The 57,671-nt window shown below is 42.3% G+C and carries 51 protein-coding genes, 1 tRNA gene and 1 pseudogene (1 of these 53 running past the window's edge); 29 read left to right on the top strand and 24 right to left on the bottom strand.

Annotation, left to right across the window (positions count from 1 at the left end):
• The 3 genes from ldtD to FE394_RS14385 all read left to right on the top strand — a co-directional run.
• Positions 1 to 964, top strand: the 3' portion of a protein-coding gene (gene ldtD, locus FE394_RS14395) for a L,D-transpeptidase (RefSeq protein ID WP_319927054.1). The gene continues 767 nt to the left of window position 1, outside the view; 964 of the gene's 1,731 nt are visible here — the last part of the coding sequence; the start codon falls outside the window, past its left edge; it ends in the stop codon at positions 962 to 964.
• 394 nt (positions 965 to 1,358) lie between these two features.
• Positions 1,359 to 1,907 carry a peptidoglycan L,D-endopeptidase MepK gene (mepK, locus tag FE394_RS14390; protein WP_319927053.1) on the top strand — a complete coding sequence of 183 codons (549 nt, stop codon included), beginning with the start codon at positions 1,359 to 1,361 and terminating at the stop codon, positions 1,905 to 1,907.
• Between the two features lie 61 nt (positions 1,908 to 1,968).
• On the top strand, positions 1,969 to 2,601 hold the full coding sequence (locus FE394_RS14385) for an MBL fold metallo-hydrolase (protein WP_319927052.1): 633 nt from the start codon (positions 1,969 to 1,971) through the stop codon (positions 2,599 to 2,601).
• A 144-nt stretch (positions 2,602 to 2,745) separates the two neighbouring features.
• On the opposite strand, the gene FE394_RS14380 is transcribed toward FE394_RS14385, so the two are convergent.
• From FE394_RS14380 to pncB, 4 genes are all read right to left on the bottom strand, one after another.
• A complete protein-coding gene (locus FE394_RS14380) occupies positions 2,746 to 3,936 on the bottom strand; it encodes an amino acid aminotransferase (protein ID WP_319927051.1) in 1,191 nt (396 codons plus the stop codon).
• Positions 3,937 to 4,178: 242 nt separating this feature from the next.
• Positions 4,179 to 5,285, bottom strand: a complete 1,107-nt coding sequence (locus FE394_RS14375) for a porin (RefSeq protein ID WP_319927050.1) — start codon at positions 5,283 to 5,285, stop codon at positions 4,179 to 4,181.
• A gap of 307 nt (positions 5,286 to 5,592) precedes the next feature.
• Complete coding sequence (asnS, locus tag FE394_RS14370) at positions 5,593 to 6,993, bottom strand: asparagine--tRNA ligase (RefSeq protein ID WP_319927049.1); 1,401 nt, start codon at positions 6,991 to 6,993, stop codon at positions 5,593 to 5,595.
• A gap of 208 nt (positions 6,994 to 7,201) precedes the next feature.
• Complete coding sequence (gene pncB, locus FE394_RS14365) at positions 7,202 to 8,416, bottom strand: nicotinate phosphoribosyltransferase (RefSeq protein ID WP_319927048.1); 1,215 nt, start codon at positions 8,414 to 8,416, stop codon at positions 7,202 to 7,204.
• Between the two features lie 415 nt (positions 8,417 to 8,831).
• Between pncB and pepN the strand changes: the two genes are divergently transcribed.
• The 3 genes from pepN to FE394_RS14350 all read left to right on the top strand — a co-directional run bounded on the left by pepN (position 8,832) and on the right by FE394_RS14350 (position 13,437).
• Positions 8,832 to 11,450 (top strand): aminopeptidase N, encoded by a 2,619-nt coding sequence (gene pepN / locus FE394_RS14360; protein ID WP_319927047.1) that lies wholly within the window; start codon positions 8,832 to 8,834, stop codon positions 11,448 to 11,450.
• A 250-nt stretch (positions 11,451 to 11,700) separates the two neighbouring features.
• A complete protein-coding gene (pyrD, locus tag FE394_RS14355; RefSeq protein WP_319927046.1) occupies positions 11,701 to 12,711 on the top strand; it encodes a quinone-dependent dihydroorotate dehydrogenase in 1,011 nt (336 codons plus the stop codon).
• Between the two features lie 174 nt (positions 12,712 to 12,885).
• Positions 12,886 to 13,437, top strand: a complete 552-nt coding sequence (locus FE394_RS14350; protein ID WP_319927045.1) for a cell division protein ZapC — start codon at positions 12,886 to 12,888, stop codon at positions 13,435 to 13,437.
• 243 nt (positions 13,438 to 13,680) lie between these two features.
• Here FE394_RS14350 and FE394_RS14345 read toward each other — a convergent pair whose 3' ends face one another.
• On the bottom strand, positions 13,681 to 14,793 hold the full coding sequence (locus FE394_RS14345) for a YcbX family protein (protein ID WP_319927044.1): 1,113 nt from the start codon (positions 14,791 to 14,793) through the stop codon (positions 13,681 to 13,683).
• A 119-nt stretch (positions 14,794 to 14,912) separates the two neighbouring features.
• On the opposite strand from FE394_RS14345, the gene rlmKL reads away from it, so the two are divergent.
• The 6 genes from rlmKL (at position 14,913) to rmf (ending at position 22,878) form a co-directional block, all read left to right on the top strand.
• The gene (rlmKL, locus tag FE394_RS14340) at positions 14,913 to 17,057 is read left to right on the top strand and encodes a bifunctional 23S rRNA (guanine(2069)-N(7))-methyltransferase RlmK/23S rRNA (guanine(2445)-N(2))-methyltransferase RlmL (protein ID WP_319927043.1); all 2,145 of its coding nucleotides are present in this window, start codon (positions 14,913 to 14,915) and stop codon (positions 17,055 to 17,057) included.
• 4 nt (positions 17,058 to 17,061) lie between these two features.
• The gene (locus tag FE394_RS14335; RefSeq protein ID WP_319927042.1) at positions 17,062 to 18,972 is read left to right on the top strand and encodes an ABC transporter ATP-binding protein; all 1,911 of its coding nucleotides are present in this window, start codon (positions 17,062 to 17,064) and stop codon (positions 18,970 to 18,972) included.
• 51 nt (positions 18,973 to 19,023) lie between these two features.
• Positions 19,024 to 20,292, top strand: a complete 1,269-nt coding sequence (gene pqiA / locus FE394_RS14330; RefSeq protein WP_319927041.1) for a membrane integrity-associated transporter subunit PqiA — start codon at positions 19,024 to 19,026, stop codon at positions 20,290 to 20,292.
• Positions 20,279 to 21,943 (top strand): intermembrane transport protein PqiB, encoded by a 1,665-nt coding sequence (pqiB, locus tag FE394_RS14325; RefSeq protein WP_319927040.1) that lies wholly within the window; start codon positions 20,279 to 20,281, stop codon positions 21,941 to 21,943. Before pqiA ends, pqiB begins: the two co-directional genes overlap by 14 nt.
• A complete protein-coding gene (pqiC, locus tag FE394_RS14320) occupies positions 21,943 to 22,578 on the top strand; it encodes a membrane integrity-associated transporter subunit PqiC (RefSeq protein WP_319927039.1) in 636 nt (211 codons plus the stop codon). The genes pqiB and pqiC overlap by 1 nt, the downstream gene beginning before the upstream one ends.
• 141 nt (positions 22,579 to 22,719) lie before the next feature.
• A complete protein-coding gene (gene rmf / locus FE394_RS14315) occupies positions 22,720 to 22,878 on the top strand; it encodes a ribosome modulation factor (RefSeq protein WP_072061398.1) in 159 nt (52 codons plus the stop codon).
• Between the two features lie 107 nt (positions 22,879 to 22,985).
• Here rmf and fabA read toward each other — a convergent pair whose 3' ends face one another.
• Both fabA and FE394_RS14305 read right to left on the bottom strand, forming a co-directional pair.
• Positions 22,986 to 23,504: a bifunctional 3-hydroxydecanoyl-ACP dehydratase/trans-2-decenoyl-ACP isomerase gene (fabA, locus tag FE394_RS14310; RefSeq protein ID WP_319927038.1), complete on the bottom strand. Its 519-nt coding sequence runs from the start codon at positions 23,502 to 23,504 to the stop codon at positions 22,986 to 22,988.
• Between the two features lie 98 nt (positions 23,505 to 23,602).
• Positions 23,603 to 25,333 carry a Lon protease family protein gene (locus FE394_RS14305; RefSeq protein ID WP_319927037.1) on the bottom strand — a complete coding sequence of 577 codons (1,731 nt, stop codon included), beginning with the start codon at positions 25,331 to 25,333 and terminating at the stop codon, positions 23,603 to 23,605.
• Between the two features lie 203 nt (positions 25,334 to 25,536).
• Between FE394_RS14305 and matP the strand changes: the two genes are divergently transcribed.
• Positions 25,537 to 25,986, top strand: a complete 450-nt coding sequence (matP, locus tag FE394_RS14300) for a macrodomain Ter protein MatP (protein ID WP_319927036.1) — start codon at positions 25,537 to 25,539, stop codon at positions 25,984 to 25,986.
• A gap of 87 nt (positions 25,987 to 26,073) precedes the next feature.
• Here matP and ompA read toward each other — a convergent pair whose 3' ends face one another.
• Together ompA and sulA are read right to left on the bottom strand one after the other, a co-directional pair.
• Positions 26,074 to 27,180 carry a porin OmpA gene (ompA, locus tag FE394_RS14295; protein ID WP_319927035.1) on the bottom strand — a complete coding sequence of 369 codons (1,107 nt, stop codon included), beginning with the start codon at positions 27,178 to 27,180 and terminating at the stop codon, positions 26,074 to 26,076.
• A gap of 354 nt (positions 27,181 to 27,534) precedes the next feature.
• A complete protein-coding gene (gene sulA / locus FE394_RS14290) occupies positions 27,535 to 28,131 on the bottom strand; it encodes an SOS-induced cell division inhibitor SulA (protein ID WP_319927034.1) in 597 nt (198 codons plus the stop codon).
• A gap of 240 nt (positions 28,132 to 28,371) precedes the next feature.
• Here sulA and FE394_RS14285 point away from each other — a divergent pair, with 240 nt between their 5' ends.
• Complete coding sequence (locus FE394_RS14285; protein ID WP_319927033.1) at positions 28,372 to 28,995, top strand: TfoX/Sxy family DNA transformation protein; 624 nt, start codon at positions 28,372 to 28,374, stop codon at positions 28,993 to 28,995.
• Positions 28,996 to 29,050: 55 nt separating this feature from the next.
• Here FE394_RS14285 and FE394_RS14280 read toward each other — a convergent pair whose 3' ends face one another.
• From FE394_RS14280 to yccS, 11 genes are all read right to left on the bottom strand, one after another.
• Complete coding sequence (locus tag FE394_RS14280) at positions 29,051 to 29,578, bottom strand: nucleoside 2-deoxyribosyltransferase (RefSeq protein WP_319927032.1); 528 nt, start codon at positions 29,576 to 29,578, stop codon at positions 29,051 to 29,053.
• Positions 29,579 to 29,738: 160 nt separating this feature from the next.
• A complete protein-coding gene (locus FE394_RS14275) occupies positions 29,739 to 30,890 on the bottom strand; it encodes a hypothetical protein (RefSeq protein ID WP_319927031.1) in 1,152 nt (383 codons plus the stop codon).
• 9 nt (positions 30,891 to 30,899) lie between these two features.
• Entirely contained in the window at positions 30,900 to 31,997 is a 1,098-nt protein-coding gene (locus tag FE394_RS14270; RefSeq protein ID WP_319927030.1) for a GNAT family N-acetyltransferase, read from the bottom strand.
• A gap of 1 nt (position 31,998) precedes the next feature.
• Positions 31,999 to 32,823, bottom strand: a complete 825-nt coding sequence (locus FE394_RS14265; RefSeq protein ID WP_319927029.1) for a hypothetical protein — start codon at positions 32,821 to 32,823, stop codon at positions 31,999 to 32,001.
• Complete coding sequence (locus FE394_RS14260) at positions 32,820 to 34,199, bottom strand: P-loop nucleotide/nucleoside kinase family protein (protein WP_319927028.1); 1,380 nt, start codon at positions 34,197 to 34,199, stop codon at positions 32,820 to 32,822. Before FE394_RS14260 ends, FE394_RS14265 begins: the two co-directional genes overlap by 4 nt.
• Positions 34,199 to 35,044, bottom strand: coding sequence for a hypothetical protein (locus FE394_RS14255; RefSeq protein WP_319927027.1), 846 nt, complete (start codon positions 35,042 to 35,044; stop codon positions 34,199 to 34,201). The genes FE394_RS14260 and FE394_RS14255 overlap by 1 nt, the downstream gene beginning before the upstream one ends.
• Positions 35,041 to 36,186, bottom strand: coding sequence for a DegT/DnrJ/EryC1/StrS family aminotransferase (locus FE394_RS14250; RefSeq protein ID WP_319927026.1), 1,146 nt, complete (start codon positions 36,184 to 36,186; stop codon positions 35,041 to 35,043). The genes FE394_RS14255 and FE394_RS14250 overlap by 4 nt, the downstream gene beginning before the upstream one ends.
• A 43-nt stretch (positions 36,187 to 36,229) precedes the next feature.
• Positions 36,230 to 37,435: an MFS transporter gene (locus FE394_RS14245; protein WP_319927025.1), complete on the bottom strand. Its 1,206-nt coding sequence runs from the start codon at positions 37,433 to 37,435 to the stop codon at positions 36,230 to 36,232.
• 1 nt (position 37,436) lies between these two features.
• Positions 37,437 to 38,804, bottom strand: a complete 1,368-nt coding sequence (locus FE394_RS14240) for an ATP-grasp domain-containing protein (RefSeq protein ID WP_319927024.1) — start codon at positions 38,802 to 38,804, stop codon at positions 37,437 to 37,439.
• 4 nt (positions 38,805 to 38,808) lie between these two features.
• A complete protein-coding gene (locus tag FE394_RS14235; protein ID WP_319927023.1) occupies positions 38,809 to 39,837 on the bottom strand; it encodes a radical SAM protein in 1,029 nt (342 codons plus the stop codon).
• Positions 39,838 to 40,132: 295 nt separating this feature from the next.
• Positions 40,133 to 42,358 (bottom strand): YccS family putative transporter, encoded by a 2,226-nt coding sequence (gene yccS / locus FE394_RS14230; protein ID WP_319927022.1) that lies wholly within the window; start codon positions 42,356 to 42,358, stop codon positions 40,133 to 40,135.
• A 68-nt stretch (positions 42,359 to 42,426) separates the two neighbouring features.
• Here yccS and helD point away from each other — a divergent pair, with 68 nt between their 5' ends.
• The gene (gene helD, locus FE394_RS14225; protein WP_319927021.1) at positions 42,427 to 44,496 is read left to right on the top strand and encodes a DNA helicase IV; all 2,070 of its coding nucleotides are present in this window, start codon (positions 42,427 to 42,429) and stop codon (positions 44,494 to 44,496) included.
• Between the two features lie 69 nt (positions 44,497 to 44,565).
• Here the strand turns inward: helD and mgsA are convergent, their stop codons facing one another.
• Complete coding sequence (gene mgsA, locus FE394_RS14220; protein WP_319927020.1) at positions 44,566 to 45,024, bottom strand: methylglyoxal synthase; 459 nt, start codon at positions 45,022 to 45,024, stop codon at positions 44,566 to 44,568.
• Positions 45,025 to 45,210: 186 nt separating this feature from the next.
• Here mgsA and FE394_RS14215 point away from each other — a divergent pair, with 186 nt between their 5' ends.
• Positions 45,211 to 45,639, top strand: a complete 429-nt coding sequence (locus tag FE394_RS14215) for a CoA-binding protein (RefSeq protein WP_319927019.1) — start codon at positions 45,211 to 45,213, stop codon at positions 45,637 to 45,639.
• Between the two features lie 68 nt (positions 45,640 to 45,707).
• On the opposite strand, the gene hspQ is transcribed toward FE394_RS14215, so the two are convergent.
• Positions 45,708 to 46,028, bottom strand: coding sequence for a heat shock protein HspQ (gene hspQ, locus FE394_RS14210; RefSeq protein WP_319927018.1), 321 nt, complete (start codon positions 46,026 to 46,028; stop codon positions 45,708 to 45,710).
• Between the two features lie 224 nt (positions 46,029 to 46,252).
• Between hspQ and yccX the strand changes: the two genes are divergently transcribed.
• Positions 46,253 to 46,531 (top strand): acylphosphatase, encoded by a 279-nt coding sequence (gene yccX / locus FE394_RS14205; RefSeq protein ID WP_319927017.1) that lies wholly within the window; start codon positions 46,253 to 46,255, stop codon positions 46,529 to 46,531.
• Positions 46,532 to 46,546: 15 nt separating this feature from the next.
• Here the strand turns inward: yccX and tusE are convergent, their stop codons facing one another.
• Positions 46,547 to 46,876 carry a sulfurtransferase TusE gene (tusE, locus tag FE394_RS14200; RefSeq protein ID WP_319927016.1) on the bottom strand — a complete coding sequence of 110 codons (330 nt, stop codon included), beginning with the start codon at positions 46,874 to 46,876 and terminating at the stop codon, positions 46,547 to 46,549.
• A 182-nt stretch (positions 46,877 to 47,058) separates the two neighbouring features.
• Between tusE and FE394_RS14195 the strand changes: the two genes are divergently transcribed.
• The 12 genes and pseudogenes from FE394_RS14195 to FE394_RS14140 all read left to right on the top strand — a co-directional run bounded on the left by FE394_RS14195 (position 47,059) and on the right by FE394_RS14140 (position 57,235).
• Positions 47,059 to 47,146 (top strand) — tRNA-Ser (locus tag FE394_RS14195).
• A 175-nt stretch (positions 47,147 to 47,321) separates the two neighbouring features.
• A pseudogene (locus tag FE394_RS14190) lies at positions 47,322 to 48,535 on the top strand (tyrosine-type recombinase/integrase).
• 144 nt (positions 48,536 to 48,679) lie between these two features.
• Complete coding sequence (locus FE394_RS14185; protein ID WP_319927015.1) at positions 48,680 to 49,678, top strand: DUF6387 family protein; 999 nt, start codon at positions 48,680 to 48,682, stop codon at positions 49,676 to 49,678.
• A gap of 132 nt (positions 49,679 to 49,810) precedes the next feature.
• Positions 49,811 to 50,026, top strand: coding sequence for a helix-turn-helix transcriptional regulator (locus FE394_RS14180; protein WP_319927014.1), 216 nt, complete (start codon positions 49,811 to 49,813; stop codon positions 50,024 to 50,026).
• Positions 50,026 to 50,304, top strand: coding sequence for a helix-turn-helix transcriptional regulator (locus FE394_RS14175; protein ID WP_319927013.1), 279 nt, complete (start codon positions 50,026 to 50,028; stop codon positions 50,302 to 50,304). Before FE394_RS14180 ends, FE394_RS14175 begins: the two co-directional genes overlap by 1 nt.
• Positions 50,305 to 50,315: 11 nt before the next feature.
• Positions 50,316 to 51,335, top strand: coding sequence for a hypothetical protein (locus tag FE394_RS14170; RefSeq protein ID WP_319927012.1), 1,020 nt, complete (start codon positions 50,316 to 50,318; stop codon positions 51,333 to 51,335).
• A gap of 27 nt (positions 51,336 to 51,362) precedes the next feature.
• Positions 51,363 to 54,065: a DUF927 domain-containing protein gene (locus tag FE394_RS14165; RefSeq protein ID WP_319927011.1), complete on the top strand. Its 2,703-nt coding sequence runs from the start codon at positions 51,363 to 51,365 to the stop codon at positions 54,063 to 54,065.
• Between the two features lie 245 nt (positions 54,066 to 54,310).
• Entirely contained in the window at positions 54,311 to 54,454 is a 144-nt protein-coding gene (locus tag FE394_RS14160) for a hypothetical protein (RefSeq protein ID WP_319927010.1), read from the top strand.
• On the top strand, positions 54,451 to 55,317 hold the full coding sequence (locus tag FE394_RS14155; protein WP_319927121.1) for a helix-turn-helix domain-containing protein: 867 nt from the start codon (positions 54,451 to 54,453) through the stop codon (positions 55,315 to 55,317). Before FE394_RS14160 ends, FE394_RS14155 begins: the two co-directional genes overlap by 4 nt.
• The gene (locus FE394_RS14150) at positions 55,310 to 55,687 is read left to right on the top strand and encodes an antiterminator Q family protein (RefSeq protein ID WP_319927009.1); all 378 of its coding nucleotides are present in this window, start codon (positions 55,310 to 55,312) and stop codon (positions 55,685 to 55,687) included. The genes FE394_RS14155 and FE394_RS14150 overlap by 8 nt, the downstream gene beginning before the upstream one ends.
• 344 nt (positions 55,688 to 56,031) lie before the next feature.
• Complete coding sequence (locus FE394_RS14145; protein ID WP_319927008.1) at positions 56,032 to 56,790, top strand: Thoeris anti-defense Tad2 family protein; 759 nt, start codon at positions 56,032 to 56,034, stop codon at positions 56,788 to 56,790.
• Positions 56,791 to 57,079: 289 nt separating this feature from the next.
• Positions 57,080 to 57,235, top strand: a complete 156-nt coding sequence (locus tag FE394_RS14140; RefSeq protein ID WP_319927007.1) for a hypothetical protein — start codon at positions 57,080 to 57,082, stop codon at positions 57,233 to 57,235.
• A gap of 35 nt (positions 57,236 to 57,270) precedes the next feature.
• Here FE394_RS14140 and FE394_RS14135 read toward each other — a convergent pair whose 3' ends face one another.
• Positions 57,271 to 57,483, bottom strand: coding sequence for a hypothetical protein (locus tag FE394_RS14135; RefSeq protein WP_319927006.1), 213 nt, complete (start codon positions 57,481 to 57,483; stop codon positions 57,271 to 57,273).
• Positions 57,484 to 57,671: the final 188 nt, after the last annotated feature.

Genomic DNA, 57,671 nt, shown 5'->3' with positions numbered 1-57,671 from the left:
AGGTACTTTGGATTCATCAGCAGTTCAATCTGATAATAAGGTTTATGGCAAAGAGTTAGTGGCTGCTGTCAAACGCTTTCAGGCTTTGCACGGGTTATCCGCTGATGGTGTTATCGGACAATCAACCAAAGCATGGTTAAATACAACGCCACAAACTCGTGCCCGCATTATGGCGTTAAATATACAGAGACTACGGATTATTCCCGGCAATATACCTACCGGGATTCTGGTCAATATTCCTAATTACTCACTGTTTTATTATTTGGATGGCAAAGAAGTATTAAGTTCTAAAGTTGTCGTCGGGCGGCCCAGTCGTAAAACGCCCATTATGAGCAGTGAATTAAATAATGTGGTGGTTAATCCACCGTGGACTGTGCCTACGAGTATGACTCGGAAGGATATTGCACCACGAGCAATGCGTGATCCGAGTTATTTTCGTACCCGGGGTTATACGGTTTTTTCCAGCTGGAGTAATGATGCCAAGGTTGTCGATCCTGCATCGATTAATTGGGAGGTTGTGACACCAAGTAAATTTCCTTATCGTATACGGCAGGCACCGGGTCCCACTAACTCATTAGGACGCTTTAAATTTAATATGCCAAACTCAGAGGCGATATATTTACATGACACGCCAAATCAGGCTTCTTTTGGCCGAGAAATGAGGGCTATCAGCTCAGGTTGTGTGCGTGTAAATAAAGCGCCTGAATTGGCTGATATGCTGTTGGGAGATGCAGGCTGGAATAAAGTTAAAGTGAGTAACTCTTTGAAAACATGGACGACAAAATATGTAAATATTCCCAAGAAAATTCCTGTTTTTCTCTATTATCAAACTGCTTGGGTTGATGAAAAAGGTGCTCCACAATATCGTGCTGATATCTATGACTATGATATGAGTGCCAGACAACAATCGGAATTTGTATCCAAGATCACAAGGGAGAGAATTTCAAGTAGCATGGCTAATTAATGAAAAAATAAATTTTATGTTAATACCCTATTTTATGAATGGTGAAGGAAATAATATTTCTTCACCATTTTTTATATTACCAATTCTTTTTTAAGCATTTTTATTGCCGGGAATGCGCTATTGATGAGCTATTTTTCATTGGTATTGATGGATCAGTTATATGTCATATGAAAGATATTTTCCATTAACATATCTTCATTAATATTCCATCTATGTCTAATATAATTTGTATTATGTTAGATTGGTCACAATTATAAGCGGGTAAATTTACAGTAATATACAAAAATAATTGAAACTACTTTTTATTTGTTGATGTCTTATTAGTCGGTTAAACTCTATTATTAATGTAGTTTAGAAATTATTAATAAATCATAGAATAGCAGGGCATATTTCCATGAATGATATTGACCACGATCGCCGAAAGTGGCTCGGCGTCAGCGTGGCCGCATTGGGGCTAGGTTTATTGTCTCAACCCGCTTTGGCCGCATTGACGACGCCACGTCCTAGAATTTTACGATTCGATAATCTGCATACAGGAGAAACAATTAAAGCTGAATTCTTTGATGGTCGCCGTTATAACAAATCAGAATTAGCGCGTCTGAATCATTTATTTCGTGATTTCCGTCAAAATAAAGTTAAAACTATTGATCCAAAACTATTTGATCAAATTTATTTATTGCAAATGATGATGGGAATAAATAAGTCTGTTCAATTAGTTTCTGGTTATCGTTCGTTGACGACAAATAATCTGTTGCGCGAAGCCAGTGGTGGAGTCGCAAAACACAGTTATCATACTCGCGGGCAAGCGATGGATTTCCATATTGATGGTACTCAACTTGCACATATTCGCAAAGCTGCGTTGAAAATGCGGGCTGGTGGCGTAGGTTTTTATCCAAAAAGTAATTTTATTCATATTGATACAGGGCCAGTCAGGACGTGGTAATCTTATACTTATATCCAATGATTATATCCAATGAGTCTTGATTGTGGAGTTAAGTAATATAATGAAATACCACATTATCCCCGTCACGATGGCGATGCAAAATTGTACATTGATTTGGTGTGAAGAAACTAAGGAAGCCGCAATTGTTGATCCCGGCGGGAATGCCGAACAACTTATTGCTGAAATAGAGCGTCGTGAGCTGAAATTGACACAAATTTTGCTGACACATGGCCACTATGATCATGTTGGTGCTACCGTTGAAGTTTCCAGACATTTTGATGTTCCTGTCTATGGGCCACACAAGGAAGATGCTTTTTGGATAGAAGGATTGGAAATTCAATGCCAAATGTTTGGGGTTGAGCCATGCCCGTCTTTCACGCCGGATCGTTGGTTAGATGAAGGAGATACACTGCAAGTTGGCAATGTTGAGCTGTCTGTTTTTCACTGTCCGGGGCACACACCGGGACATATTATCCTTGCAAATCACACTGAAAAATTAATCTCTATGGGCGATGTGTTGTTTAAAGGCAGTATTGGTCGTACTGATTTCCCCGGCGGAAATTATGATGTGCTGATTCAATCCATTAAGGAAAAAGTACTGCCGCTGGGAGATGATTATCAATTCATTCCCGGTCACGGGCCGATGTCAACATTAGGACATGAACGGAAAACTAATCCTTTTCTGCAAGATTAATTGAAAATTTTTTTCTTATACAATGAACTGAGCAAGCAGCGAATAGCATAAGCAAGGAATGATATAGCAAAGAATGATATAAGAAAGATAAAAGCCGCTACAAAAGCGGCTTTTTAGGAATGTAATCCAAGTACTCAGATAAAATCAGAGTACAGCAACGATCGCTTCACACAGAGGAACCATGTTCTCCAGTGTTAAACCCGCCACGTTGATGCGACCAGAACCGACCGCATAAATACCAAATTCTTCACGCAGACGCTCAACCTGTTCTTTAGTCAAGCCGCTGAATGAGAACATACCATTCTGAGAGATAATAAAACTGAAATCTTGTTTTGCACCTTTTTCTTGCAAGGTGTTCACAAACAGTTGGCGCATACGTTTAATACGCTCACGCATTGTCGCCAATTCCTGAACCCATTCTGCTTTCAGATCGTCGTTGGACAGGATAGTCGTAACAACGGAAGCACCATGTGCTGGTGGGTTGGAGTAATTGGTACGAACAATAGACTTCGCTTGGCTGAATGCTTTTTCTGCGGTATCGCTGTCTGCTGCAACGATGGTGCAAGCACCAACACGCTCATTATACAGGCCGAAGTTTTTGGAATAAGAGCTGGCAACGATCAGTTCATTGTGGTTCTTGGTAAAAATGCGCAGACCTTCTGCATCTTCATCCAATCCTTTGGCAAAACCTTGGTAAGCAAAGTCAAACACAGGCAACCAACCATTTGCAGCGGATAAATCAGCCAGTTTCTGCCACTGTTCAGGCGTTGGATCGATACCGGTTGGGTTATGGCAGCAACCGTGCAACAGAATAATATCACCCGCTTGAGCTTCAGACAGGCTTGCCAACATGCCATCAAAATTCAGGGCATGTTTTTCTGCATCATAATAATCGTATTCGCGAATTTCTAAACCAGCGCTGGCGAAAACACCTTTATGGTTTGGCCAGGTTGGGTTGCTGATCCAGACACGTTTTGCATTGGTCTGTTTAACAATAAAATCAGCGGCAGTGCGCAGTGCGCCGGTTCCGCCTGGGCTTTGTACAGTACGGGCGCGCTTATCAGTTACCACATGGCTGGTTTTACCGAAGAGCAGTTCCTGAGTAACACTGCCAAATTCAGGTAACCCGCTAATTGCCAGATAATTTTTGGTCGTTTCGTTTTCCAGCAGGAATTTTTCTGCTTTTTTAACGGTGGTCAGAACAGGGGTTTTACCCGTTTCGTCTTTGTAGACACCGATACCCAAGTTGATTTTATTGTCACGAGGATCGGCTTTAAAGCTATCAGCTAAACCAAGAATAGGATCGGCAGGCGCTGCTGTAATTTTCTCAAACATTTTTTTGATTCCAAGACTCGGAGAGTTAAGCCCAAAATAAGTTACACGCCGCTCAGGGTAACGCTAAGGAACTCATTTGCCAACTACTTGTAGCAAAAAGAATAAAATCTTGTGAAGTAGTTTACGAAGTGAGAAAAAGAGCCTGAAAAAACAGAGAGATAAAATGCAAAAAGCAGCGCCGGAGCGCTGCTTTTCTGAGATAAATATGTTTGGCTTTTGGCTAAACAGTTTATCAGCGGTGATTAGAACTGATAAGTCAGACCAACACCGAATACGTTGCGAGCGTTTGCATCGCCACCGTAGTTTTTGTCCAGCAGGTTGATTTTGTAATCAACATAGGTAGACAGGTTTTTGTTAAAGTAGTAGTAAGAACCTACAGAAACATATTTAACCAGATCTGCGCTATGCTGGCTTCTTGGCTCACCTAAATTTTTACCTTTAGACTGAACATAAGCCAGAGATGGTTTCAGACCTAAATCAGAGAACAGGTATTGTGCAACCAATTCAAAGTTCTGAGTTTTATTAGCGACACCACTGAAATAGATGTCTTTATTTCCACCTTTTACTGGAGTCATATTACGGGTTTCACCGTACATAGCTGCCAGATATACGTTGTTAGCATCGTATTTAGCACCGATGTTCCATGCTTCAGCACGCTTACCGTGAGCTTTGCCGGTATCCCAGTCATGGCCACGAGTAGAATTAGCGTAAGAACCACCAACAGTGATACCGTAACCTACGTCATAAGTGGTAGCCAAACCGTAGCCATCACCATTTGCTGTAGCACCGCTACGCTTGTTTTTGGTGCGATCGCTATTCTGACCCTGGTATTGCAGGGCAAAATTCAGGCCATCAACCAGACCAAAGAAATCAGTGTTACGGTAAGTCAACAGACCAGTAGCACGACCAGTCATGTAGTTATCAGTATGAGCCATGGAATCAGCACCAAAGATTGGCAGTACGTCAGTCCATGCGTTGACATCATAGTTTACGCCGTAGTTACGGCCGTAATCCAGTGTACCGTAGTTAGCGAATTTCAAGCCAGCGAAAGCCAGACGAGTATAAGCAGTACCGCTGCTGTTAGCTTCTTCTTTATGAGCTTTCAGATTGTATTCCCAACGACCAAAACCAGTCAGTTGGTCAGAGATCTGAGTTTCGCCTTTGATGCCAATACGTGCGTAGGAAGCATCACCGTCTTCACCACTTCTTTTGTCTGAGATTTGGTGACGAACGTCTACTTTACCGTACAGATCCAGTTTGTTGCCATCTTTGTTAAAGATTTCAGCTGCGTTTGCTGTACCAGCAACCAGCAGAGCTGGGATTACCACTGCAAGAATATTGCGCTTCATTATTATTACCCTCATTGGTGTTATTTAGACACCTGCCACTGCCAGAAATAGAACACTAAAAATTTTTGGAACTATTTGTGGTTATCGAGTGTCTTATTAGTCGGCGACCAGTTTTCCATTCGAAATGAATTTTATCTACCCTCAAAATGCTACAAAAGCATAAAATCAGTAACAAAGTGAAAATAGGTGTTTCAAAATGTAAATATCAGGGAACTTTTTTCGTGCAGTTTTTGCTATAAAACAAAAAAAGCCAACTTTCGCTGGCTTTTCGGGGGATTGATTTTAGCTTGTTTATTAAGCTGATTCATTAGAAACTTGCGTTTCTTGGTGTCCGTGGGAATGGGATAACGTCACGAACGTTGGATACACCAGTAACATAAGCGACCAGACGTTCGAAGCCCAGACCGAAACCAGCATGAGGAACTGTACCGTAACGACGAAGATCACGATACCACCAGTAATCTTCTTTATTCAGCCCCATCTCTTCCAGACGTTTATCCAGCATATCCAGACGCTCTTCACGCTGAGAGCCACCGATGATTTCACCGATTCCCGGAGCCAGAACATCCATTGCAGCAACAGTTTTGCCATCTTCATTCATACGCATATAAAAGGCTTTGATGTCTTTTGGATAGTTCTTCATGATCACTGGCGCTTCGAAATGTTTTTCTGCCAGATAACGCTCATGCTCTGATGACAAATCAACACCCCAGAAAACTGGGTTCTCAAATTTCTGCCCGCAATTTTCCAGAATTTCTATCGCATCGGTGTAATCCAACTGAATGAAGTCAGAATCGACAAACTTCTCGAGACGAGTGATAACTTCGCTATCAACACGTTCGGCAAAGAATGCCAGATCATCCGCCCGCTCTTCCAATGCAGCCTTGAAGACATATTTCAGCATTTCTTCGGAGAGTTTGGCGATATCATTCAGGTCAGCAAAAGCCAGTTCTGGTTCAACCATCCAAAACTCTGCCAAGTGGCGGCTGGTATTGGAGTTTTCTGCACGGAAAGTCGGGCCGAAGGTATAAACGTTACTCAATGCACAAGCATAGGCTTCACCGTTTAACTGACCGGATACGGTCAGGAACGCTTCACGACCGAAGAAGTCCTGGCTGAAATCCACTTCGCCTTTATCGGTGCGTGGCAGGTTTTGCAGATCCAACGTAGAAACGCGGAACATTTCACCTGCACCTTCAGTATCAGATGCAGTGATCAGTGGAGTTGATACCCAGAAGAAGCCTTTCTCATGGAAGAAACGATGCAGGGCCTGTGCCAAGGTATGGCGAACACGTGCAACTGCGCCAATCAGATTGGTGCGTGGACGAAGATGCGCCACTTCACGCAGGTATTCGATACTGTGGCGTTTAGCAGCCATTGGGTAAGTATCAGGGTCATCAACCATGCCAACCACAACAACTTTAGTCGCTTGCAGTTCAAAAGACTGGCCTTTGCCTTGTGATTCAACCACTGTTCCCGTGATTTCTACAGAACAGCCCGTGGTTAAATGTAATACTTCATCCTGATAATTAGGTAAATCATTATTAACGACGGCCTGTAATGGATTAAAGCAGGAACCGTCATAGACGGCGAGGAACGAGATACCAGCTTTAGAATCTCTCCTTGTACGTATCCAACCGCGAACGGTGACTTCGTTGTCAACCGGAACACGGCCTTGCAGTACATTGACTACAGGCGCTACGCTCATAAATTTCTCTCTTCTTTATATTAGTGAATTGGACAACTAGATAGATTTACCATAAATACCCCCCATTAGGGGCAGATCGTCTATCTTACTTGTCATCTCTCAGGAAACAAGAAGAAATTGCGGGGCTTAGCGAGGAAATAAAGGGAAAAGTCGCTTTTTACTTGCGTAACCGGCATAAAACAGGTTACGCAAGAGATAATCGGCGGGATTATACTACTTTCTCTATATAGGGAATATCAAATGCCCGGCGTAACCTATCGACAAATTCATCATCTTCACAGATGGTTTTTCCCGGGCTGTCAGAGAGTTTTGCCACTGGTTTGCCATTACATTCTACGAGCTTGATAACAATGTTCAGTGGTTTCACCCCCGGAATATTACAAGTCAGGCGTGTGCCAATTCCGAAAATGACATTAATTCTTTTATGGAAATGACGATATAGCGCTAATGCTTTTTGTAAATCCAGACTGTCAGAGAACACCAGCGTTTTCGTCATTGGGTCGATATCCAATGATTGGTAGTGTGATATGGCTTTTTCACCCCATTCGATAGGATCACCGGAGTCATGGCGCAAACCTTGGTAAGCTGTCGCCAATGACTTATCAAAATCGCGCAGGAAAGCATCCATGGTGATGCAGTCAGTTAGCGCTATGCCTAACTGATTCGGATATTCATTCAACCATGTTTTCAGTGCTGCCCGCTGGCTGTTGGCGAGTTCAGGGCTGATCTGCTGATGCGCCTGAAACCATTCATGAGCCTGCGTACCAAGAGGAGGAAGATCAAGCTGTTCCGCCAGTTGATAATTACTGGTTCCAATCAAATAAGGGAAGTTATTTTTCAGCTCATTGATAATGGCGTACTGTACTTCGTGTGAAAAACGGCGGCGAGTACCAAAATCCATTAATTTAAAACCGGACAGGTCGATATGCTCTTCCGCAGCATCTTTATGAAACAGTTCAATGAGTTTTCTAAGCTGAATAACCGCGTCTTCTGGCGTTACTTCAGGGGAGCGATGACGATGAACCAGTTCGCTGATTAGCGCCAGCAAAGGCACTTCCCACAGAATAACTTCGTGCCACAGACCGGAAATGCGGATGGCTAATTGCCCTTCATCGGTAACAGAGACTTTCACTTGTTTAGGATCAAAACGGAAGGTTTTGCACCAGTTCAGGTAATCCTCTTTAAAAAACGGAAGGCGGGAAAGATAATCGGCTTCACGTTTCGTCAGGGTTAAATCAGCCATCATGTCAATTTGATGGCGTAACGTCTCGGCGTATTCGCCGAGCAGCTCATCACCACGACAACGAAATTCTGCAACGACAGGAATATTGTTGTAATGGTGGTACACTGCTTGCTGCATATGAAATTTATAAGCATCAGTATCAAGCAGTGATTTGATAATCGGGGTAGCGTCTAAAGTCATGGCGCGTCAGGCATCCTCGCGGAGCGTATTCGTGTCTGCTAAATCGATAAAGTCAGGACAGTATACCGTGATTAGTGGGTTATTGAAGCCACATAGCTGCATATATTTTCCCGAGCCTAAAGATTAAGGTTAATCCATTTATAGATAATATCATGTTAAATGAGATATGAGATGACAATTAGCACGAAAGTACTAATATGCTGACCACATCATTTATACCTTTATTTAATAAGTTATTAACATCTAAAAAAAGCGACTAACTGATTGAAAGGATCGTGTCTCTATGGCAGCGTTAGCGGTTTGAACGTTTTTATGGAAACACGATATGCTAGGCGGCTTATAGTTAAGGTTATCTAGATGTTATCAATTATACCGGTTAAAACATGCTTGTTAAGAGTAATGGAAAAGGTTCCCTATGACACAACAGCGACTCATTAAACACCGTCTGGATTATAAAACACCAGATTACACAATTACTGATATTAATCTCGATTTTGAACTGGATGCTGACAAAACGACGGTAACAGCAATCAGTCAGGTAAAACGTCTGACTAATGATATTACTCCACTGGTTCTGGATGGAGAACATATCACTCTGAAAAACATCTATATAGATGATAAAGAATGGAAGCATTATCAGGAGCAAGACGGCAAGTTGCTTATTGAACAACTTCCGGCCCAGTTTACCTTAAAGATTGTGAATGAAATTAGCCCGTTGGCAAATACAGCGCTTGAAGGGCTATATGTGTCTGGCGATGCCCTGTGTACTCAATGTGAGGCAGAGGGATTCCGCCATATTACTTATTATTTGGATCGTCCGGATGTTCTGGCTTGCTTTACGACTCGCATCACAGCGGATAAATCCAAGTATCCATTTCTGCTTTCCAATGGTAACCGCATTGAACAGGGTGAATTGAGCGATGGTCGTCACTGGGTGAAATGGCAGGATCCATTCCCAAAACCGGCTTATTTGTTTGCACTGGTTGCCGGTGATTTCGATGTTCTTCGTGATACTTTTGTGACCCGCAGTGGCCGTGAAGTTGCGTTGGAACTGTTTGTGGATCGCGGTAATTTGGATCGTGCTGACTGGGCGATGACATCCCTGAAGAACTCAATGAAATGGGATGAAACGCGCTTTGGTCTGGAGTATGACCTTGATATCTATATGATCGTTGCTGTTGATTTCTTCAATATGGGAGCGATGGAAAACAAAGGTCTGAACATCTTCAACTCCAAATATGTACTGGCAAAAACGGAAACGGCGACGGACAAAGACTACCTTGCCATTGAAGCGGTAATTGGTCACGAATATTTCCATAACTGGACAGGAAACCGCATTACATGTCGTGATTGGTTCCAGTTAAGTCTGAAAGAAGGCCTGACCGTATTCCGTGATCAGGAATTCAGTTCTGATTTGGGTTCACGCTCTGTCAACCGCATTAATAATGTGCGTGTCATGCGTGCCGCCCAGTTTGCTGAAGATGCCGGCCCGATGGCTCATCCTATCCGTCCCGATCAAGTGATGGAAATGAATAATTTCTATACGCTGACCGTCTATGAGAAAGGGTCAGAAGTTATTCGGATGATCCATACCTTATTGGGCGAAGAGCAATTTCAGGCGGGTATACAGCTCTATGTTCATCGTCACGATGGCAGCGCGGCAACCTGTGATGATTTTGTTCAGGCAATGGAAGATGCTTCAAACGTTGATTTAACACTATTCCGTCGCTGGTATAGCCAATCAGGAACACCAGTATTGACCGTCCGTGACGAATATGATGCAGAAAAACAGCAATATACCCTGCACGTAAGTCAAATGACGCCGCCAACGGCTGGTCAGAAAGAAAAACAACCTTTGCACATTCCTCTGGACATTGAGCTTTATGATGAGCATGGGCATATCATCCCTCTCCGTCGTGATGGGCAGCCTGTACATCATGTCCTGAATATTATCCATGCAGAGCAATCATTTGTATTTGATGATGTTCCGTCATTGCCTGTTCCTTCTTTACTGCGTGAGTTTTCTGCGCCAGTGAAACTGGATTATCCATACAGTGATGATCAGCTTTCATTCCTGATGAAACATGCGCGCAATGAGTTTGCTCGTTGGGATGCAGCGCAGGCGTTGTTAGCCAATTATGTGAAACTGAATGTTGCCCGTAACCAGAAATCCATGCCACTGGAATTGCCAATGCATGTCATTGATGCTTTCCGTGCTGTGCTGCTGAATAAGGAAATCGATCCGGCATTGGCTGCATTGATTCTGACTTTACCGTCCGAAAATGAAATGGCAGAACTGTTTACGGTCGTCGATCCTCAAGCCATTCATAATGTACTTGGCGCGATGACTAAAGCGCTGGCGAATGAAATGGCGGATGAGTTTGCAGCGGTTTATCACAGTCTTCACACCGGTGCATATCGTGTGGTTCATCAGGACATTGCGAAACGTGATTTACGGAATACCTGTCTCTATTATTTGGCCTTTATTGATGACAAAGAACAGTCTGATAAATTAGTGGCGGCGCAATACTATCAGGCTGATAACATGACTGACAGTATCGCTGCATTGTCTGCGGCGGTATCTGCTGAATTACCTTGCAGCTATCAATTAATGGATGAATTTGATCAGCGCTGGCATCAGGATGGCTTGGTCATGGATAAATGGTTCAGGATTCAAGCGACCAATCCAGCCTTTGATGTGCTTGATAAAGTGCGTGGTTTGCTGGAGCACCGCTCTTTCAGCCTGAGCAATCCAAACCGCATTTATTCACTGTTGAGAACATTCTTTGTCAGCAACCCAGTGGCTTTCCATACCGAAGATGGCAGTTGTTACCAATTCTTGGTAGAAGTTCTGACGGATTTGAACAGCCGAAATCCGCAAGTTGCATCAAGTTTGATTGATCCATTGATTCGTCTGAAACGTTATGATGAAAAACGTCAGGCTTTAATGCGTACAGCACTGGAACAGCTAAAAGGACTGGAAGATTTGTCTGGTGATTTGTTCGAAAAAATTACCAAAGCACTTGAAAGTTAATTTGTATACCTAATGGATTCAACAAAGCTGTAGCTTGAAAGACGTCGGGTATTAAATACCCTCCGGTTGAGGCTGGGGGGTATCTACCAAAATATGTTTGTCTATAAAGAAGACTTTTTTGTTTATTCAGAAAATGGTAAATTAGTGACCTTTTCCAGCCACGATAAAGCAGCAAATATATGTATAGAATTGTGTATAACTTAAAATGCATAACTGACAATTCTTTCATAAAAACAATAGGTTAATCTAAATGTGTTATTCTCTAGTACGGAAAGCATTGTTCCAGCTTGATCCTGAACAGGCACACGAGCTTACTTTCCGCCAGCTCAAACGCGTCACCGGTACTCCTTTCGAATTTCTCATCCGCCAATCAGTTGCCACTAAACCCGTTACTTGCATGGGATTATCTTTTAAAAATCCACTGGGTTTAGCCGCCGGCCTTGATAAAAATGGTGATTGCATTGATGCATTTGGTGCGATGGGCTTTGGTTCTGTTGAAATAGGTACAGTAACACCACGCCCACAAGCGGGAAATGATAAGCCAAGATTATTCCGGGTGGTTGAAGCTGAAGGGATCATCAACCGGATGGGGTTTAATAACCTTGGTGTGGATAATTTGGTTGAAAATGTCAAACGGGCAAAATACGACGGAATTATTGGGATCAATATTGGTAAGAATAAAGATACTCCTGTAGAGAATGGGAAAGACGATTATTTAATTTGCATGGATAAGGTTTACCCTCATGCTGGGTATATCACTATCAATATTTCTTCTCCTAATACTCCGGGTTTGAGAACATTACAGTATGGTGAAGCGCTGGATGATCTCTTATCTGCGATTAAAACTAAGCAAAATGAACTTCAACAGAAGTTTCAAAAATATGTTCCCGTTGCTGTGAAAATTTCTCCTGATCTCTCAGAAGAGGAATTAATAAAAATCGCTGATAGTTTGATGCGCTATCATATTGATGGAGTTATCGCGACTAATACGACATTGGACAGAAAGATTATCGCAGGATTGAACCAGTGTCAGCAAGCAGGGGGATTAAGTGGTCGTCCTGTTCAATTACGTAGCACTGAAATTATTCGACGTCTTTCGCAAGAATTAAAAGGTGAAATACCGATTATTGGTGTGGGTGGAATTGATTCGCTTGTTGCCGCCAGAGAAAAAATGGAAGCCGGCGCTTCGCTGATTCAGATATATTCTGGTTTTATCTATAAAGGGCCAAAACTAATCAAAGATATCATTAATCATATCTGATTATTTGCTACAATTTGGTGATGGGGGTTTATTTCTGCCCTCATCTCGACTATATTTTATTTGATAGATTAAATTTTTTATCATTTCTTTTGGTTTTCCATTTAATGGTTGTGCTTATTTTTAACCAAAAAAGCTATTTTGAGTATACTATTCTGAGCATAGTAAGGGTGAGCGATGAAAATTAGACCTGATGATCAGTGGCGCTGGTATTTTGATCCTGAGCATAGTCGTGTCATGCTCGATCTGGCTAATGGTATGGTTTTCCGTTCCTGTTTTCCTGCCAAAATATTGACAGATTACGCGATTACAATGAAAGAAATGTCTTTCTCTGTCGATGATGCTGCGCTTTATTATGCTTTCGAAGAACATTCCCGTCGTATTAATATGGCTCCTGCCCTCAGAGCGGAATTAGCCCTGAATGGGGTCATCGCATTTCGCTTTATAAAACCACAAATGCCCAAAAGTTGGTATTTCTCCAGTTTTTCTTTAGCTCAGAAACCAGAGCACGGAGAAATTGTTCAAGTTCGCTTACAGGATTGTGGAACTGAAGTTCCCTTTATGGTGGCAGAGTCCGGTGACAACGCGAGTTTGTGTCTATTGGCACAACAAAAGTTAGCGTTAAATGATCGTGTGATGAACTTCTGTGACCCCATTAAGGTAATGAACGATCGCTTGATACCTTATATTGAACCAACCCAGATTTCGATATATGACAGGGCGATTTAATGTTGCGAGATTACTGCATTTATAATCCCGATAATTACACCGCATCAGATATATTTGTATCAGATATATTTAGGTTCCTAACCACTTGCATAGTTTTTTCCTTCCTGAATATTTGTCAGATTAACAATTCAACAATAAGAGTCTTTAAAAAAACGATAGATAGGGATATAAAAAATCAGACAGATAGTTTTATCCATACAGTCTGATTTAAATGTAAATATCATTGTTATTTATTATTGATTTCTAGTTTAATTCGATAACTAAATCATTTTTTGGAATACAACTACACACCAAAATTTTACCATTATTTTTAATTGAAGATGATTTTAATGGCACGACCTCACCCTCAATCAAGGATACTTTACAGGAACCACAAATACCGGCACGACATGAGTAAGGGACTTTGATACCTTGGTTTTCCAATTGCTCTAAAATAATTTGTTGATTGTTTCCGATAAAACGTTGTCCATTGAAGTCAATAGAAACAGCCTGCTCAACGACTTTCTGTATATTTGAATCCTGCATTGGTTCACTGCGACCATATTTGCGTGGCGTTTTCTTTTCTAAAACAGTGACACGATCACCAACACGAATAATGCCACTATTGCGGGCGATAGCGTTTTGTCCAAAATCGACATCATCATTCTCTTCAGCCGTTCTGAAAGATTGTAATGTTGCCAATGGTTCACCTTTAGGATTTTTACGGCCTTTTTCCGGGCTGACTGTAGTAAAAATACAGCGACTGCATGGTTTTGGCAGGTCAAAAATAACATCACCAATCTGAATAACCTGCCAGCTATCCTCTTCAAAAGGTGCTGCGCCAGTGACAATCATGTTGGCGCGAAACTGCTCTATTTTAATACTGGCGGGGCAGCGTTGCTGTAAGGCATGAAAAGAGGCTTCATTGATAATTAAATAGGGGAATCCATCTGCGAATGATAAAGAGATGTCGGGAAATTTCTTTACCCGCCGGGTTAATTCCTCACTGATCCAGCGAAGTTGTACAGAGGTATTAAAAAAACCACTAAGCCAGATATTTATCGATTCAGGAGCGACTAAGGCAGTAAAATGAGTTCCCCAAACTTCGGTAGGTAAACGCTCTTCCTTAAAATCAGTATAAAGCACGGTCGCACTTTCCCCATTTGGTGCCTGTAAATAGAGACCGTTATGGAGCATGGTTGGAGTGAATAGCAGCATCTGTGGATACTGGCGACCAGTAATAAAGGTGCCGTCTGTGGTGGTTATCATAAAATTTCGATCAAACGTAAGACCACTTTCATTGACGAGGGAGTGCGAAAGTTGCAATCCGCGCATGGACTTGACGGGGTAGGTATAGAGGCGCGACAGAGTTAACATCGATTCTTTCCAAAATATTTTTATATTTGATCGTGTCAGCAATTTTATGACATGTCGCTGGTATTGGCTATAATGTGCCACGATTTTTTTGTGGTGAACTTTCTGTGGTGATTAATAAAATGAACTCTCTCTTTGCCAGCACGGCACGTGGACTGGAAGAACTGTTAAAGAACGAACTGGAAATGCTGGGAGCGCAATCCTGTAAGATTGCCCAAGGTGGGGTTCATTTTCAGGGCGATGACCGGGTAATGTATAAAAGTCTGCTGTGGAGCAGACTGGCATCCCGTATCATGATGCCACTCAACGAATTCAAGGTTTATAGCGATCTGGACCTGTATCTTGGTGTCCAATCGATTGACTGGAGCGAGATTTTCTCCGTCGACAGCACATTCTCCGTGCATTTCAGTGGCACGAATGAGGAGATCAGAAATACGCAATATGGCGCACTGAAAGTAAAAGATGCCATCGTTGACAGCTTTGTACGCAAAATAAAACAGCGTCCTGATGTTGCCAAGCAACAACCAGATGTCCGTGTGAATGTCTTTTTACACAAAGAAAAAGCGACCGTTTCACTTGATCTGAGTGGTGATAGCCTGCATATGCGTGGCTACCGTGATCTGGCAGGACAAGCCCCCCTGAAAGAAACCCTTGCAGCAGCCATTATTCTGCGCTCAGGTTGGAGTGCAGGTACGCCAATGGTTGATCCAATGTGTGGTTCAGGAACGCTATTAATAGAAGCTGCGATGATGGCGGCAGATGGTGCCCCTGGTTTGCATCGTACACATTGGGGATTCACATCATGGCTGAAATTTGATGAAACAATCTGGCGTGAAGTGACTACTGAAGCGCAAGTACGTTTCCGTAAAGGGTTACAGGAAACGACTTCTCGCTTTTTCGGATCGGATATTGATCGCCGTGTAATGGATATGGCGCGTTCAAATGCGCGCAGAGCGGGAGTTGCTCAATTGATCCAGTTCCAGCAGGGAGATACAAGCAAACTGGAAAATCCTCTGCCGGAAGGAACTGCGGGAACGGTATTAAGCAACCCGCCCTATGGTGAGCGCCTTGAAAGTGAACCGGCATTGATAGCGTTACACAGTATATTTGGTCGTGTCATGAAGAGCCGTTTCCCCGGCTGGCGTTTGTCACTGTTCAGCGCTTCACCAGAACTGCTGAGTTGCCTGCAATTACGTGCAGAGCGCGAGTTTAAAGCAAAAAATGGTCCACTGGATTGTGTCCAGAAAAACTATTCCATCCAGTCTGTCGAAAAATCTGAGCAGTTATCGGACAGTCCTAAGCCGTTGGATACGGGTATTGCTGAAGATTACGCAAACCGCTTGCGTAAGAATGAGAAAAAACTCAGTAAATGGGCTAAACAGCAAGGTGTTGATTGTTATCGGTTATATGATGCAGATCTACCTGAATACAATGTTGCGGTTGATCGCTATGCGGATAAAATCGTCGTTCAGGAGTATGCGCCACCAAAATCTGTGGATGCCAATAAAGCTCGCCAACGTTTGTTTGATGTCATCAGTGCGACAATGAATGTACTCGGTTTAACATCTAACCAACTGATCCTGAAAACCCGCCAACGCCAGAAAGGCAAAAGCCAATATGAGAAAATGGCCGAGAAACAAGAGTTCTTTTTGGTAAACGAGTATGGCGCGAAATTCTGGGTTAACCTGACTGATTATCTGGATACAGGCCTATTTCTTGACCATCGCATTGCCCGCCAAAAATTGGGTGAGATGAGCCAAGGTAAAGATTTCCTCAACTTATTTGCCTATACCGGTTCTGCGACAGTTCATGCAGGATTGGGGGGAGCGCGTTCAACAACTACGGTGGATATGTCCCGTACTTATCTTGAATGGGCAGAGAGAAATCTACAGGCGAACGGCTTAACCGGACGTCAGCACCGCTTAATTCAGGCTGATTGTTTAGGGTGGTTGGCTCAGACCAGTGAACAATTCGATGTGATCTTTATTGACCCACCAACATTTTCCAATTCCAAGCGAATGGAAGATACTTTTGATGTTCAGCGTGATCACATTGAACTAATGAAACAACTAAAACGTCTGCTGCGCCGTGGTGGAACCTTGATGTTTTCCAATAATAAACGGGGATTCAAAATAGATTCTGTTGAATTGGCGAAGTTAGGACTGGTTGCCGACGAAATAACAGGAAAAACCTTATCTCCGGATTTTGCCCGTAACCGCCAGATTCATAACTGCTGGTTGCTGCGCCACGCTGGAGAGGGAAAATAATATTATGTCATTGATTAATTTATCCGGTGCCTGGTTATCCTTCAGTGATGCGCCGTTGTTGGATAACACCGAGCTGCATATCGAAGAAAACGAAAGGGTCTGTCTGGTTGGACGGAATGGTGCGGGAAAATCGACGCTATTGCGTGTTCTGGCGAAAGAACAGCCATTAGATGATGGGCAGGTCATTTATGAGCAGGATTTGGTTGTTGCTCGTCTGGAACAAGATCCTCCCCGTGATGTGGAAGGTACGGTATTTGATTTTATTGCGGAAGGCGTAAAAGAGCAGGCTGAATATATTAAAGCGTTCCACCATATTTCCCGTGTGGTGGAGACCGATCCTAGCGAAAAGAATCTTAACCAACTTGCAGATTTGCAGGAAATATTGGATGTCCGTGGCCTTTGGTCACTGGATAGCCGAATTAGTGACGTGTTGAAACAACTCTCATTGCCCGCAGAAGCGAAATTATCCTCATTGTCTGGTGGTTGGCTACGTAAAGCCGCATTGGGCAGGGCATTGGTTTGCGGGCCAAAGGTTCTGTTTCTTGACGAACCGACCAACCACCTTGATATCAAGACCATCGAATGGTTGGAGAATTTCCTGAAAGATTTCAACGGAAGCCTTGTTTTTATTTCCCATGACCGTTCATTCATTCGCAACATGGCAACACGCATCATTGATTTGGATCGGGGAAAACTGGCTTCATGGCCGGGAAATTACGATAAATACCTTGAAGGCAAAGAAGAGGCATTGCGGGTTGAAGAAATGCAGAATGCCGAATTTGACAAAAAACTGGCGCAGGAAGAAGTTTGGATCCGTCAGGGTATTAAAGCACGGCGCACGCGTAATGAAGGCCGGGTAAGGGCATTAAAAGCGCTGCGTGTTGAACGCTCAGAACGCCGTAATGTTATGGGTACGGCAAAAATGCAGGTCGGGGAAACGGCACGTTCCGGTAAGATCGTGTTTGAAATGGAAAATGTGAATTACCAGATTGGTGATAAAACATTGGTCAAAAATTTCTCGGCTCAGGTTCAACGTGGCGACAAAATTGCTTTGGTCGGGCCAAATGGTTGCGGCAAGACGACATTATTGAAGTTGATGCTGGGAGATTTATCGGCAGATAGTGGACGTATTCACTGTGGCACAAAACTGGAAGTGGCTTATTTTGACCAGCACCGTGCAGCACTGGACCCCGATAAAACCGTCATAGATAACCTTGCTGGTGGTAAACAGGAAGTCATGGTTAATGGACGCTCCCGTCATGTATTGGGATATTTGCAGGATTTCCTTTTCCATCCCAAACGTGCAATGACGCCTGTCAGGGCACTTTCCGGTGGGGAACGTAACCGTCTGTTACTGGCGCGTTTATTCCTCAAACCAAGCAACCTGTTGATTCTTGATGAACCGACCAATGACCTTGATGTTGAAACATTAGAATTACTCGAAGAGCTGGTTGATAGCTATACTGGAACAGTGATCCTGGTGAGTCATGATCGTCAGTTTGTTGATAATTCAGTGTCTGAATGCTGGATTTTTGAAGGTGATGGTGAAGTCAACAATTATGTGGGTGGTTATTACGATGCTCAGCAGCAGCGGACGCAAACCGTCTCCCTGCGTCAGTCTTCAGAGAAAAAGAGCAGTGTTGAAACCAAGTCAGTAAAACCGAAAGAGGTATCTAATCGGAAAAGCAATAAGATAAGTTATCATTTACTGCGTGAGTTAGAACAACTACCATCATTATTAGAAAAGTTAGAAGAAGAGATAGAGAAATTGCAATCTCAGGTCAGTGATCCCGAATTCTTCAACCAGTCACACGAAATTACACAAAATATTCTGACTGAGTTAGCAAATAAAGAACAAGAGTTGGAAAAGGCTTTTGATCGTTGGCAGGAGCTGGAAATGCTGAAGAATGGATAACCTCTGCCGTATAAAAGAGATTTGTGGATTTTACTAAAGGAGAAAAACTCTTTGTGTTCCAATAACCATCAGTATGACAAGCTGGTTCTTTGTCCCCAGTGTGACATGCTGGTGGCTGTGCCTGATTTGGAACAAGGGAAAAAGGCGGTTTGTCCTCGGTGTAATACTTTGCTGACGGCAAAGTGGAAAGAGCCCCGTAATCAGCCGACAGGTTATGCAGTAAGTGCATTAATAATGCTTTTGCTTGCTTGCCTGTTTCCTTTTGTCAGCATGAGTGTTGCAGGGATTGTCAGTGAAATTACGCTGCCGCAGATCCCAAAAGTCATGTTCAGTGAAGATTATTCCAGCATGGCGGTGCTCTTCCTGATCTTCGTGCAGCTTGTGCCGACATTTTGCATGGTTGCCATTATTCTCTTATGCCAGAATGTCAAAATGGCGCACGGCTTGAAAATAGAGCTGGCGCGTATTCTGTTTAAGATGAAAACATGGTGCATGGCAGAAATTTTCCTTGCCGGAGTTCTGGTGAGCTTTGTTAAGCTCATGGCATATGGCGAAATCAGCATCGGTTTGAGCTTCCTGCCTTATTGTCTATTCTGCTTATTTCAGGTCAGGGCATTTCAATGCCTTGACAGGCATTGGTTTTGGAATGCAATAGAACCCGCTCCTGCGGTCTGCCACACTTTGGAAGCCGGAAAGCCGGGTTTAGTACAAGGCGTCAGACTTTGCCAGTGTTGTACTGCGATTTTGCCTGCTGAACAATCCGAATGTCCTCGTTGTCACTCAAAGGGATATGCCCGCCGCCGCCATAGCCTCCAGTATACAATGGCGTTACTGATAACATCGGTCATACTTTATATTCCGGCAAACGTTTTGCCTATCATGGTAACTCAGGCACTGGGAAGCCACATTAATTCCACTATCTTGGAAGGCATTATTTTACTTTGGAGTTCAGGCTCTTACCCTGTGGCGATGGTCATTTTCATCGCCAGTATTATGGTGCCTTTATTGAAAATGTTAGCGATTAGCTGGCTGTGCTGGGATGCCAAAAGCCAAGGTAACAATGATTCTGAGACAATGCATTTTATTTACGAAATGGTGGAATTTGTTGGCCGCTGGTCAATGATTGATGTGTTTGTTATTGCAGTATTATCGTCTTTGGTTCGTATGGGGCAGCTAATGAGTATCTATCCTGCTACGGGAGCCGTGCTGTTTGCTTTGGTTGTTATCTTGACGATGTTTGCGTCAATAACATTTGATCCACGTTTAACCTGGGACAAAACCAATAGCCGATTTGCACGACATAAAAATGAGGAGTCGTAAGGTGACGGATAAAGAAGAAGATCTGACTCAGGCCAGAATCAGTAAACTCAAGAGTTGGTCACCTGTATGGATCGTACCAATTATCACTGTGCTTATTGGCGCTTGGATATTGTTTTATCATTTCAGTCATCAGGGGCCAGAAGTCACGCTGATAACCTCCAATGCCGAAGGCATTGAGGCCGGGAAAACGAAAATAAAAAGCCGCAGTGTTGATGTCGGCGTCGTCGAAAGAGTGTCACTGAGTGATAACTTGGGGCAGGTTATCATTAAAGCGCGCTTGAATGTTGGCATGGAGCGACTTCTGCATAAAGATACTGCTTTTTGGGTCGTAAAACCTCAGATTGGGCGGGAGGGTGTTTCTGGTCTGAGCACATTATTATCAGGTGTATTCATCGAATTACAGCCCAGTACGGAAGGTGAAGAGGAAAGAACATTTTCGCTGCTTGATTCACCGCCGCTTGCCTCTCCTGATGCAAAAGGTATGCGCCTTATCCTGACCAGTGAAAAAGCAGGGCGATTAACTCCCGGTGATCCGGTGTTATTTCGGGGATATCGTGTGGGGTCGGTTGAAACAGGTACTTTTGATCCAAAATCTCGATTGGTTCGCTACCAAATTTTCATTAATGCACCTTACGATGGCTTATTGACGACGAATGTCAGATTTTGGAAAGACGGCGGTGTTGCTTTTGATATGTCATCACAAGGTTTGCGGGTTGAAGTTGCTTCATTGTCTACCTTATTCGGTGGCGGGGTTAGTTTTGATGTACCAAAAGGTTGGGGGCTGGGTAGCCTAGTCAAAGAAAAAGAAGTTTTCAAACTTTATGATAATGAGAATAGTATTCAAAACGTACTTTATACAGAGCATAAAGACCTCTTATTATTTTTCTCTGACTCAGTGCGCGGTTTGCAGCAGGGAGCACCCGTAGAATTCCGTGGTATCCGGGTGGGAACTGTAGCAAAAATACCGTTTTATACTGAAGGTGTTAAACAGCGATTTGATAATGAATTCCGTATTCCCGTATTGATTCATATCGAACCTGAGCGTTTCTCAAAAGAATTAGGAAATGAATTTTATACAAAAAAGGAATTGAGGGAAGTTATTGCACGGGGTTTGAGGGCTACGTTGAAATCGGGCAATTTGCTGACAGGGGCTTTGTTTATCGATCTGGATTTTTATCCCAATGAAAAAGTTTGGGAAGGGCCGAATGAAATCGCGGGTTATGGCACTCTGCCAACAGTGAGCGGTGGTCTGGCACAAATCCAGCAAAAAGTCATAATGACGCTGGATAAAATTAATAATATGCAGATTGAGCCGGTATTTATTCAGGCAACGCGAACACTTGAAGAAAGCCAAAAAACGATCAAAGCTGCACAGAAAACGATGGATGAATTAAATCGTATTCTTGCAAGCAAAGAAGCTCAGGGGCTTCCTAAAGATATACAAAATACACTGTATGAATTAAATCGCAGTATGCAGGGTATTCAGCCAGGATCACCTGCTTACAATAAGTTAGTTGACAATATGCAGCAGCTGGATCAGGTATTGCGTGAATTACAACCTGTTTTAAAAGTTCTGAACAATAAGAGCAACGCATTGGTATTTGAAGCGGAAGCGACAAAAGATCCTGAACCCAAAAAGGCGGCTAATTAATGAAAAAGTTAATTTTAAAATTGGCATTTCTTACTTCCGTTAGTGCGTTTGTTATTGGAAGTGTATTTATTTCGGGATGCAGTAGCAGTCAGCCACAAAAGACGTATTACCAGCTCCCTGTTTTAGCTGCTTCCCCGAAAAAGCTAGCCTCACAGGAAAAGTCGCCATTACTGGAGGGCAAATTAGGTGCGAAGCATGAACCGCAGTTATGGGTAAAAAGCGTAAATCTTTCTGACTACCTTGCGGCCTCTGGGATTGTGTATCAGACAGGAGAGGTGAGCTATATCAATGCATCAAATCACTTGTGGGCCAGCCCATTACAGCAACAACTACAGCAAATTTTGATCTCTGAGCTGAGCGGAGCCTTTCCACATCGTTTGGTTTCTGGGCAACAGTTGGAAAAAGATGCAGATGCGTTGGACATCACAATAACGGCTTTTCATGGGCGTTATGATGGGCGGGCATTGATTGAGGGATACTGGATACTCTCTAACTCGGCCAATCTGATTAAGCGACCATTCCATATTGAATTGAAACAGGAAAAAGATGGCTATCCGGAATTAGTACTTACTTTAGCCAAGGGTTACAATCAGTTAACTCAATCCATTGCCAAGCAGATATCTGCTCAACGTTAACCGGATAGTGTAAATATTTATCATGACAATTTTATGAATTTCTTTGCTTGATCTTAATTTCATATCAAGGTATCACTAGGAGTAACTGAATAAAAAACGATCATTGTTTCAGCTTCATGGTAATAGATGAGGAAGTAAGGCATGAAAAGACAGAAAAGAGACCGTTTAGCAAGAGCACTTTCCAGAGGCTATCAAGCGGGTATTCTGGGGCGGCCACGGGAGAATTGTCCTTATCATTCATTGGATGCTCGTTCATATTGGTTGGGAGGATGGCGTCAGGCAAAAGAAGATCACGTTTGACGGCAATGGAACCATTGAATGAGATAACCACCTCCGCTAATAAATGCGGAGGTGTTCAGTCTCGGAGACAGGCGTTGAAAAGTATTTTAGTTACCAATGCCGGAGCATCAAAACATACTGGTATCTTTGAATATACCTACTTTCAAATCAGTCGCAGTATAAATTAGCTTACCATCTACCAAGACTTCACCATCGGCCAGCCCCATAATAAGCTTACGGTTAATGACACGTTTGAAATTAATTCGATAGGTCACTTTTTTTGCTGTTGGTAATATCTGACCCGTAAATTTAACTTCTCCAACGCCGAGTGCCCGGCCTTTACCTTCACCACCAAGCCATCCCATGTAGAAGCCAACAAGTTGCCACATTGCATCAAGACCAAGACAGCCGGGCATCACTGGATCTTTGTGAAAATGACAATCAAAAAACCACAAATCAGGGTGAATATCGAATTCAGCTTCAATATACCCTTTATTATAAGCTCCGCCGGTTTCTGTCATTTTTATGATACGGTCCATCATCAGCATATTGCCAGAAGGCAGCGGTGGGCCATTCTCACCAAACAACTTACCCTGCCCAGAGGCTTGAAGTTCTTCTTTCGTGTAGGACTCTTGTTTTGTGAACATATTCTCAGGTAGCCTTATAATTATGTAAGGCTACAGAATAGCGTACACTTGTACGCTGAACAACTCCGATCAGCTAAAGCGGTCAGATAAAAATTATTCTAACCTAACCAACGAAGAAACCACGGTAATCTAGGTCGTTCTTGATTATTAGCTTGTGTAATACGTTCATGTATTATAGCTAATAAGTGTTCTTTTTGTGGATCGTAATAAGGTATACCCGTTAACAGAGATGCAGCTTCAGAGACGTGCTCTACGGCCCAGATATGGAATTGCCCATTTTTTACTGCATCAATAACATCTTGATTCAGGCACAAGTGCTGCACATTAGTCGTTGGAATAATGACGCCTTGATAGCCAGTCAGCTGACGGTAGTTACATAAACGGAAGAACCCTTCAATCTTTTCGTTCACTCCGCCGATTGGTTGCACATAGCCAAATTGGTCTACCGCACCGGTAACGGCAATTTGTTGATCAATGGGGTGCTGCGACAATGTGCTGATAAGAGCACATAATTCAGCCAATGAAGCACTGTCACCATCCACTTCGCCATAGGATTGCTCAAATACAACAGAAGCAGAGAAAGGCTGGGGTTGATCCAATTTTAATTCAGAAATGAGGTAGGCTTGCATGATCATCATACCTTTCGCATGAATATTGCCACCTAATTCTGCTTTACGTTCCACATCAATAAATTCCCCATCCCCTACATGCGCAACACAGCTAATGCGCGATGGCTCTCCCATCGGTTCAGGGTGGCCGGGATATTCGAGCACGGATAGCCCATTAATTTGACCAATAACCGAGCCTTCTGTGCGAATCAATACCTGACCTTTCAGAATTTCGTCCATGCTGCGTTCAGCCAAATAGCCATGACGCCAGATACGATTCTCTTCTGCTTGTTGTAGAGAAGAGCCGGTAATCTGATTTTCCTGCTGATAATGGGTCGCTGTTTCCAGCTTTTGTTGCAACCACTGAATATCCAAAGGCAGATTGAGTTGGTCATCAGTATAACGAATCGCTTGTTTGATCAGCTCAGGCCAGGCATCGGCACTCAGTGAAGGCAGATTTTGTTGCTGAATAATTCTATTAACATAGCGACACCATACTGTCAGATCATCTTCTTCATGAAAAGGCATATCCAGCTCAAACTCACCGTACAATGCACTGCTTGCCAGTTCAGGCTCAATGGTTTGTAGCTCTTCAAGACTCAATCGGTCCCCGACTAAAAGCAGACGCAAATTCAATTCCATTGAAGGTACAGGAAGGGGCAGGGAGCGGTTTTCATCGTGTGACAGCCAGTCAAAACGGCGTTGAATAATCATCTGCTTGAGACGAACCCACATTAATGGCTGAGAGAGCAGGGTGCGCAGAGACAAAACCAAGATACCGCCATTGACTTGATGGATAAGCCCTGGTTGGAGTTGAAGTACACCTTGATGCGTGTAGATATTGCCAAATAATTGTTCTGGTTCAATCCATTCACGATAAGCGACTCGCTCAGTGGGTGCAAAAAGCCCTTCCTCTGAAGAATGCCAGGTAATAGTTTGGTGTTCTGTCTGGTAGTAGCCGCCGATCTTTGGACGATTTTCTGGTAATAAAGAGGAAACTGTATCAGATAAAAGGGACAGGTAAGCATCACTTTCTTCTGCTTTTAACAGCATAAAAGGTTGACGCAGATCGGCCTGACAAAAAAGGGATAACCCACTGTGCAGCCTGGATTGAACCTCATCGATTGTGATGGAGGGCAATTCAGCGACAGAATTAAAGAGTGCTTGATAAGGCGCGTTGTTTGGCTGTAATGCCTGCCAGTCTAGTTTTATATTCGTCAAAGTGATAGCTACATATAGTAAAAAGGAAACATTTATTATACAAGATTAGGCAATGAACCGACATGCCAGAATCTTGAAAAGCATGACATTTGAGCTAACACATTCATTGCCTGTAAAATATACCAATATTTTGTGTCGCCATGAGCAATTCAAAGAAATAATTGCTATGCTTAATTGAGGTTACGCTGTCACTGAGAGATGAAATGAAATATCAACAATTGGAAAATCTGGAATGTGGCTGGAAATGGACATATTTGGCAAAAAAACACCGCGAAGGTGAGCCGATTACTAAATACATTGAAAAAAGTGCTGAGCAGGATGCGGTCAATGAATTGATGAAGCTAGAGCTTGAACCGATCAAGGTATTGAAATGGATGTCGCTGCATATGAACCCAGACTTATCCAACAGAATGAAGCAAACGATTCGGGCACGGCGTAAACGTCATTTTAATGCTGAACATCAATACTCACGTAAAAAATCCATCGATTTGGATTTTCATGTTTGGCAACGACTTTCAGCTCTTTCCCGACGACGTGGCAATACCTTGTCAGAAACGATTATACAATTGTTGGAAGATGCTGAATATAGAGAAAAATATACTCACCAGATGTCAAGTTTAAAGCAGGATCTGAAAGCAATATTAGAGAAATAGTCCCTTGATGAGTAGAAAAGCCAGTTAGCAGGAAAAATAAAACCCCATTTTAAAATGGGGTTTTTTGATAAATCTATCAGAACAAGATTACTGTGCTACTTTTGGTTGAGTAACAACTTCTTTAGTGCCCTGAATATTGATAATTACACGGCGATCTGGAGCCAGACAGTCGATAAGTTTAGTGCGAACTTTGATGTTGTCACAGGTAGAGCCAGTCACTGGGCTCTCTTTACCACGACCTTCTGCCTGGATGCTGTTTGCTGGGATACCTTTCGCAACCAGATAATCTGCAACGGACTGCGCACGTTTCTGAGACAGTGGCAGGTTGTAATGCTGGCTACCGATGCGGTCAGTGTAACCAACTACCAGAACTTTACCCTGAGTTGGGTCAATTTTAGCCAGTTGATTATAAAGGTTATCCAGCTCTTGTGTACCTTCTGTTTTCAGCGTTGATTTGTTGAAATTGAACAGAACATCAGAGCGCAGAGTGAAGCTTTGGTTTTCAACAATTGGTGCTGGAACGACTGGAGCCGGAGGTACAACAACCGGAGCCGGAGCTTCATCCTGACCAAAACGGTAAGAAACACCAACACTCAGCAGGCCGTTATCTGGGCGGGCACCAACAGAGGTAGCATCACCGATGTTGTTAACCCATTGGTAATCCAGACGGGTTGCCAGATTTTTGGTCAGTGCATATTCAACACCAATGGCTGCCAGAGGAGAAACGCCAGTGTCGTTATCTTTCTTCCTTAACTGCGCAGGGGATGCTGCATTTGCATTGTAAGTCGCGGAAGAATCTGCACGCCATACCATACCACCTAAACGAGTGTAAACATCCAGATTATCCAACACTGGATAGCTCAGTTTAGTTGTCAGTTGAACGCCTTGAGCACGGAAAGCACCATTATTAACGCTGCCTTTATAAGCCATGCGGCCCAGCCAGTCATAGCCCAGTTCAAAACCCAGATATGGATTTGCTTGATAACCGACATAAGCACCTGCACCTAGCTGGCTTTTACGGGTAGGGCCATTGCCAATTCGGTTATCATAGCCGTTACCGTAGAAGTTTACGTCATGGTATTGAGACCAACCCAGCTTAGCACCGGTATACCAAGTATTATCCTTTGGAGCTGCTTGGGCAGTAGTTGCAAACGCTGCCACTGCCACTGCTACTGCGATAGCTGTTTTCTTCATTTTACGCCTCGTTATCATCCAAATAGGCAATTGGCCTTTAAAGCCTTATTATTAGCCACTGGTTAAAATGTTCAGTTAGGGATTTGTGCTTCGATCAGAAGATACGTCTTGAAATATAAACTCGATAAGCACAAACCTAAACTGTGTAAAGTCTACAACGAACTTAAAAAGTTACAAGTACACTGTGACTCATGACACAAAATTTTTAATTGCAATATTACAAATATAAGTTTTTTTTGACGAACATTTACAATATTTACCGTATAAATATATTGATCTTCAGTGAAAATAGGCATGGTTATTAGCTAGTAGCTTATTTTTTATAAAAAATGTTGGGATAATTCCTAATTTTAGTCAATGATAATAAATAGAGTGAATTTGTAACCTATTTGGTTGAGTAATAAATTGAGGTACCATTTTTTGTGGTCGCATAATAAAACCTAACGCGCTACCTTTCTGCGCCGCTAATTGTAATTTATTCATTTCATACTCAGACAATTCGGGCAACCAACCCAATACCACACTGTAATTACCACTTGCCAGTGCTTTTTCCATTGCATTAATTGAAGCAATGGGACGAATCTGATTGAGCTGAACGACCTTATTTAAGGGCAGTCCGGAACTTACCAACCATTGACGGCTTAACCTCTTGTCAGGTGTGACCCAGAGTAACCACCGATCTTCATTTCCAGATTGGCGTAATAAAGGCAGCAGAATGTGATTAATGACAGGATGTTGTTCATTGTAGATTAGCTCACTGACCATGCCTTTTGCAGTGAGTGAAGTGTAGTGAGGGGGCTCTACAAAAGACAGTCTTTTCACGGTTATCCCAACCATTGTTTTCATCTCATCAACCATTACTGCTTTGTCTGTTTTATGTTCGTTTACTACGGTGCTGGTAGCGGCTGTTTTCTTTTCGGTGAGATATACCCACGATGATTGAATGCTCATAATGTTCCTCGCCATGATGAACTGTATATTTATACAGTATAGCGATATTTTATTAAAAGCAAGCCCCTTTTTTTCAAAGCGCTTCGCAAAAATTTACAGAAATTAGGATTTTTCCGACTTAACGATTGGCAGTTGGAAACAGATTGCGTATGGTTTTAATTAATTGTTCTTGTTATCTATTTTATTAATAGCAGGCATGATTAAACTTTATTTTGGAAAGTGATTCATGGAGCGATAAAAATGCTTTTATGCGGAGCTCGTTTGGCTCAATTGCAACAAGGTGTGTCCTCATTGGGAAAGCTTAAGAAAAAATCTCAATTTGGTGGCATTGGGTTATTAATTGATGGTGTTTTATTTGCTATCAGTTCAGATGGAGAACTTTATTTGCGAGGAAATAGTCACGCAGAAGTATTATTTAAAGCCAAAGGTATGGAAAAGTTTATTTATTCAAAAAGAGGAATACCTGTGACTTTGCGGTATTACCGCGTTAATGAATCACTTTGGCGAGATCAAAAACAGCTATTTGAATATGTACATCTAGCCTATCAATACACCATGGAAGAAATTATTGATAGGCAGAAAATTCCTCTCAGACTTAAAGATCTGCCCAATTTAGGGATCGCCTTAGAGAGGCAATTATGGAAAGTGGGTATATCTAAAGTAGAAGAATTGCGAATGCTAGGGGCAAAAGCAACTTACCTCAAACTACAGCAACACAGGAAAAAAACAAATGTTAGTTTGTTGCTTGCATTGGCAGGAGCAATAGAAGGATGTCATGTTGCAGTGTTACCGGAACAGCTACGTGATGAATTAATTATCTGGCACAGCGAATTAGTTCACCAGAATCCGGATTACCACTCATAATGAGTGAAGCTTGATGAATAGGGGCCAATGCCCCTATTGCCCCTATTGCCCGGATTTACGCGATAGCTGAAATCTTTTGGATAACTTTTTTTTCTGCTACGGATTGAATAGTGTTACTTAATATCGTCGCGTCATGTTCAAAATCATTAAGTGGGATATGATGAACTTGAGCAACAGCAGACAGTCCTTTTAGTAAGTGGCTGGCAGAGTCATCGAAAGGTTTTTCAGTTACCAATATAATCGGGCGCTGTAAGGCGGAAGCCCAACCGAGTTCTATATGGGTACCGTCTGTTCTGAGCAGCTTTTTTTGTTGTGGGCAGACAGGTAAAACGGCAACAAAAATATCACATCGTTCCATCCATTGGCGATCCCGTTGGGAAACTTCTTCTGGTGTAAATAAATGTGTCGTTCCGCCAAATTGCTCTGCCCGATGAGCAGAAAAAACCTCTGCGCCGAGTGATTCTAATAAATGAATGGCACATTTGAGATGAACCTGTAAATGACTGTCTAATGTGTTTGATTTTAATGCATGTTGAATGGGGCCCCCTACAAATATTTTAAGGCCAGACAATAGGGTGGACATAGAAATACCTCTTATAGAAATAAGGACTAATATTATTGTTAATAGAAGCTATTAATGTTTTTTATAAAAAATATCATTGGGTTATTGCTTAAACATGAAAGTTGTTTAAAAAATATATTTTCTAATATTTTTTATTGTGTTATTTAATCTGTGTCAGTTTTTAATTAAAGGTTCTATTCTCAATGTAATCGACAATGATGTTGTTTGAACTTTTTTTGAATATATCGTTGTTGAAATTGGTGCTGTTTTTTTCTTTTTCCATAAACAAGCTGATCATATCCATAGCCCTTTTTATTTCGTCTGGGTTGGTGATGAATAAATCATTACATTTTTTCGTTAATTCTAAACCTTCTATCTCTGGGATATATGGAGGAATATCAGGATAACCGTATTCAGGCTGCCATAAAAAACCATATTCATAGGTATAATAATGTTTAAGATAAATTTCCAGTTGTAATTGTTGACTATAGTTTTGCGGTGGTAAGAAAAAAACATCCTTATTGAGTGCCACACATTCATAGAATGTGGTCAGGCCAGGATTAGCCAATACCTTGCGGGCACGGTGCAATCTTTGCAGGAAATCCTGTCTTTCAAAACAGCCGATATTAATATGGGGATGTGTTTTAGCAAACATTTGTGCCAGATCCCCGATAGTTTTACCTCCCCCAGCAATAGTAATGTTGGGTTCACTTTGCAAACTGGGAAGAGACAATAATTCCTGAAGAAAATGGACGTAAAAATCTGTCGTATCGACGTAGACGGTATCAATACCACCGAGTGTAATCAGTATACCTTCTGATTGGTTATCATCGGGCATGTATTGTTGCAGGGAGCTGTGAATAATCGGGGGAATAATTTCGTAATTTCCTAGTTTGTCCGAGAACTTTTCGATATTGCGCTCTACACCATGGAAATTCTGAATGAATGTTTTTTCTGTATGGCGAAGATCGACATTAAGGCTACTCCACATCCAGAATAGAGTATCAATATAGATAATAGGTGTACCCAGTTCTGCGACAAATTGGATAGAATTCGGATTGGTATTACTGATATACAGACTGGCTCCTGAAATAAGATCGGAATAGTGAGCGAGTTCAGTAATAGAAGTAGTGTCACACTCATAAATTGCATCAAATAGACCGGATTTTTGACCTAATTGAGTCGATGTGAGCGTCCCTAATAAAATAAGTTTAATGCCTGATGCTAGTTTATTACGGTGCTTTAATTGTTCCACTACATTTAAAGTGGTAGATATAGGACCAAAACAGAATGGCTCTGCGTCAAAAATAATATATGGAGTATTTTTTAACATATTATCATCTCATAAAGGAATGTTTATATTTTCTATGTCAAATTGTTTAGTGTAAGGACAATATAAAAAAGTACTTCCATGTAGATTATTAAGATGCAGCCGTCCTGAAAGATTAAGATTGGCTTTCATCAGATGTGCCAGAAAAATATTGTGCAGATTTTGATGGGAGATAATAACTCTCATTGCGGACATGGAGAGTTCATCACCAATTTGCATGATAAAACGATGAATTCTGTCAGCAGCCTCTGTCACGTGCTCTGAGTTTTTGAATGGTGTATCAAGTGGTGTATGAAGTAGCCGGTAGGCATAATCTTCACCATAATGGCGTGGAATATCCGCCAATTTCATGCCGATGAGTTCTTCAGGGAAGAATTCGCAGAGTGCGTTGTCTTCTTGTATTGAACAATATTTATGTGCGGAACTGAGTGCTCTGGCGGTTTCAAGAGCACGGCGTTGGGGTGAGGTATGGATATTTTGCCACGGATGTTTATCCAGTATCCGTACACCAATTTCTCCCGCCTGTTTAATTGATGTTGCATCAAGGGCGATCAGATTATCTTCAGGGCAGTAATCAAGGTGATCAAGCGGAATAATTCGCCCATGCCTGATCCACAATATCTTCAGGGGAGGTATAGTACCGCTGTAGTGAATTCGATCATCTACCTGATAACTTGCAAGGCCATGCGATTGCCAGAAAAAATTGGCATTTTTGCCTGTATCTGTCTCTAAATGAATATGTGTTGCACCATGGCGACGCCCCCATTGCAACATGGCATACCATAATCCATCACCTAATTTTTGGCGCTGATATTCATCTCTGATATAAAATTCAGCAATATTCAATGTGACCCTTTCTGTGGCTCTCTCTTTCTGCTCAAGATACACATTCGCCAATCCAGCCAATTGTCCTGCATTCAGCAATAAAAATAACCCTCTTCCTCCTTGCTGAATACGTTGTTCAAGTTCAGCATGATGCTCTTTCGCGATGACTTCTTCTGATTGTTCGCCAAAGACTTCCGGCCAATGACGTTGAAAATATTCTCCATAAAGATGGAGAAATGAATTCCATAAGGGAGATTGGGGGGTTACTTGTTTGAGTTCTAACATGTTACAGACTCCATTCAACTCTTGGTGAACTGAACATCAGCATAACCTGTTCACACCATTGACGATAATTTGAACTGGTTTGTTCTTTTTTCTGTCTGGGCTCAGCAAGTAAAGGCTGAACTAAGCCCTGACGTTTAAGTAACACTTGCAGGGAAGAAGAACATTTTTCCCAATGCAATATGGTACGGTAAGGGCTTGACTGGTAGGACGAGTAAAGCGAAGCAAAGTGAATATCATCTTCAATCATCTGGGATTTTAGATAGCCGTTTAATGTGTTGAAGCCTTTTTCTGCGGCAATATAAAACGTTGTGAAAATGTTACTGACAGAGTCGGGGGTGTCCTCGCTGCCTGCGAGACAGAGGCGTAATGCACCACCAGTCCGGATAAGTTTGTTGCCGTTAAAAGAAAAATAAGTGGCATGAACGTGTCGGATCTCTTGTTGGCAATCTTTTCGGCCATAACCCTGAGAAAGGTCGAGAAATACATGGATATGGCGATTTTTTTGAATTTGCCGCAAAAATGCCATGCAATCTGGATCGATATAACCCAAAGGATGGGCGAGAAGCACGGCACAAGGCTGTGGGAGAGCATCCAGCATTTCCATCATGGCCTGAATATCCGCCTGCAAAATCATGCTTGCCTGTTCTGGTGGTAACACCGGATAGAAGCGTGGTTGCCAGTTGGCGGCGTAAACGGATTCAACCATACTCTGGCATATCCACTCTGGCATCAGACAATAACCTTGATGAGCCACAATGCGTAGATCTTCAAGAAAGAAGTTCCGGACGGAACTGCCGTAGCTCAATATCTGATGAAAAGGCATCATGGCATGATCCTGAGATGAAGGCGTTCAATATATCTGTTAGCTAATTGATCGTAGAATTCACTGTCTCTGCCCCATAGATCAATCTGGAGACCCGCATGAGGGCAATAGAGCATTTCCAGATGAGTAATCAGGCAAGTGATTCCCATTAACATCTCTCTTCCCTGATCACTGCAACCCCATTTCGCAGCATACCATTGCCCTGCACCATTATTTATCATCAGTGACCAGGCACAGGGTGTTTCTTTAACATCATAAGTGACAGCCAGATGATACTGATTACTTTTGGATAAAATACCAGAGAGATATTGTAGATCTTCACGATTCAGGCTGCGCATATCACTTCGCTGTGTCATTTTCCAGCTTCGGGCGTCTATATATAAGACATCCTGCCATAGTTGTTCAATTTGGCCCAAGGTACTGTAGCGAGTGAAAGTATGGTGAGTTCGCGCTTTCTTCAGGCTGCGTTTTAATCGTGCTGAATGTTGGGTCAGAAAATCAGTTAGGGTTGTCTTGGGCGGAATATCAACAACCGGAGCCAGCCATTTACTTTCTTCATGGCATTGTAAGCCGTGGCGCTGAGCCAAATCGTGCAGGTAGATATTGGCATGGGATTTAGCATTCAGATATTTAAATAAAACAGAGTGTTGTTTTAAAAGTGACAGTAGTTCTTTTTCTTCTTGATTGGTAAAAGAGAAATCGAAGAAAGTATTACTTTGCCATTGTTTCTGGTTTTCTTGCCAAACGAGATCGACATGCTCAAAGCGTTTAAATTCCGGATAACGCAGCACTGTTCCCAGACGCCATAAATGAGAAGTGGTTGGATTGGCAAAGGAGTCGGTCGGAGAAGGTTTTTGCCTGATGGCCTGACATATCAGTGCCACAATACTGTCTGGTGAAAGTTGTGAACTGTTCAGCACAATTTCGTCAGAGAAATTGTGATCCCATAAATTATCCCGTGCGACTTCTTTGATGCGGGATGTCGGCAAACGATCTTCTATGGCGCGCTCCTGATTACGGGTTATCAGTGTGGACTCTTGAGCGATAAGCCGATAATACAGAATCCGGGCATTTTTTCGCGCAAATAGGGAATTAATGGCGTCAATCTCTTCATGGTGAATGAAAACACCATCCAGAATGACCAAATCGCTGCCGGAATCAAGGCAATCATCAGCGACCTTTAAGAGTCGCAGGGTGTCTTCCATGATGATTTTCTGAGTGAGAAGCGATCTTGGTTCTACAAAATGGTGAAAGGTATCCCAGGGCAAATAGGAAACCGTTAATCCCTGTGCCAGCATTGTGTCTTTTAATCGATTGCAAGTCGTGGATTTCCCACTTGCCGGTGTTCCCCGAATAACAACAACGGTTTTATGCTTCATTATCCCAATACCTTTGATTGCCAACCTTGCATGATATCTACAATAGAATGCCCGTTAAAGATGGACTGATAATAATCATCATGACCAATTCTAGCGGCACGGTGCATGATTTGTTTTGCAGTATGGCGTAACTCAATTTTATGGTTGCTATTGCCCAAACACATTTCTTTGCCTTGTGTATTTGGTGCTGGTGGATAAAGCAATGCGCTGCAATTCCGTTCTGTCGCATGATAGTAAATTTGGATGGCTTTTTGCTGCGTAGTATTTTCAACAAACAACGCCTGCTCAGGATTAACTCCAAGTACCTCACTGAGAAATTCAGATGTATAAAGCGTAATATTGCGGTAATACACATCCAACATCATCTGCTCTTCATCGGTTCCCTGCGGATAAGTTGCATCCGGATTTTTGGCATAGAGACCATATAGACTTGTTGCAGGTAAAATAGCCTTGATATGGGGAATCAGTCGGTCAATATGCTGATGTAGCCCATTTTCAGATGTATCGACCCAATAAATTGGCGGTAACGGAATGTTGAGTTCTTCTAAAGTATAGGCAATGCCAGCTTCCAGCCATTCCCTCATCATTTTATGATTGGCCAGTTGCGGATCAAAATGCAACAAATCTGCCATCATGATCGCTTCATGGGATTGAAAATAGAGATATACAGGAACATTGTGGTACGCAGCAATGATTGCAGGCAGCACAGAATCAATTAAATCCTGTAGTGAAAGTCGGGCCGGAACGCCTTTTGCGTAACAGATGCAAGATCCTCCCAAAACATATTGGACAGGCTGATTGTTACCATTGAGCCGGGTAAAAAAAGGGTTATCTAAGATCATCATATTTTCCTTTCCATAACCCATCGCAAGGCAGCGCCATAAAGTGCATCATCAAGAGGTACCGGCAGACAAATCCGATCACTCACGATTGCACCATGTTTTTCCAGATTTGGTGCCGGAGTTGATGTTTTTTGCAGGCTCCAAGGGAAATTATCAGAATAGGGAGAAAGCTGATTTTTTATAATCGGGTGATTAGCCAAATCCCATGCTTTCCAATCATACAAGAGTGGTGAATGCCTGCTTTCTTTAGATAATTTGCTGCGTTTTAACCAGACAGACACAGGTATCGTACCTTCTGGGCGAGGATCGACCCACTCAGCCGGAAGATGTTTCACCAGTTCGTGATAACGTTCTGTCAATAAAACACGAAATTGATCGAGATTCTCTAATTGATGAATCAGCAATGCGGCCTGTATTTCATTGAATTTATTGTTGTCACCAAAACCGATACTGTTGCTCCAATCTGGGTAACCTTCTGCTGTACGTTCGGCCCCATGATCGGTCATCATGCAGGCATCTATAAACCGTGGATCATTTTTAGCAATCAGCAAACCGCCTTCACCACTACTGATTAATTTATTGGCCTGAAAACTAAAACAACCGTATTCTCCAAACGTACCTACAGGTTGGTTTTGATATTTCACGCCCATTGCCTGCGCACAATCTTCAATAACATGGACATCATTTTGTTGGCAGAGTCTGACAATCTCAGTAATGGAGGCAGGAGAGCCTTCCAGATGAACAACAATTATTGCCAGTGGCTTGGTATCAATTTGGTTTAAGGTCTTTTTTAATGCATCCGGACACATCATGCCGCTGTCATCGACATCAACAAGCACAGGAATTAACCCGCAACTGAGTACAGCATTAGCGGTTGCAATAAATGAGATTGAGGGAATGAGAACCCGTTGCCCTGTTTTTGGTCTGAGTCCAAGCAACGCGGCTTTGAGAGCCACAGTGCCATTAGTGAGCAGCCTGACATGTTGTGTATGCAGGATATTCTGTAACAGGCTTTCTGCCTGACGGCAATATTGGCTTTCAGTGGCGTATCTGAACACCGCTTTATTACCAAGTACAGTTTGCAAACGAAGTTGTACATTATCAGCAATCTTGGTATTACCGAGATAAGGTCTAAGGTATGACATGTTATTATCCTAATAATGAATATTTGTATTGATATTACCGACGTCAATGATTTACAGGCGCCGGTATTTTATTCATTTGAATCATCCAATAAACGACGATAGCGATCAGTAAAAGAATGGAGAAACTGACCACAGGTAAAAAAGACTGTATGGCATCCGGTGCAATTGAAGCCATGATTGCAGCTATTGGGAATGAAAAATTCATCGTTACCTGAAATAAAGAAAATAAACGGCCTTGTTGCATTTCCAATCCTTTTTGATAAATCGTTCTGGTCACTAATACGTTGAAATAAATGATTGCAATGTTATAGAGAAGATAGAAAAAGGCTTTTGCATAAAAAGGTTCTAATTTAAAAAACAGAACGCCAAATACTAACATACAGGAAAATATTGTGATGGGATAACGTTGGATACGATTATCAAAACGCGTCTTGCTAATCAGTGTGGTAAATAAAATAGGAATAAGTGCGCTGAATAAATAAAACAATGTCACTAATCCATAACTGTTATCAGCTAAACTTCCCATGACTACAACTGGCAATGCAACCATCAAAAATGCATTAGAGAAAATAGTAAATGCTACGGCAAAGGCAAAGGTTTTATAGTATCTCTGCTGAAAAATAGAGCGCAGGCCAGAATTTAACTGAGATTTTTGTTCCGCCGTGCGCTTTATCTTCATTCTCATCATAAGAGAGCAAACATAGAAATAGGGCAACAAAGAAAACAACTTGATAGCTACGATAGTATCGACTCCCTGAGTAATTCCCAGTAGAGCACCAAATCCTGGCCCAAGAGCAGAAATAAGTGAAGTAGCAATAACAATATAGAAAGAAACATTTAAATGTTTACCACCTTGCTGCTCTGCCCAATGATTCAGATCATGCCAGGCCACGCGTGACCACGGAATTTCATAAGCAAAGAGAAACTCTAATAATGAAATAAATAACAGCAAGATAACAGGCGAAAACTCCACTTTACTGAGTAGTAATATCAGTAACAATAAGGTGCTGAAAATTTCAATCAGTAATATAATAATACGAAACTTCCAAATGTCTGATGAGTAATCTATTTTATATCCCCATAATAAAGCACCAATGGAAGTAAACAGAAAGATAACACCCATATTGGCATAATAAGATGTCATTGCTGTATCTTCAGATAATAGGATATAGGGATATCCGACAGCAAGAATACTTGAGCCAACACCATTAATGAATAAAGAAATAAGAAACAGGTATCTTATCATCATATTAATCTTGTTTTGTTTTTATAACGGGATATGTTGTATAATGAAATTTATTATTGTAATTGTTTAAATATGCTTTGCACTCATGTTCATTTTTTGCAGAGCAAATAATATAGCCCATTTTTTCAGTGTAATGGGTATTGGAAAAACAGCTACCGGTTTTTGCATACTGCTCCCATTCAATAACATGCTCATCGATAATATCTTCTATGGGTGTAATGAATTCCACTCTGCCTATTGGCGGATTAAAAATGATCAGGCCTATACAATTTGCATCTGTTTTTTCTATATGATTTTCTGTATAAACAGAAGGTGGCGAAATTAGTGCATTGATAAAGACATCAAAAGCATGTTTATTGTAAGCTTGCGCGTGAAGATCAAATAGTTTAATGCCTGGTGGACGTGATGCTGTCTCACAAAGTACCAGTTCATTGGTATTTTCTTCAATGAAAATTTCAGTATGTGTGAAACCGTATTCTAAATTGAATGCCTGTAATACCTGCTGGTTAAATTTAAACAGCCTGTGACTATCTGGCGAATCTGGTCGCATAGTGTGCCATATAAAATGGCTGAGCTCAGTTTGTTCATCAGCAGTCTGATCGGTAGAAAGTAATGAGCAACAGTAAACCCCAATACCTTGATAGATAATTTTGTGCCGCAGAACCGCAGTATCAACATGCAACAAATTTCCTTGAATCTTTTCTTCCACCAGATACGCTTCAGGAGTATCAAGTTGTTGCAGTGTGCGGAGTAGAGAAGCAGGGTTTGAATGCGCAGTGACTCCCATAGACCCCCAAAATGAACGAGGTTTTACAATAAAACCAGATTGGTTGCCTTTATCTTTGGCTGATTGCTCGACTGACTCGACAAAACGCCGAAAATGTTCGGGTGAATTAAGCATTTCTGACGCTAGCGTAAATTTGGGGCAAGAAATCCCATTCTCATTGGCAAGATTCCGCATTACCCATTTATCCCTGAATGAACGTGCAACGTCCACCACATGATTATCTTGATTAATATCTGCTGCTATAGTGGCCATCAATTCAACATGAAGTTCAGAAAAAGCGATAAAGTAATCAATGTGAATAGGATCTGAGAGAATGGCCAGCGTGTCTTTGACCTGCTTAATCGCTGTTGTTATTCTTTTGCTGATATTCTCAGCCAGCGGATCATCAAGTACCAAATATGCCAGTGCGGAAGAGCAATCTGTCGAATCCAGCCATTTCTTTTTTATCAGTAGAATAATATTCAAATGATATTGATAACAGAGCTGGATAAAAAGCTCACTGTCTTTAATATCAGGCATACAAAAAATGACAGGCTTCCCGTGGTGAAAACTAGCCTTATTATTGATATGTATTTCTAGAGACATAGTTTTACCTTAATCTATTGGCAGGATCACAGCCTTTAATGCAGTCACAGGTAATGACGGGATACATTTTTTTACGGAAAAGAGAAAATTTGTCACCATGCCAGATATCGTGCAGTGAATTATCCAATATATTCCCCATGACATATTGATCCGGATTCGGTCGGTACATCGTGGTATCACAAGGATAAACTTTACCCGTTACTGCATCAATAAACAGCGTTGTTAGTGGAATGGTACAAGCTTTTTTGCTGGAGGAGTTATAACTTCCCATTTCTGCGCGCTGGTAATCTTCTTCATTACGACCAAAAATTTCGTAGTTGGCATCCATGAATAAATGACGTGAAATTTTATTGCTTTCCAGCAGTGTATTGATCTTATCCATGAATACTTTGATTTGTTCTGTATTGAGAAACAGCAAGGGATAATCTTTAATGGGGATCAGATTTACGCCATCCACACCCAGATTAGCCATTTTCAATAGGAATTTATCAATGGTGTCGTAATTTAATGAAGTCACGACATGATTGATAACGATGATAGAATCAGTTATTTCACGTTTGATGTATTCCATTGCATCATAAAGATTATTGGTTAACCAGCGAATGCCACGTGATTCTCCATTCTTTTCTGGTTCTACATGATCAATTGAAATATAAAACTTTCTGACAAGATGGCTCTTATTCTGTATGCGAGTGAAAATCTTTTTTGATAACGCAGTTCCATTAGTTGTGATTGAAATAGGTGTGTCTTTATTACAATCCAGAATGGTTAAGAAGTCTTTTGATAAAAAAGCCTCACCACCATGAATATTGACTTCCTGCGGAGCGAGTGCTTCCAATTCTTGCCAAAGTCTGACCATATCTATTTGCTTATGGGCATCAATTTGAGCCGTTTGCCATACATCACAAAATTCGCAACGTGCATTACAAATATTATTTATACGTATAAAGGCATAGTTAAGTTTAGGCGTCATGAAAAGACTTTTCGGATCAAGCCCGATAGGGTATTTCGCAATGGCAATTGTCGCTTCCATATTGTTTTCCAAGTATTAATGAGTCGAAAAGTAATATTATTAAATATTTTAAATTTAAAATAAGTTAATCTAATTAACAGGGTGAGTTTTTATTTTTATAGTTTTTTGACTCTACAGAAATTTCTCATGCATTCAATATCAAAAATAAATGTTTATGGTATTAATAAATGTAAATATTCATTTCTCTCCAAAAATCAAGAGAATAATTTTTTACATTATTTATTTGTGTGGGGGGGGTGTTACAGTATTTATTATTTTATAGGGGGCTATTCGCCCCTATAAGTTCAATTAATGCTCAGAGAGGATCTTGTTCACTGATTTGCTTTGTCAAACTAACAATCTCAGGCAGTAATTCAATAAATAATCCTATTTGCTGTAACACAAGCTGGACTTTGCCATTACTTTCAGAAGGCACCAGATTGATTCTTTCTATCAGGCGGATTGCAATAGCTTGCAGTGCATTATCATCAATCCGGCTCTGCTTCAATGCTAATTCAACATGGCAGATTGCATCGTTGAGAATATCCAAAATGGCTGGATCATTAAGTTTGTCACGATGCGCACCCAAGGCAGAAATATAGCTTAGCATCGTATGATTAAGGCACAGCAAACGGAAAGCCGATTCCTGAAATATACGGTAACTTTTGGGCTCCGATGCCATGTTTGAAATCACGGATGCCAGTTCTGCATCACAATTATGGGCATCACGACGGGCGACGCGGTAATCCAAACTATTGCTCTTGCCTTGATGGTATTGTATTAAGATCGCATTGAGATAACGGCAATTAGCTCCCATCGTCCGATTTATCACTTGGGGCAATTGACGGAACTTCCAATCCGGCCAAATGAAACTGACGGCAAGCAGGGCAATACCACAACCAATCAATGTGTCGATAATTCTTGGTAATGCGACTTCAAAGCCTTCACCTAATAGATTGAAGCTCAGCAATACCAGCAGTGTGATGAATAGCGTTGCATGTGCGTACTGACTATTGCGAAAGGCAAAAAATAATACACCTGAAATGACAATCAATATTAATTGTCCTTCAATGGAAGGTACGAAATAGAGAATTGGCAGGCCAATTAAAATCCCCGTCAATGTACCGATAACTCGCAAGGCTAAGCGCCGGCGGGTAGCACTATAGTTGGGTTGGCAGACAAATAAACTCGTCAGTAATATCCAATAACCGCGTTGTAAGTCAAACAGTTGAATAATGGCATAACCCGTACATAGCAGAGCAGACATCCGGATAGCATGGCGGAATAAGGCAGATTTTGGCGTTAAATTACTCCTTATCCTGAACCAGACATCCCTCCAGCCGGTTAAGGTTTCATCGGATAGCCGGGTTTCTTCTTGCTTGTCGTTTTGTTTATCATTTTGGACATTATTTTGGACATTATTTTGGGAGAATTTTTGAGAAAGATTCTGCGGAGGTCTTTGGGAAAATAAATATTGGTCAGAACAGAGACCGGCCAATTGAGCATCAATCGCACGTAAATTTTTCAAAAGATTATCAAATGCTATCATTTCAGCATCAGTGCCCTGCTGATTTTTCAAACGTTCAAGGGAACTTTCAAGGTAGTTGAATGCGTTCTCAAAACGTGGATTATGTTGATATTGTTGACGCAGAATAATAGATTGTGAAACTTGCTCACATGCCCTGACTTGCATGGAAAGCAATCGCTGAATACGAAACAGAATGTCACTGTGCCGAAAAATTTTCCTTAGCTTTTGATATTGGACATGAGATGAACTGGCTCGTTCATGAATATCTTGTGCAACAAAATAATAGTGCAATGTATGACGAGTGCCTCGTTGCCCTCGATCCCCTTTCAGACGGCTTAATAAAGAACTCTTGGCCTGATTGAGTGTTGTGACTAACGAACTATTCGCCATGGCAACATCAAACAGAAATTGTTTATATTCTTCAGCTTCTGCATCGGGATCAAATAGACTCGTTTTAGCATAGAGATAAATTGAAAGTTGCTGAAAACAACGTGCCAAATTTTCCTGCAATGGGCGAATGGGGAACAGCAAGTGACCGGTTAGTGTCAGTAAGTTATACCAGATTGCACCAATCAGCAGTAATACAGGCTGCTCATACCAGATAGGAAATATTGATGAACCCAGCATGGTATAAATGGCGATCAGCAAAGCACCGAAAGCAATGGTGGCATAGCGTTGTCCCAATGCGCCGAGCAGGATAAAGCCACAGGTCGATACTGCTAATCCAAGCATGAAAAACCACGGATAAGGAAACAGCAATGTGATAGAAGCGGAAGCCGCAAAGAAAGATATTAAGGTGATGATGAGATTGCGCAGTCGGCCAACTAAACGATCATCCAAATCAGTTAATGCTGCCGCAACGACACCCAGCAGCAATGGAATTGTTATTTTAAGTTCTTCTCCTAATAACCATGGAATGAGTGTGGTTCCTGTCAGTGCAATGAATATGCGGATATAATAGAGGACGTGACTGTTATACAGAAAATGGCGGGAGCTGGATAAAACCGTTCGCACAAAATACCCCTAACAACATTTACGTGATGAAGTAGTTCAACAATTTTCAGGTACGGTGCCACGACAATATGGAACTAAAATCAACGCAAATCGGCCAACGCCTCGCTCAGCATCCTTATAATCGGGTGCGTTTACTTAATGCTGGTATCGAAGTCAGCGGTGACAAACACCAGTACCTTATTCCATTTAATCAATTAATTGGTATTCAGTGTAAGCGAGGGATTGTCTGGGGGGAACTGGAATTTGAATTAGCTGAAGGAAAAGTCGTTCGTCTGCATGGTACTGAATGGCAGCAAACACAGCGTTTTTACCATTATCTGCTAAAAGAATGGCAAAAATGGAGCCTTGACATGAGTGATGTCACTGCGGATGTGCTTGCAGCTCAAGTCAATGAAATCAAAAAAATAGAGCAACAACATCGCTGGTTGAAAAGCGAAGATTTGGCGCTGTTACAACGACAAATTCAAGAGACATTTCAGGCATTACCTCTTCCATTACAGCGAATTGCACAATTTGAGACCTGTCGTGACGATTATCAGATTTGCGCGAGTTGGTTGGATGAGGGGGACAAGACAATTCAAGCCATTAATCAACAATGGATTGATCGCTCCTTAGTGCAATATGAGACGTTTTTCCACACCGTCGAGGCGTCACCACTTAATCGCTCACAGTGTCAGGCAGTGATTAATGGTGAAAAAAACATTCTGGTTTTAGCCGGGGCGGGCAGCGGAAAAACCTCTGTTCTGGTTGCGCGGGCAGGCTGGTTATTATTACGTCATCAGGCACTTCCTGAACAGATTTTATTGTTGGCTTTTGGTCGTCAGGCTGCCGATGAGATGAATGAACGAATTCAGGCTCGTTTGGGAACTCATCATTCCGAAACACAGGGAATAAAAGCAAAAACATTCCACGCTCTGGCCCTGTATATTATTCAGCAAGGTAGCAATAAAGAGCCCAAAATTAGCGAATTGGAAACTGATACCCAAACGCGGCGCGATTTTCTCATTCAGCAATGGCAAAAACAATGCGGAGAAAAAAAAGCACAGGCTAAAGGTTGGCGAGAATGGTTGGATGAAGAACTGGACTGGCAATTACCAGAAGGTGAATATTGGCATGATAAACAATTGACGACTCGTTTGTCTGCCCGTCTGGAACGTTGGATGGGATTAATGCGTATGCACGGTGGCAGCCAGAAAGAGATGATTGAGCAAGCTCCTGCCGTTTATTCAGACGCATTCCAGAAACGCATCCGGCTTATGGCACCTTTGTTGAAAGCTTGGAAAGCAGCATTAAAATCTGAGGGTGCTGTCGATTTTTCTGGTTTAATCCATCAGGCGGTGAATATCCTGGAAAAAGGGCGGTTTATCAGTCCATGGAAACACATTCTAGTGGATGAGTTTCAGGATATTTCGTCATTGAGAGACAAATTATTGATGGCATTGAAAGCACAAAATAAACAAAGTCATCTGTTCGCAACAGGAGATGACTGGCAGGCTATTTATCGCTTTAGTGGGACAGAATTAACATTGACGACGGCATTTCTTACCTATTTCGGAGAAGGTGCAGAATGTACGTTGGATGCAACTTATCGTTTCAATGATCGTATTGGTGAGATTGCCAACCGATTTATTCAACAAAATCCCCACCAATTAGCTAAAACACTCAATAGCCTGACAAAAGGTAATAAAAAGTCGGTTGTGATTTTACCGCAAGATCAATTGGAAGCATTATTCAATAAAATGAGTGGCTATGTTACTAAGCAAGAAACCATCTTATTATTGGCGCGCTACCATTATCTCAAACCCGAATTATTGAAAAAAGCACCAACCCGTTGGCCGAATCTGAAAATTGAATTTATGACAATCCATGCATCGAAAGGACAGCAAGCGGATTATGTTATTATTTTGGGATTACAACAAGGAAGGGATGGTTTTCCGGCACCCGCGAGGGAATCCGTGATGGAGCAGGTTTTATTGCCACAGCCTGAAGAGTTTCCCGATGCGGAAGAGCGTCGTCTTTTATATGTTGCGCTTACACGGGCAAAAAAACAGGTTTGGTTGATGCAAGAGCCGAAAAATCCATCGGTATTCATTCATCAATTGGTGCAACTAGGTGTACCGACTCAGCGTAAACCCTAGAAAAAAATCAGATAAAAATTAAGATATTAAAAATAGGGAGAGTTTGGCTCTCCCGTTCATTATTCCAGATTATTTCAATCTCTCATTGAGATAGCCTTGATAATCTGGCACTGAAATATCTGTTTTTTCTGAAAAAAGTGTCGAGTTGATAATGAAATCGGCAGTTGAACGATTTGTAGCAACAGGAATATTCCAGACCGTTGCCAAGCGTAACAGTGCTTTCACATCGGGATCATGGGGAACTGCATTCAGAGGGTCCCAAAAGAAGATTAAAACATCGATTTTGCCTTCAGAAATCAAAGCACCAATTTGTTGATCTCCGCCCATTGGCCCACTCAGCATACTTGTAACAGACAGCCCAGTCTCTCGCTGAATCAAATACCCTGTAGTCCCTGTTGCATATAACGTATGTTTTCCTAACAAAGTGTTATGGGTCTTGACCCAATCCAACAGGGATTTTTTGCAGTGATCATGCGCTACAAGCGCGATACTTTTTGTTTCAGGCAAGGTGCGAACTGTTAATTCCATGGTGATACCTTTCTATGAATAAATCATTTACCATTTTTTTAAATGGCAAGATAATAAAAAACAATCGCAATTATCATAAATACTGTAGCAGATATACCCAATGGATTTCGAGTTGCAGACAACAAAGTTATAGCTGACAAAATAGCAATGTGAAAAGTGGAGGGTATAGGGCATATGGGAGGCCAAATGAGTGATCAATATATAGCAGGCATATTGAGAAAAACAAAAACGATAGCATTGGTCGGAGCGAGTGAAAAAACAGATCGTCCAAGTTATAAGGTGATGGCATACCTATTGAATCAAGGATATCAAGTCATTCCGGTCAGTCCTAAATTGGCGGGACAAACTTTACTGGGGCAACTTGTCATAAACCGCTTAGCAGATATTAAACAACCCGTTGATATGGTTGATGTGTTTCGCAAATCAGCGGCTACCTATGGTGTTGCCGAGGAAGCTATCGCCATAGGTGCAAAAGTGCTTTGGTTGCAAAAGGGCATCATTAATGAAGAGACAAAATCACTGGCAGAAAATGCAGGATTGGATGTAGTGATGGATCGTTGCCCCAAAATTGAAATTCCGCGCTTGGGTATGGAAAAATTGGGCATGGAAAAATAAGGAAGGCGGGGGCGCGTTTGCTATCCACCACCTTGTTGGAATGATTTGAGTAACGGTAATAAGAGAATTTAATTCCGTAGTCTTGGAGCTTGCAATTGGTTGCGAATAGACTCGGCCAACTCATCCAGAGAAGATTGTTCTGGATGATCGTCTGATATTTCGTAAGTCAATTGAGCCTCAGCCAGATAAGTATGGACAGGTTGCCCGTCATCACCTTCCATCACGACGTGATACCACGGAGCTGAGCGTAAGGTAGCATTAGATGCAATATCATTTTCCTGTGGCTGTTCTAAAGAATATTCAGCATCAATATCTACAACAACACCCAAGTAACCCAGCAGTCTATGTCGTACTTGCTGGCCGATACCGAATTTGCTGGCGATCATCATTGTCACCTCCCAAGAAACCTTGCAATGACTCTTATATAAGGACAGTAAGGTAAATTTCAAGCGCACACCCGGTAGCCGGAATTTTTGCATGACTTTTAAAACCAAAATGGCATGTGACAGCCATCCCATAATTTCAGGTTAGCTGTTGCGTATATAAAACACAATACCAAAAGTAGGTTCAACGTTCCAAAATTCTTATTATTTTATCGAGGAGGAACGCAATAATGACTCAATACAGTATCGCAATTAATGTTTATGGAAGAGTACAGGGAGTCGGATTCCGTTATCAAACTTACCATTGGGCGAAGAAAAATAAGCTGAAGGGATATGTTCGTAATATGAATGATGGCAGCGTTAAAATTGTTGCTTGTGGTAATGATGAACAAATCAAAAAATTAACACACTGGCTGGAGCAAGGTGGTCCGCCCGGTGCCAATATTGAACATTTCCAATCTCAGTTTTGTGACTCAGAAGAGATGGATGATTTCAGCATCCGTCATTAGCGACGGATGACTAAATCAAATACATTTAACGGGTTTCGGAAGGCCTGCAATTTTTGTGGCTTGTTTTGCAGGTCCTTTGGGAAATAGTCGATAGAGATAACGGCTGTTTCCTTTCTCTTCACCATGCCTTTGTGAGATTGCTTTGACTAACATACGAATAGCGGGAGAAGTATTAAATTCTTCATAGAATTCACGCACAAAACGTATCACCTCCCAATGCTGTTCGGTCAGAGTGATTGCTTCCTGCTCGGCAAGTAGAGGAGCCATAGCTTCCTGCCAATCACGGCTGTTTTTTAGATAACCTTGCGCATCAGTTTCGATCTCGCGATCTTCAAATACCAACATAATATTTTAACCATCCAATAACGATGACTGCAATTTAGCAAAAAACACCACTATTCCCAAGAAAGATCGCCTGATGTGCTGGATAAATAGACTAATAGATAGCAATATGAGTAAATTAACGGCAGTTGAACAGATAAGTACTTTACATTGATAACTGTGATGTTTATAGTGCTCGACATCGCGGAGGGGTGGCCGAGCGGCTGAAGGCAGCGGTCTTGAAAACCGCCGATGGGAAACCATCCGAGAGTTCGAATCTCTCCTCCTCCGCCATCTACACATATCCTAACGTCTCTTCAAGTCTACTTTCCCTAGTAAAATCAAAGAAAAAACTAATATTTCCTTATATCAAGGTCTACAGTAGTCTTCCTAAATCTCTACAATTTGTTGTATAGTTTTTTGTATAGAAATTCCCTATACATTTTTTCTATACAATATTGGGTGGTTTATGAAGCTAACAGACTTGGCAATCAAACGAGCCAAACCAAAGGAAAAAGCCTATACGCTGGCGGATGGTAACGGTCTATCTTTGTTAATCGATACCAAGGGTTCTAAAGGTTGGCGATACGTTATCAATTTGCGGGTAAAACCAAAATGATCTCATTAGGGGTTTATCCAGTAGTAACACTCACGGAAGCCAGAGCTAAACGTGATGAAGCAAGAAAGCTGGTGGCCAATGGAATTAATCCGAGTGAAGCCAGAAAAGCGGAAAAAACGGCGGCTATTAATCAAACAGAACATACATTTAAGAATATTGCGCTTGAATGGTATAACAGCCGCAAGGATAGGTGGTCGGTTGGTTACCGTGAAGATATGATGTCCGCATTTGAAAATGATGTATTTCCTTATATAGGTGATCGTCCGATTGCAGAAATAAAGCCACTCGAACTATTGGAAGTCCTTTCTATTATGGAAAAGAGAGGAACGACAGAAAAGTTGAAGAAAGTTCGGCAACGCTGCGGTGAGGTGTGGAAATATGCAATCATTACTGGTAGGGCAGAATATAATCCAGCGCCAGATTTAGCGAGTGTCTTTATCCCTCATAAGCGTGAACATTACGCCCATCTTTCAGTCGGTGAATTACCTGAATTTCTGCGCTCTATTGATAAATATATGGGTAGCCAAATTGTCAGAACGGCTTTGCGTATTCTTATATTAACGGGAGTTCGCCCCGGTGAATTACGCAAGGCTGAATGGTCAGAGATTGATTTAGATAAGGCTGTTTGGGAAATATCGGCTGAAAAAATGAAAATGCGACGTGCTCATATTGTGCCATTATCAGAGCAAGTTATTAATTTATTGAAGCAGATACAGCCTATTAGTGGTAGTTATCAATATGTTTTCCCAAGTCGTACAGATTATAGAAAGCATCTTTCTGATATGGCACTCAATACCATGATCCGCCGAATGGGATATTCAGGGCGAGCTACAGGCCACGGATTCCGCCACACCATGAGCACTATCTTGCATGAACAAAACTACCCATCTGAATGGATTGAAACCCAGCTTGCTCATGTTGATAAGAACAGCATCCGGGGAACTTACAATCATGCCCAATATTTGGATGGTCGCTGGGAGATGCTTCAATGGTATGCCGACTATATGGACGCACTCGAACAAGGCGGAAATGTGGTGCATGGCAAGTTTAAGAAGCATGCTTAATTGGATGAATAGACAGCGATAATTGTCTTTAGTAGACTGCCCAAGACGTTAAAGAATAAAGCTATGCCTAGGGTCGCTCCCGAAACTCCGTACACCTCTATGGACTGGCATAGCTCCTACCAATAGAGGACATGGGGTGGCAAGATGGCAAGGGCAAAGCCTAAAGAAATTATTTCATGGTTTGATGTGCGCAGATACGACCAATTATTAGATTTAACTGTGTTAGAGGTTATTGATGATTTAAAAGGTAGAGTAACTCTTTTATATGATTATAAAGATGAGGGAAATATAGATAATAATTTACCAAACATTGATATAAATGAAATGAGGGAATCCATATTTCGAGGGTTAGAAAAAGGGTTAGTTAATTACAATAGTCTAATTTTCCATGATATAATTTCAGATTCACATGATAGTCTTAATGAGGAAAGTCACTCAGTTATAAAAGATGAATCCTTTGATAAAAGTCAAGAGGTTGAATTCATTGTAAATGGACATCCTATCAGGTGTGTTGATTTTTTTAATAAAGAATATGATGAGTATTCTGTTGAGGGAGAGTCTTGCAATTTGTTTAATGTTGGCGATTTGGTATCCTACTACAAAGCCTTATTAAGGCAAGGTGACATAACAGAGGAGGCTAATAGGCCTGTAAAAATAGGTGATGGGAAGATTTTTTCGAGTATAAACAGAGTCGGTTATTTAGGAGATTGGTTTAATGATGAGTTGATAGTGAAATTTAATATAGGAGATTATTCTGATGATGAATTAATTACAGAATTCAAAGGGCTCTTAAAAACATGGAGACTTGGAACAGGAATAGCAGAGCCAGAAAAAAATAACAATAGAATTGGATTGTCGTCATTAAAGAAAATATTCACTTACAAAGTGTTTTCTTTCATTGATTTAATGCTATGGGAGAAAATAAACCAAAAGAAAATCAGCAATGAATTATATGCTAGATTATTATTTCCTCTAAGTGAAGGGAATATAATGGGAGGGATTCAAATTAAAGATACCATTAGGCCATTCGTTGAAAGAGTAGTTTTTGGTGATTTTTTACGATATTTATCGTTCTATGTAAAGAAAAATGAATACCTTAAAGATATGAGATTTTCAGATGTAATGAAACTCACCGAAGTTTAAGACTGATAATTTTGGTAGATAAATCATTTTTGTGATTATGTCTATCTAAAACAGAACGATGATATGAAAATACTTCCTGTAATCAAACAACGTCCATTACAACATCTCAAGGACTGGATAACAGGGGGCTACATGCCAACAACTATCACACCAAAAGAAAACCTTATCCGCTTACCCGAAGTTCAGCGCAGAACGGGTTACGGCAAAGCGTGGATCTACAAACTCATCGCGGATGGTAAATTTCCAAAACAAGTAAAAATTGGCACCCGATCAGTTGCTTTTCTTGAATCAGAAATTGATTGCTGGATAGATCAACGTATCGCTGAATCTCGCGGCGAGGTGATGTAATGCCAAAATTTATATTACCTACCGACGAACAGCGAAAATATATTCTTTCTGCCTATGGTGAATTTGAAAGGCGAATAAGAGAAAGAGAACGAGAAAAAATATCCGGTATTTCTCGCAGCCATTGCCATAAATTGGAAGGCTTAGGTTTATTTCCGCCTCGCTGTCATTTTGGGCGTAATTCCTGTGCATGGTTATTAAGCGATGTTCTATGGTGGGTACGCAACCCGCCAACAGTAGACAATGTAAATAACCCATACAGCCGCAAGCTTGCTAATTAAGGAATAACATCATGGAAAAATTAACTGCCTTGATTGGCAGCGGTCAAATTTACCCTGAAAACAGCCAGAACGATATTTCAATTATCCGTAAGGAGGTTATTTCGGGTAACTGGACGGCAATTAACAAGGGTATTTGCACACTCACCGATCTGGGCTTACGTCATAACGGTCAGGGATTAGTTTGGCTTAATTCCGGTGTGTCGGTTCATGATGCAGAAAGTGATACAGGGCTAATAGGAAAAGCTAAAGTATCATTCGATTATCATGCGTCGTTATGTCCAAGTAACGCATTGGAAAATAATGATTTTTGTCGTGGTGTCCACCCTCATAAAGTAGACAGTTATTGTTTGCTGATATTGTCAGAATCGAATTCATGGGTTGAATACTGGCATAGAAAAGATGGCAAAGCATTGACGACTTTTGCAGTACAGGTACTCACCAATGAAAGGCAGGAGGCTTTTGATAATTGGTTTATCTATCGCCACCCTATACAGCAAGATAAATATACCGTTATAAACGCAGAAAAAGATAAGACGCTGGTTCAGGAATATATTCGCCACGGCTGGTTATGTGAATCCGTTTATGAACTTTCCTTGCCGGTGAAAAGCAATATTGAGTTTGGTCGCTTAATGGCTCGATTAGGCTATATCAAAATCCGAACTGCTAAGATCACGGGACATAAAGAAACGTTCTGGGTTTATCGTTCCCCTGAAAAGGGGTTGAGTGCCAGAGAAAAGCAACCTTGCATTGATGCCAGCTATGCGGCGGTGGTAAGGCGTGTTTCTCATGGAAAACAATCGTTATGTCCAAATAACAAATTGAAAAATAATGGATTTATGCCATTTGTCCAGTATGCAAAACGACCAGTCAGAACATTTGAGCGCATTGCTGTCGATGGCCAGTGGCTCTATGTCTATGCCGATCATATTCGTTTTCTGACGAAGAAGCGTCACCGTGTCGAAGGTGTTCGGGTTCAGGGTTATACGGCTCGCCGAAGCGCTGAACGACACAGCCCAGCATGCGGATTTTGAAATCCATCACCGTGAGGGTTTCCTCAAATGGTAAATCATATTGATGTCCGTTCAGTGAAAACTGCGGCGCAGGATCACTGGCAAAATGTGTTATCGGCCTGTGGGGTGGAAGTTCCGGCAAAGGGCAAGCATGGCGCTTGCCCCATCTGTGGGGGGACTGACCGCTTTCACTTTATCGACGACCACGGTAACGGAGACTGGCATTGTCGCCAATGTGATAACCCGAATTACGGGGATGGGCTGGATTTATTGATGAGGGCCAAAGGGATCACCCTGATTGAAGCGGCAAAGGCGGTGTCTGATGTCTTGGCGCTCCCCTTACCGGAACCCAAGCCTGCCAGAAAGGAGGCGCCCAAACCGGAGGCTCCTGTACAGTCAGCCATTGAGGAAGCCACAAGGCTTATACAATGTTCTGCCCTGGGCGAATCGGACTACCTGAAACGTAAAGGACTTCATCACCCCGTCAGGCTGTTATCCGACGGCACTATTATTCTGCCTGTGCAGCGTGGGGATGAATTGACGGGAGGCCAGACGATTAAGCCGGACGGTAAAAAACGGTTTATTACGGGCACGAAGAAAAAGGGGAGTTTTACCCCTTTATCAGCACTGAGCGGCTCGCCGGATACGGTGCTGATTGCTGAGGGTTACGCAACGGCTTTAACGGTCAGTCAATTACATGAGGGACTGACTCTGGCGGCGTTTGATGCAGGTAATTTATTGCCTGTCTCGCAATGGGTCAGGAAACATTATCCCGACGCGAAAATTATTATCGCGGCGGATAACGACATCAAGCCAGACGAACCCAATAAGGGCAAAAATTCAGCCGAAAAAGCGGCTAAGGCTATTGATGGATGGGTATCTGTACCCCCTACAGAAGATAAAGCCGACTGGGACGACTACCGTCAGCAGCATAGCATTGAGGCGGCCAAACAGGCCTTTAGCCACGGGTTATATCAGGCAGGAAAGAAAGAAGCCGTATCAGAAGCCGTGGTGATCCCGTTGGACGCCCCCCGTGAAAAAGAACGTGATCCGCTAATACCGTTTATTGATGCGCGTGATAACGGGGTTTTTTATGTGACGCCCAAGCTGGACAAAGAAACCGGGGAAATCATCAAACCCGAACAATGGTTGTGCTCCCCCGTGGAAGTCATCGGGACAGGCATTGATGAAAACGAGGAGCAGTACCTGATTGTCCGCTGGCAGGCCAAGGGTAATAAAGAGCCTGTCATTAAAGGGATTGCCGCGGCCGATATCGGCGAGCGCGAGGGCTGGCGAATGCTCAAGGCGGGCGGGGTACAGGTCACCACGAAAAGCAATCTCAGGGCGATTCTGGCGGACTGGCTGATCCGTAGCTATACAAAGGAAATCTGGAGCATGACCGCAAAATCAGGCTGGCATAAAGGGGCCTATATCATGCCGGACGGCTCCGTGATAGGTGTTCCAGAGCAGCCGGTGTTGTTTAACGGGGGCAGTGCCGCGGCCAATGCATACACGGTGTCAGGCACGACGGCAGGCTGGCGTCAGCATGTGGCCCGGCTGGCAGGCAATAACCCGTTTATGATGCTGGGGGTGGCAACAGCATTAGCGGCACCAATGACGGGGATTGTCGGGGCGGATGGGTTCGGGGTGCATCTGTATGCCCAGTCCACGGCGGGAAAAACCACCACGGCAGATATTGCCACCAGTCTGTACGGTAAACCGGATGAACAGCGGCTGACGTGGTACGGCACCGCATTGGGGATCGCCAACGAGGCACTGGCACACAATGACGGGCTATTGTCACTCGATGAGGTGGGACAGGGGGCAAACCCGAAACATGTTCATACCTCCGCCTATACCCTGTTCAATGGCAAGGGGAAGATACAGGGGGCGAAAGAAGGCGGCAACCGACCTTTAGCCAGTTGGCGGACGGTGGCCATCAGTACCGGGGAAAAAGATATTCCCACGTTCCTGATGGAAGCGGGGATCAAGACTAATGCCGGGCAATTGGTCCGGTTGCTGAATATCTCGATGGAAAGGGCGAAAAACTTACATGGGCTGGACAGCGGTAAGGCCCATGCAGACGCCTTAAAACGGGGCTGCCGTGAACATCATGGGGCTGCCGGGCGTGAGTGGATCAGTTACTTATCATCACACCAGAAGGAAGCGAAAAAAGCCTATCTCGACGCCCAGTCACGCTGGTGCAAGCTGATACCGGAAAGCTACGGCGAACAGGTGCATCGGGTCAGCGATCGCTTTGCCGTGCTGGAGGCCGCCTTAATGCTGGGCCGGGTTATCACGGGCTGGGATAAGCAGCACTGCCGGGATGTGCTGCAATATATCTTCAATGTGTGGGTGGCTGAGTTCGGCACAGGCAACAAAGAACTGGAGCAGATTGTCGAGCAGGCCGTGGATTTCCTGAATGCCCACGGCATGAGCCGTTATGCCCCGTTGCCCTACGACGAGCGGGACTTACCCATCCGGGACTTAGCCGGATACCGAGAAAGGAAAGGGCTGCATGAGGATGATCCGGTGGTGTTCTATACCTTGCCGGCCACCTTTAAGCAGGAGATCGCCCGGGGCTTTAACGCGGACATGTTCGCCGATACGTTGGTGAAAAACGGGATACTGCGCAAGCCGGCCAGTGGGCGCAGTTATCAGGGTAAGACGCCGCGTCTTAAGCATCTGGGGGGCATTCAGCAACGGGCTTACATCATGGTGTTAGTGCCGGAGTCCGAAGAAGAAGCCTGATCTTTCATGTGAGAGAAAAAAGGTGTTGTCTCGGTTGTCTCAGTTGTCTCATTTTTATTAATACAATGAATTATAAGATTTTTTATTTTTAGATTGAGACAACATGAGGCAACTCACCGGGGTTTTGAGACAACATCAAATCGGGGACAGGCTTCTTTCTGGCCGGCATTGGGTAGCACGTTGCCGGGGTATTCCGCCAAACAGGCATAAGCCGCCTGTCTCTCAGCCGACATAGCAGAGGCATTATGGGAAAGTTACATCAATTACACCGCCGGAAAATAAACGGCTTCACGGGCATGTTGCAAGCAGATAAACCATTCGAAGAAAAATCCCATGTTCGGGAATTCAGCGACAAGATTATTTTTAGTTTAGCGGGGGAGACAAAATAATGACAGACAACACAGCACACAAAACACTTTTCACCCTTCCTGAACCGGGCCACAGTACCGCAATTGCCACGGTGAAGCCGTTGCCTGTTCAGCGCAAGATCACCGGCAACAAACAGGTGGATGCTTATCTGTGGGTACTGGAGGTCATTAAGACTAATGAACCCGCTCACCTTGACGCGGCAGAAGCCGCCCTGAAAAAACTGAAAATTACCCCGAAAGCGGCGCAGCAGAAATATGCTGACTACCTGATGAAGTCGGGCGCCCATGCTTTTCAGGTTGCCTTTGGCACCATGAGCATGGATAACCCGCAAGGCTATATTAATCGGGCGAAAGAGCAGATCAAAGACGCGGCAAAGGTCAGGGCGACTTTTGCCAGTTATGAAGCAGCACTGGAACTGACTGAACCCGAGAAACTCATGCTGGTGGGGGAACTGGCCGAAATCTATGAACCTTTCCACTACTGGAACGAAGAAGAGCACGCTGAAGGGTGTATGCACGGTGATCGCATTAACGAAGTAGATGTACTCCGTAAAGCAATCGCGAAAGGGTTTGCCGAACAGCTCCCCGAACCGTACACCTTGTCTGATGTGGTGCGTGAGTTCCTTTATTGGGACTGGTTGTATCAGATGCGCAGTGTGGCTGCCAAAGAACTGGATCCGGGCGGGTTTGGTGATGGTGAAAGATATTATATCTATGACCGGGAAGAGTATCTTGAAGAAAAACTGGCCACCCTCCAAGCCATTAACCGTCAGGAAGCGATAGACGTCTGCAAATGGGTGCTGGACGAAGGGCGATTTGATGATCGTTCAGACCTGACTGACAGAATTATCCTGAATCTGGTGGGGGAGTGTGCTGATGCGTGACATGCGAATAATACTCAATCAGTGGGGAGCATGGGCCAGTGAGGGAAATACTGAGGTGGATTGGACACCTGTTGCCGCCGGATTTAAGGGATTAATCCCCAGTACCCGAAAGACCCGCGCCCAGTGTTGTGATGATGATGGTATTGCGCTGGATGCTGCCGTTCTGCGACTGAAAAAGTATCACTCTTACTATTATCAGCTCATCGTATTGCACTACATCAAGGCTTGCACACTGCGGACAATGGGCAACAAGTTAGGTATCTCTCATAACGAAGTGGCAAAACGCTTACAGGCTGCTGAGGGATTTATTGAAGGCGTCTTGGCAGTTTCAGGGGTGACGTTGGAAGCTGATAAAGGTGTGCAAAAATAAACCGTTAACAAGGTTGCGTAATTACAAAAGTCGGTATATTGTGATAAGAGTGATAGCAATGTCACACAGCTTATTAATTTCAGACCTCGCTCCGGCGGGGTTTTTTAATACCCTATTTTCAATAAAGGGTATTTCACCAGCACCAAATTTCAAATTTACACCCCAACCGATACCCATGACTGCGGATAATCAGATTTTGTAATATGTCGCCCGATATTAAGGCGTATTAATGTCTGTGTAAGGGTATTCGATTGAAGTAAAAATCCGACCTAAGTAATATTAACTGGCTGTTTATTAGTAAGATGAATGACCTTGAACTTTAACAAATAATAAGTGAGGGATTTATGTCTGAAGTTAATAAGCTGGATAATACTGCATGTCCGTTTAATCCTGAGCAATATAAGAAAAAGATTGAAATTGATGATATAGCACCTGCCGGTTCTTTCCCGTGGGCAATGATTAAAGTGTATCTAGGAAAGCAGGTTAGTCGTAATGGCTGGGCTTCATCCGATGAATATATAAAACTTATTCCTGCTTCAACAGGCAGTGACGGAAAAAATATTCCACCTCAAATTTGGATAGTTGATAAAGATGATGAACAAACTTGGCAACCAACACAAGAAGATATGGTGGCATGTGATTGGGCGTTAAATTGCATGTTGTCTTTTGATCTTAAGGTAGAGACTGCGCGAGATGATCTTGATGATGGTGGCAATTCAAAAAATGATAATCAATATTGGGGATATGCGAGTGTTGATTTTAACCATGTATCTGCTTTCGGTACGTTGACTAACCTTCAAAGCACTATAGGGGTTGGAAGCATCTCAGAATTCTATTTCTTAGAGGTTCCCATCGGTAGCTTTTATGCAATAGAATTGGCAGTTGATACTGAAAACCAACCAGGCTTAAGAAGTAAGAGTCTTGAAGTAACGGTTAACGGTTCAACTTATAATCTTGGCTCCAGTCTTGGGAGCTCTCAAAATTTCTTCTTGTATGATCTTAGTGATGCAACAAAGCAACAACAAGGTGACCTGCTGAAATTAAGCGATTTACTGAAACAAAATGTAGGCAAAACACTGCATTTTTGCTTCAACTGGAAATAATCACCCAAATCTACACCCTGAATTCAAGACCTCGCACTCGCGGGGCTTTTTCATATCTGGCAGTTGTCAACTCTGAGTTTAGAACTCGATCAGTGTCGAACAGCACCCCATAGTATTTATGAATCAATAGATTAACATTGATTTTAACCATTTCGAGCAACACCTCGAATTGGTATAGAGGGCATCCATGAAAGACGAATTTGAATGGGTTTAACCAACTCACCGATAATTCCGGATAGTTCAATCAAGGCTGCGCATGGTGTGGTTTTTTTATTTAAGAGAGGTAGTTATGAAATTTGAAGATTTACCAGTCGATATTCAGTTGGTTGCCGTAAATTGCTTGGCTCGATTAATTATTGAGCGACCACACATTGAAAAAGAGCCAATGGAGAAATTGGCTCGGAATATTAAAAATGCCTTTGTTAGTTTATATTATCAAAATTAATATCTTTCTCTCCGGTAATTCCGGATAGTTCAAATTTACTCGTTATTGTTTCGATACTTTTTACGTAGTCTGATTCCAAGATTGATAAGATAAATAGCTAATAAACTTTCAACTGAGTTATACAGCCAATCCACCTCAATATCAGATGTCATCCACTTTAAAATTGATAGCGCGAATAAAAATATCCCACCGAAGATGAATGCTAGAGGTGTTTTATCACCGAGTGGTAATTTTTCTAATTGTGACATATTAAATCCTTATAATATTTAGCGATGGTTATTTGATGTAAGTTTCACATATTCGGTTATTCCGAACAACTGAATCCTGTAGCCATAAATATTTCGGTAGCGCGAGACAGTCCAACTGAACTAAATCAGCCAACATATATAAGGCTGCGCTCCGGCGTGGCCTTTTTTGTTTATGGCTTTAGCCAGTT

Origin of the sequence: Xenorhabdus littoralis, from assembly GCF_033949345.1 — a bacterium.
Classification (GTDB): domain Bacteria; phylum Pseudomonadota; class Gammaproteobacteria; order Enterobacterales; family Enterobacteriaceae; genus Xenorhabdus; species Xenorhabdus littoralis.
This window is presented reverse-complemented; position numbering and strand designations above follow the sequence as displayed.

What these genes read in the sequence shown, in the direction of transcription:
- FE394_RS14260 (WP_319927028.1), bottom strand. Translation starts at nt 34,199, where the DNA reads ATGAAGCATAAAACCGTTGTTGTTATTCGGGGAACACCGGCAAGTGGG.
- FE394_RS14145 (WP_319927008.1), top strand. Translation starts at nt 56,032, where the DNA reads ATGTCTGAAGTTAATAAGCTGGATAATACTGCATGTCCGTTTAATCCT.
- FE394_RS14275 (WP_319927031.1), bottom strand. Translation starts at nt 30,890, where the DNA reads ATGTTAAAAAATACTCCATATATTATTTTTGACGCAGAGCCATTCTGT.
- FE394_RS14235 (WP_319927023.1), bottom strand. Translation starts at nt 39,837, where the DNA reads ATGGAAGCGACAATTGCCATTGCGAAATACCCTATCGGGCTTGATCCG.
- FE394_RS14350 (WP_319927045.1), top strand. Translation starts at nt 12,886, where the DNA reads ATGAAAATTAGACCTGATGATCAGTGGCGCTGGTATTTTGATCCTGAG.
- pqiC (WP_319927039.1), top strand. Translation starts at nt 21,943, where the DNA reads ATGAAAAAGTTAATTTTAAAATTGGCATTTCTTACTTCCGTTAGTGCG.
- FE394_RS14385 (WP_319927052.1), top strand. Translation starts at nt 1,969, where the DNA reads ATGAAATACCACATTATCCCCGTCACGATGGCGATGCAAAATTGTACA.
- FE394_RS14280 (WP_319927032.1), bottom strand. Translation starts at nt 29,578, where the DNA reads ATGTCCACCCTATTGTCTGGCCTTAAAATATTTGTAGGGGGCCCCATT.
- FE394_RS14255 (WP_319927027.1), bottom strand. Translation starts at nt 35,044, where the DNA reads ATGATGATCTTAGATAACCCTTTTTTTACCCGGCTCAATGGTAACAAT.
- sulA (WP_319927034.1), bottom strand. Translation starts at nt 28,131, where the DNA reads ATGAGCATTCAATCATCGTGGGTATATCTCACCGAAAAGAAAACAGCC.
- FE394_RS14240 (WP_319927024.1), bottom strand. Translation starts at nt 38,804, where the DNA reads ATGTCTCTAGAAATACATATCAATAATAAGGCTAGTTTTCACCACGGG.
- FE394_RS14285 (WP_319927033.1), top strand. Translation starts at nt 28,372, where the DNA reads ATGCTTTTATGCGGAGCTCGTTTGGCTCAATTGCAACAAGGTGTGTCC.
- mgsA (WP_319927020.1), bottom strand. Translation starts at nt 45,024, where the DNA reads ATGGAATTAACAGTTCGCACCTTGCCTGAAACAAAAAGTATCGCGCTT.
- FE394_RS14245 (WP_319927025.1), bottom strand. Translation starts at nt 37,435, where the DNA reads ATGATGATAAGATACCTGTTTCTTATTTCTTTATTCATTAATGGTGTT.
- asnS (WP_319927049.1), bottom strand. Translation starts at nt 6,993, where the DNA reads ATGAGCGTAGCGCCTGTAGTCAATGTACTGCAAGGCCGTGTTCCGGTT.
- FE394_RS14215 (WP_319927019.1), top strand. Translation starts at nt 45,211, where the DNA reads ATGAGTGATCAATATATAGCAGGCATATTGAGAAAAACAAAAACGATA.
- pepN (WP_319927047.1), top strand. Translation starts at nt 8,832, where the DNA reads ATGACACAACAGCGACTCATTAAACACCGTCTGGATTATAAAACACCA.
- FE394_RS14345 (WP_319927044.1), bottom strand. Translation starts at nt 14,793, where the DNA reads ATGTTAACTCTGTCGCGCCTCTATACCTACCCCGTCAAGTCCATGCGC.
- pyrD (WP_319927046.1), top strand. Translation starts at nt 11,701, where the DNA reads ATGTGTTATTCTCTAGTACGGAAAGCATTGTTCCAGCTTGATCCTGAA.
- FE394_RS14135 (WP_319927006.1), bottom strand. Translation starts at nt 57,483, where the DNA reads ATGTCACAATTAGAAAAATTACCACTCGGTGATAAAACACCTCTAGCA.
- FE394_RS14335 (WP_319927042.1), top strand. Translation starts at nt 17,062, where the DNA reads ATGTCATTGATTAATTTATCCGGTGCCTGGTTATCCTTCAGTGATGCG.
- pncB (WP_319927048.1), bottom strand. Translation starts at nt 8,416, where the DNA reads ATGACTTTAGACGCTACCCCGATTATCAAATCACTGCTTGATACTGAT.
- helD (WP_319927021.1), top strand. Translation starts at nt 42,427, where the DNA reads ATGGAACTAAAATCAACGCAAATCGGCCAACGCCTCGCTCAGCATCCT.
- FE394_RS14250 (WP_319927026.1), bottom strand. Translation starts at nt 36,186, where the DNA reads ATGTCATACCTTAGACCTTATCTCGGTAATACCAAGATTGCTGATAAT.
- FE394_RS14265 (WP_319927029.1), bottom strand. Translation starts at nt 32,823, where the DNA reads ATGATGCCTTTTCATCAGATATTGAGCTACGGCAGTTCCGTCCGGAAC.
- pqiB (WP_319927040.1), top strand. Translation starts at nt 20,279, where the DNA reads ATGAGGAGTCGTAAGGTGACGGATAAAGAAGAAGATCTGACTCAGGCC.
- FE394_RS14170 (WP_319927012.1), top strand. Translation starts at nt 50,316, where the DNA reads ATGGAAAAATTAACTGCCTTGATTGGCAGCGGTCAAATTTACCCTGAA.
- FE394_RS14140 (WP_319927007.1), top strand. Translation starts at nt 57,080, where the DNA reads ATGAAATTTGAAGATTTACCAGTCGATATTCAGTTGGTTGCCGTAAAT.
- FE394_RS14380 (WP_319927051.1), bottom strand. Translation starts at nt 3,936, where the DNA reads ATGTTTGAGAAAATTACAGCAGCGCCTGCCGATCCTATTCTTGGTTTA.
- rmf (WP_072061398.1), top strand. Translation starts at nt 22,720, where the DNA reads ATGAAAAGACAGAAAAGAGACCGTTTAGCAAGAGCACTTTCCAGAGGC.
- rlmKL (WP_319927043.1), top strand. Translation starts at nt 14,913, where the DNA reads ATGAACTCTCTCTTTGCCAGCACGGCACGTGGACTGGAAGAACTGTTA.
- FE394_RS14160 (WP_319927010.1), top strand. Translation starts at nt 54,311, where the DNA reads ATGGGAAAGTTACATCAATTACACCGCCGGAAAATAAACGGCTTCACG.
- fabA (WP_319927038.1), bottom strand. Translation starts at nt 23,504, where the DNA reads ATGTTCACAAAACAAGAGTCCTACACGAAAGAAGAACTTCAAGCCTCT.
- FE394_RS14175 (WP_319927013.1), top strand. Translation starts at nt 50,026, where the DNA reads ATGCCAAAATTTATATTACCTACCGACGAACAGCGAAAATATATTCTT.
- ompA (WP_319927035.1), bottom strand. Translation starts at nt 27,180, where the DNA reads ATGAAGAAAACAGCTATCGCAGTAGCAGTGGCAGTGGCAGCGTTTGCA.
- yccX (WP_319927017.1), top strand. Translation starts at nt 46,253, where the DNA reads ATGACTCAATACAGTATCGCAATTAATGTTTATGGAAGAGTACAGGGA.
- mepK (WP_319927053.1), top strand. Translation starts at nt 1,359, where the DNA reads ATGAATGATATTGACCACGATCGCCGAAAGTGGCTCGGCGTCAGCGTG.
- FE394_RS14270 (WP_319927030.1), bottom strand. Translation starts at nt 31,997, where the DNA reads ATGTTAGAACTCAAACAAGTAACCCCCCAATCTCCCTTATGGAATTCA.
- FE394_RS14185 (WP_319927015.1), top strand. Translation starts at nt 48,680, where the DNA reads ATGGCAAGGGCAAAGCCTAAAGAAATTATTTCATGGTTTGATGTGCGC.
- FE394_RS14150 (WP_319927009.1), top strand. Translation starts at nt 55,310, where the DNA reads ATGCGTGACATGCGAATAATACTCAATCAGTGGGGAGCATGGGCCAGT.
- FE394_RS14180 (WP_319927014.1), top strand. Translation starts at nt 49,811, where the DNA reads ATGCCAACAACTATCACACCAAAAGAAAACCTTATCCGCTTACCCGAA.
- tusE (WP_319927016.1), bottom strand. Translation starts at nt 46,876, where the DNA reads ATGTTGGTATTTGAAGATCGCGAGATCGAAACTGATGCGCAAGGTTAT.
- FE394_RS14375 (WP_319927050.1), bottom strand. Translation starts at nt 5,285, where the DNA reads ATGAAGCGCAATATTCTTGCAGTGGTAATCCCAGCTCTGCTGGTTGCT.
- hspQ (WP_319927018.1), bottom strand. Translation starts at nt 46,028, where the DNA reads ATGATGATCGCCAGCAAATTCGGTATCGGCCAGCAAGTACGACATAGA.
- FE394_RS14165 (WP_319927011.1), top strand. Translation starts at nt 51,363, where the DNA reads ATGGTAAATCATATTGATGTCCGTTCAGTGAAAACTGCGGCGCAGGAT.
- matP (WP_319927036.1), top strand. Translation starts at nt 25,537, where the DNA reads ATGAAATATCAACAATTGGAAAATCTGGAATGTGGCTGGAAATGGACA.